Origin of the sequence: Methylobacillus sp. (assembly GCF_036844465.1) — a bacterium.
Taxonomy (GTDB): Bacteria; Pseudomonadota; Gammaproteobacteria; order Burkholderiales; family Methylophilaceae; genus Methylobacillus.
In genome coordinates this window covers 62,634-120,304 of record NZ_DAIUFW010000005.1, presented here as the reverse complement: position 1 = coordinate 120,304, position 57,671 = coordinate 62,634, and the positions used below count along the sequence as shown (strand labels likewise).

Here is a 57,671-nt window from a genome sequence, read left to right as displayed (position 1 = left end):
GGAAGGCCGCCCGCTTACCCTGGACCAATGCCTGAGGTGAGCGTGGATCGTTATGCAGTGATTGGCCACCCGGTAGAACATAGTAAATCGCCACTGATTCACGCGGCGTTTGCGCAACAGACCGGGCAGCAGATTGAATATGGCAAGATATTGGCCCCGCTGGACGGATTTGCCGCCACCGTCGCCAGCCTGCGGGAGCAAGGCTATGCCGGTGCCAATGTGACTGTGCCATTCAAGTTTGAGGCTTATGCCTTGGCTACGGAATTGACCGAGCGAGCACGCGTGGCAGGAGCAGTCAATACACTGAGTTTCAAGGGTAGTGACATCTTGGGAGATAACACAGACGGCGTTGGCCTGGTGCGCGACATCGAGCATAACCTGGCTGTGCCGTTGGCTGGCAAGCGCGTGCTGCTGTTGGGGGCGGGCGGTGCTGCCGAGGGCGTGCTAGGGCCGTTGCTGGCCACAATGCCATCCCGGCTATGCATTGCCAATCGCAGTGTCAGCAAGGCTGAATCCATGGTGGCGCGTGCCAAGCCTGTTGATGTTCTGCTGGAAGCATGCAGTTTTGAGGCGCTGGCCGGCCAGGTGTTTGATGTGGTGATCAATGCAACTTCCAGCGGACTGAGCAATGAACGCCTGCCATTGACTGCTGGCCTGTTTGCCGACGGCGCACTGGCTTATGACATGGTGTATGGCCGGGAAACGCCCTTTATGCAATACGCCAGGGAAGAAGGCGTGCGGCAGATTGCCGACGGGTTGGGCATGCTGGTGGAGCAGGCGGCAGAAGCTTTTTATCTCTGGCGGCAGGTGCGTCCGCAAACTGCGCCCGTCATGACGATGATGCGTGCATTGTGATCGGGCGGTTGCTGTGGCGTGGGTTGCTGCTGGCCTTGGTGCTGGTGGTGCTGTATCAGCTCTGGATATTCATGCATATTCTCTGGTGGGTAGAGCATAATCCCGCCAACACGGCGTTCATGCGCAGCAGTCTCTCAATACTGCGTGCGGAGAACCCCAAGGCGACACTCAAGCATGAATGGGTGGAATACAGCCGAATTTCCCGCCACCTCAAGCGAGCGGTGATTGCTTCCGAAGATGCCAAGTTCACCGACCATGAAGGGTTTGATTGGGACGGTATCCAGAAGGCTTATGAAAAGAACCGGCAAAAAGGCCGGATTGTCGCGGGCGGTTCTACCATCAGCCAGCAATTGGCCAAAAACCTGTTTCTTTCCAACAAGCGCACGCCCTGGCGCAAGCTGGAAGAGGTGGTGATTACCTGGATGCTGGAGCGCATGATGAGCAAGCGGCGCATTTTCGAGATTTACCTCAATGTCATCGAGTGGGGCAACGGCGTGTTCGGGGCCGAGGCCGCCGCGCGGCATTATTACAAGACCAGCGCTGCCAACCTGAGCGCGGCACAAGCCGCCCGACTGGCCGCGATGATTCCCAACCCGCGCTATTACGACCAGCACCGCGAGGCGAAAGGCTTGGTGCGCAAGACAGGCATCATCGAAGCGCGCATGCGGCAGGCTGCTCTGCCTTGAAAGACACTGTGCGTGCAAAGGTTATGACAGGCTCTGGCCAGGACCGCAGTGACATTCATGGCCTTGTGCTAAAATCAATCTTTTGCGTTCAGACATCATGCGATTCTGTCTTTTAATCCTGGTTGCCAGCCTGGCCCTTGTCGCGTGCGGTACCAAGGGCGAACTTTATATTCCGGAAAAGCAGTATCCGCAGGATCCTGTGCCGCAACAACAACCTTCTCAATAAAAAATGTTCGTGAACCCCTTTCAATTGAACAATGGCATCCTGCATGCCGAACAAGTCCCGCTGAACCAGATCGCTGCAGAGTTCGGCACACCGGCCTATGTGTATTCACGGGCGGCGCTGGAGTCTGCCTATACGCGTTTTGCTGCGGGGTTTGCTGGTGCAGATCATTTGGTCTGTTTCGCCGTGAAATCCAACCCCAGCCTGGCAGTCCTGAACCTGTTCGCACGCCTTGGCGCTGGTTTTGATATTGTCTCTGGCGGCGAGTTGGCGCGGGTGTTGGCGGCGGGCGGTGACCCTGCCAAAGTAGTGTTTTCCGGTGTTGGCAAAACCGCTGCTGAAATGGAAGCCGCGCTGAACGCGGGCATTTTCTGCTTCAACGTGGAATCCGCCAGCGAGTTGGAACGATTGAACGAAGTGGCCGCGCGCCTGGGCAAGGTTGCCCCGGTGTCGCTGCGCGTCAATCCCAATGTGGATGCCAAGACCCATCCCTATATTTCCACCGGACTCAAGAACAACAAGTTCGGTGTGGCATATGAAGAGGCGTTTGATCTCTACCAGCGCGCCGCCAGCCTGCCCAATATTGCCGTGCATGGCGTGGATTGCCATATCGGTTCGCAACTGACCGAGCTGTCGCCTTTCCTGGATGCTTTCGACCGCGTGTTGGTATTGGTGGATCAGCTTGAGGCTGCGGGTATCAAGATTGAGCATATCGACCTTGGAGGCGGCATTGGTATCTGTTATGCCGATGAGGTTCCGCCCGATTTTGCCGAATATGCAGCCGCGATACGGCAAAAGCTGGGCAATCGTCAGGTCAAGCTGGTATTTGAACCGGGCCGTGCCCTGGTTGGCAATGCGGGTGCTTTGCTTACCAAGGTGGAATACCTCAAGCATACCGAAGCCAAGAATTTTGCCATTGTCGATGCCGCCATGAACGACCTCATGCGCCCGGCGTTGTATGATGCTTATCATGAGATTGCTGCCGTGGTGCCAGCAGCAGGGCAGGATGCCCAGGTATATGAAGTGGTTGGGCCGGTATGCGAAAGCGGCGATTTCCTTGGACATGACCGGAAACTGGCGCTGCAGCAAGGTGACTTGCTGGCTATTTTATCTGCCGGAGCCTATGGCATGAGCATGAGCTCCAACTACAATACCCGTCCCCGCGCTGCGGAAATCATGGTGGATGGCGACAAGGCACACCTGATTCGCCAGCGCGAAACGGTTGAGCAATTATTCGCCCTGGAAAAGGTTCTAGACTGAACCTTGCCGGGGTTACGGTTCAAGCAGTTTTGTAAAAATCAAAAAAGGAGATCAACATGCGGCTGATTCTTGCCATTTTCCTGCCATGGTTACAGTTCTTCACCATTGGCCGTCCGATTGCAGGCATTATCTGCCTGATCCTGCAAATCACCATCATTGGCTGGTTGCCTGCGGCTATCTGGTCTGTCTATGCACTGAGCGAATACAAGACCGACCAGAAAATCAGCAAGGCCTTGCAGAAGTAATCAGGGAGTTTCCCGAATAAAAAGCCAGCGGTTGCTGGCTTTTTTATTGTGGTCATGCCGAGCTTGATAAGGCAGGAATGTCAGGGAGAAATTCAGGTTCCGGCTGGCATGGGGTGGTGACGTGGTTTAAGCCGGACGTAGCAATTTCTCTTTCGGCCCGTCGGCTGCGATCTTGCCACCGTCCAGGGCAATGATGCGCTGAACCGCCGTCATCATGGCGGCGCTATGGCTGATCATGATCAGGTTGCCGTTGCCCACTACCTGCGGCAGGCGTTGCGCCAGAAGCTGTTCGCCTTCCGGGTCCAGCCCCAGGCTGGGTTCGTCGAGCAGCAGGATGTTGCTGCTCTGGGCGAAAGCACGCGCGAGGGCGACCTTTTGGCGTTGCCCGCCGGAAAGGTTGCTGCCGCGGTCGGCAATCGCCATGGTGAGGGTGAGGGGGCCTTGCTTGAGTTCTTCCTCCAGGCCGGAGGCCCATAGCGCGCGTTCCATGCGTTCGCTGTTCGGTTTGCTGCCTGCCAATAGCAAGTTGGCTTCCAACGTGCCTGCAAACAGCACGGGCTCCTGCGGCTTGTAAACCAGCCAGCGTGCACGGTCTGCGGGAGAGATGGCATGCAGTTCGTAGCCGTCGATCAACACTTCGCCTTCATCCGCGATGCTCAGGCCGGCGATCAGCTTGAGCAGGGTGCTCTTGCCTGCGCCGGGACGTCCCAAGAGGCCGATTTTCTCGCCTGCGGCGATATTGAGCGTGACGTTGTCCAGCGCGGCAGGCCGGTCGGGATAGCGCTTGCTTAAACGCAGCAATGTGATGTCGCCCTTGGCTTCCGGCTTGCTGACCTTGAACGAGGCATGCGGCGCGGATTGCTCGACATCGTGGCTCACGCCTTGCGCAGCCTTGCCGGACTCCAGCAGGTCGTCCATGCGTTTGGCGGAGCGGGTGAAATCCTCCCATTTGCCCAACACCAGGTACAGCGAAGTCACCAGCATCATGGCGCGCGCGGCGATCAGTGAGCAGGCGATCAAGCCACCGACGGACAGCATGCGTGCCTCGATCAGGTAAGCGCCCAGCGTGAGCACAGCCACGGTGGTAAATGTCATCATGCCTGCGGAAAGCGTATTGCTATGGCTGGCCGACAGTCGGCGCGCGGCTTCCAGTTCGCTCACTTTCTCGGATTGCGAGCGCCAGCCTTGCAACAGGCCGGTGACGCCGGGCGTGGTGCGCACTACTTCCATGCCTTGCAACACTTCGCCGATATAAGCCATGCGCTGGGTGGATGTTTTCTCCGCATCCCGGTTGAGGCGCAGCGTCTGGCGCTGCACGAGATAGCCGATGCCTGCATAGATCAGGGTTAGCACGCCGACCAGAATCATGATCGGCCAGGCAATGAAGCCGATCACCAGCATGTAGAGCAGGTAGAACGGCAAGTCGGCAATTGCCAGCAGATAGGTGGAGGAAACGAAATTCAGCGCGTTGGTGAGGTCGCGGTAGTGCGCCAGAAAGGTTGCTACGCCGCCTGCCGGCATGTCACGGTCTGCCAGCAGCTTATGCCATAACCCTTCATCCGTTTTGCGCGCCATGTCCGCCGCGACGCGTTCTACCGTCCAGTTGCGGGTCATGCGCATGCCGACATCCAGCAAGATGAAGATCAGCATGCCGATCACCAGCGCCCACAGCGTCTCGAACACGCCATTGCTGACGATCTTGTCATACACCAGCATGGAGAACAGCGGCAGCAGGATCTGGCCGCTGTTGATCAGGAGGCTGGAAATGCCGACTTCAAGCCATTGGGCGCGGAGCAGTGACCACAGGCTGGAAAGCGCAGAAGTATTCGAATTGCTTATCATCAGGCAGCTTGCCACTGCACGGTAGCAATTAGCGTGGAGCTTGCATCATTCCATGCACCGTTATAAATCAGATATTCCTTATTGCCACCGCCAAGATCGATTTCTCTCCAATTATCTGTAGGATGGGAAATGCTGATGCTGTCCCCAGTATCTGCACGTATTATCAATTCTGAACCAGTATTGGCATTGATGCCGGTCTTGATACCGTTGATTGTTGCAGCATCAACAGCAAGGTTAGTGTTTTTCCCGTCGCGGATGTCGATGATGTCGATATTCTTTACTAAACCGCTACCGCTGTTAGCAAGCCCATTACCAGTACGTAGGGTAGAGAGCGCATAGGTGGCATTATCGATGAAACCGGTGAGCACTAGTGTGTCATCAGTACCTCCGCCGCCATCAATACTGCTGAAGCGGTTTGTTGTGTACTGTGGAGTGCCATTTGCTATTTCATCCACAGACGCATGAATAGTGTCGTTCCCGTTGCCGGCAAAAACCATGTCCCTCCCCTGTGTGGCGTAAATCACGTCGTTACCATTTCCCCCGTCGAGGTAATCATCACCAGTACCGCCAATCAAGGTGTCGTTACCATTTCCCCCGCGCAGCGTGCTGTTACCATTGCGTGCAACCAATACGTCGTCATATTGCGTACCGGTTAGGTTTTCTATGTTGATGAAAGTATCAGATGCAAGCCCGTTGATAGTGCCTGTGTTGGCAGATATGCCGCCTGCTGCAGCAAGCGCAGCCGCTGCTTTGGCATCCAGGCCTGTAGCTCCCAGACTTGCCTTTACGCCAGCACTGGCATGGATATATGTTGCAGTATCAGAGCCGCCAGCGCCATCCAGGGTATCACCACCGCCGATACCCTCCAGCGTGTCATTGCCACTGCCGCCTGTCAGTCGGTTGGCTTGTGAATTTCCGATCAGGTGACTTGCCCCGGAGCCTTCTACTGTCAGGTTTTGTATGTTGGACAGCACATCTCCAAATGCTTCCGTATTGGCGGTGGAGCCTCCAGTGATGCGCCCAGCAATGCCACCATTCACGATCATCCCGGAACCCAGCACGTCGCCATTGGCATTGGTTGTGCGAGCCAGGCCGTCTGTGAGCGAAACCAGGACTGAGGAGGTATAGACAGCGGTATTGTTACCTGTGCCACCATCAATGATGTCGGCGCCTGTTCCGCCGTAAATGGTATCGTTGCCGCCGCCGCCAAAGATGGAGTCATTGCCTGCGCCGCCGCGCAGGATATTGTTACCATCGTTGCCGATCAGCGTGTCATTGCCTGATCCGCCTGTCAGGTGGTCGATATCCACCAGGCGATTTGCCTGGGCTGTGCCGAGGCTGGTACCGGCAAAGCCGGTGTCGATGTTGGCATAAACACTTGTGGATAGGCTATAGATAACGGTATCGCTGCCCGTGCCGCCTGTCACAGTACTATTGGCATTGCCGATGGTGATGGTGTTTGTGCCATCGCCTGCCGTGATATTGCTCAGGCCTGTGCCGGAAACAATCGTGTCATTACCGCTGCCCGCGGTAATGGTGTTGTTGCCATTGCCAGCTTTGATATTGTTATTGCCATTGCCTGCATCAATGGTGTTGTTGCCGCTACCTAATGCTTCAATGGTGTCATTGCCTGATCCGGCTGTGATGTTGTAGGTGCTGCTTCCGGTATCTGTACCTGCTTTTATCAGGTTGCTTCCATTGCGCGCATTGAGGATGCTATCGAAATTCCCGACGGTAATCGTGTCGTTGCCCGCTGCCGAGCCATTGATATTCTGGATATTGCGTAAAATATCGGCACTGCTGCCGCCGCTGATGAGCGTCTCGACAGTCGGGTCGACAATATTGATTGAAACACCAGTCGTGGCATGCATAAAATCCACGGTGTTGTTTCCATCGCCGCCATCAATCTTGTTCACGCCATTGGTTGCGACAATGGTGTCATTGCCGCTACCGGTCGTAATGTTCTCAATGCTGTCGAGAATATTGGTGATGCCGTTGACCGTGCCAGTCTGTAAATCAACATTCAAATCATCAGCGACGTTATAGATCAGGGTGTCTGTTCCCATACCGCCTCGAATCACTCCGCTCTTCACCCCGCCAGCTTCGCTGGGGAGCGCGGAAACCTGAAAGGTATCGTCATGGTCGGTGCCGATCAGGCTTTCGATACTGATGAGGGTCACATCGCCGCTGTCACTGGTGGCAGTGCCATTGCCATTTGCATCCAGTTTGACATTCACTGCCTGCAAGCCGGCAAAGCTGGCGGTATCGACCCCAGTTCCGCCATCGAGAGTATCGGCTCCGCCACCGCCTGCCAGGGTGTCATTGCCATCACCGCCAATCAGGCGGTTTGCGTGGATATTGCCGGTGAGTTGGTCATCGCCTGCGCCGCCAGTCAGATTCTGAATACCGCCAGTGTAGGTGTCAGTGGCTACGCCTCCGCTGACAACACCACTGCCAGTCGCATCATTATTCAGGCTGGCTATTACATTCTGCCCGGCAGTCATGTTTTCATAACTGGCAGTGTTGTTGCCTGCTCCACCATCAAGAGTATTGTTGCCACTACCGCCGATCAGCGTGTCATTGCCTGCACCGGCGCTGATAATGTCATCTCCATCACCGCCATCAATGATATATCCAGTACCGTTGGACGGCAGGATGAGCACCGCTTCCCCATTCTTGGTCGCTGTGAAATCTTCTGTAGTGGTGGCATTGCGATAGCTGAAGTAGAAATCCTTGCCAATGTCGAAAGTATAGGGCCCAGAAGTACCATGCATATAGGCGTTGATTGTGAAGTCAGTATTGGCGCCCCCCACGTTGTAGAAAATGTCGAGGTCAATAGAGCCATCGGCATTTAACATGGCAGGGTTGATGAACCATGTGGTGACTCCCCCCGAAGTAACGGAGGTAACCCCAGGGCCAGTGATAGTGAAGCCATCAGGCAGCGTGCCGGAAGATTGCAATCGGATGGTGCTGATATTATCCAGGCCATTGGTGCCAAGATGAAATGTCTTGCTCCAGGTTTCGTCATTTGCTGAGAAGCCTGCTGTATTCCAGTTGATATTGTCGTTACCGTTAGTGCCAGAGATTTTTTCTATATAAGCCTGACTCGCTGCGTTTCTTGCAGCTGTATTGAAGGCAGAATCTTCTGCCTGGCTGGGATCACGAGCACCTCTTGGTGCAGTGGTTTCTGCGGTGCCACCAGTAGTTTTGAAACTGTCAGAAGTATATAAGCTCCCATTAATGACAGGCAGGCCGATATTCAGGTTGTCAACAGTCTCCACCCGATTCCCCAGCCGATATACCGAAGGCTGATCCACCCTCGGCGGAATAATCGCATCCATCGCCTCGCCGCTGTTGTTGCCGCGGCCGTTGAGGCTGCCGCGCTGCACCTGGGAAGCTGTCGGCAAGGTCGGCGCTTGTGGCAACGGGGCAGCAGGGGCTGTTGGCGCGGAGGTGTGGTTGTTCAGCGCCATGAACAACGAGGTGTAGTCGATCTCGTCCGGTTGCAGCTCTGTGAGGCGGGTGTCGATGTTTTCACTGATGATGCGCAGGTTGCCGGCATCGGCGGCGTCCACAGTGCCGACCTGCTGGAAAAGCTCGCTCAGGCTGGTGGTGTATTTGTCGCCATCGAATTCGACCTTGGGCGCATTGACTTCCAGTGCGTCGAGGGCGCCATTGGGGATGATGATGTAGGTGCCATCGGCGAAGCCCAGCACCAGGTCCACGTCGGCTACATCGACCGATTTGAGCGCGCCATGGCTTTCCGTGAGGCGGATGATGCCGTTTGCATCCGCTTCAACCCGCGTGACGTTGGTCACGTGGTTTTGCTTGCTGCTGGGGCCGTTACGCTGTTCAGTGACTGCAGGTTGGGTGATTGCCATGGTGGTGTTCCTTTCAATGTGCTGCCCGGCCATGCCGGGCATTCAACAACTTACATGCCTGGTATGTCATTAACGGCGTTGCTTGCCTGCCTCTTCCAGTAAGGAGGACAACAGGGCGCGCTGCTCGGCAGGCGAGAATCTGTCCATCATATCGGTGATGTTGGTACGCAGTTCCATCGAGTCGTCCGTCATGCGCGCCAGCATATCGCTCATGCGAGAGAGATCGGTTCCCTGCCGCGCTGTGGTCTGAATCAGCTCGGAGAAGTGGTCGTTGAGCTGGGCCAGCATATCGGCATTGCCACGCTCCATCATGGCGAGGATGGTGCCGAGCTGACGGCCCACGCGTTGCAGCTCGCCGCGGAATTGGGAGACGGATTCATTATGGTCTGCCATGGCGCGCATCATTTCGCTGCGTTGCTTGTTGAAGTTATCCAGCTCGGCTTGCAAGGCGCGGTCCTGCAAGCGCGAGGATTCGCTGAGGCGTTCCTCGATGCGGCGCAGCACGCGGATTTCCTCCGTGGCGATTTCGCGGCGGAATTTGAGTTCGGCAGGATCCATGTTGGCGAGGTAGCCAGTGCTGGATGCTTCGCCTTCGATGACGGTGATTGCGCCACCAGCAGTGGCATTGCCGTTCCCGTTTCCTGCCTGGGTATGGCTGGCAAGGCGCGAGATGGCTTGCTCGATATGCTGGGCTACTTCGGAGCCGAGAATGGAGAGCACTTCCTGGTTGCAGCGGCGCACGGCCACCATCATGAAACCGAGCACGATGGAGCCCAGCAGGCCGAACAGCGAGGCGGAGAAGGCAATGCCCATGGAGTGCATGGGCGCGCGCATGCGGGAGACCATGTCGCGGAATACTTCAACCGGGCTATCCACCCCGACGTTGATGGTGGCGAAGCTGGAAATCAGGATAGCGATATCGTCCAGGGTCGCCAGCAGCCCGATGAAGGTGCCCAGCAGGCCCAGGCCGACCAGCAGGCTGGTGAGGAACTGCGGCAGGGCATTGCGGTTGGTCAGGCGGCGGCCAGCGCTGTTGAGTTCGGCATCGATCGCGACCTGTTCCTGGTGGGCAATGCCGCGGCCAGTGGAGGAAGCCATCATGCGCAGCACGTAGGCAATGTCGCCTTCATAGGCATGCGCCCTGTCCTGCAACTGGGCTGGGCTTTCGCCGGACTGCGCGGCATTGGTGTAGTTTTCCAGCGTTCTGGCTTCGCGCAACATGCGGCGGACGTTGAGCAGGATCAGGATGCCGCCCAGGATGGTGATGAAGAAGATGACGTAGTTGATCTGCGGATGCGGATTGTCGGTCAGCGTCTTGAGAATCGCCTTGTGATAGATAGCAGCGCCCAGCAAAAGCAGCACGAATGGCAAAGCCGTGTAAAAGTAATAGATTCTTAGTCGCTTCAACATGTGGAACTAGCCTTTAACAAGTAATTGTTATCTCGGATCGCGGAATACACGATCCCCAAAACGCATCATCGGCGACAGCAGGTAGGAAAGCACGGTGCGCTTGCCCACCACGATATCCGCAGTCACCGACATCCCCGGCGAAATCGGGCCGGCGCTTTTCGCCAGCTTGATCTCGCTGATGCTGCCTACATCTACCCTCACCCGGTAGTAATATCCTTCACGCTCGTCGAACAGCGTGTCTGCGCTCACTTCGGTGACCTTGCCGGGCAAGGCGCCGTAAGTGGCATAGTCAAATGCGCCGATGCGCACCCGCGCCGGCAAGCCGTTGCGCAAGTTGGCGCGGTCGTCCGGCCTGGAGCGTGTTTCCACCACGATGTGCTCGTCTTCCGGGGTGATCTCCAGCAATGGCTCGCCTGGCCGGATCACGCCGCCTACGGTAGAGAGCATCATGCGGTTGACGAAGCCGGCCATGGGCGCACGCACTATATTGCGGTCAAGCTTGTCGGCATTGGTTTCGAACTCCAGCGTGGAGCGCTGCAATTCGGCACGCACATCAGTCAATTGCGCCGTGGCATCCGCGCGGAAGCGCGCCCATAGTTCGCTGACCTTGGATTCGATTTCTGCTTGGGCTGCTTTCAGCCGTGGCAGGGCGGCTTCCGCCTCGCGCAGTTGCGATTCCAGGCGTTGCAAACGGCTTTCCGCATCCAGCAGTTCCATTTTGGAAGCCGCGCCATTGTGGTTCAGACCCTCGATCAGCTTGTGCTGCTGACGTGCCAGTTCGATTTCCGAAACCAGGTTCCTGCGCCGGGTTTCTATCTCCGATATTTCGCCGCGGCGTTGGGCGCTCTGGTCACGTAATACGCGCGATTCCTCACTGATGCTCGACAGCCTGGCCCGCAGGGCGGCGGATTCTACCTGCTTGACTTCGGCGTCGTGCAGATCGGCAGGGAAGTTGATGCTGGGCTTGCCGCTGGCCTCAGCCAACAAGCGGGCCTCGCGGCCACGCAAGGCATCGCGTTTGGTACGTTCCTGTCCGAGATCGGAGCGTGCCTTGATGTCGGATAGCTCGATCAAGGGCTGGCCCGCTTTGACGATTTCTCCTTCCTGTACCAGGATGGTTCTCACAATGCCGCCTTCCAGATGCTGCACGATTTGCGCCTTGCCTGCCGGGACGACGCGCCCGATCGTGCGCACGATCAGGTCAACCTGTGCCAGGGCGGCCCATGTTACAAGCGCAACGATGGCCAGCAGGCTGATCAACACGAAAGCCCGTGAAGGTGTCATGCCACTCCATTGTTTGCGCAGCCAGCTCATTCAGTCATGTCTCTTTATTATTGTGTAGAGGCGTTGCCCGCAGGCACTACCGAAACCAGGGAACTATCAGACCTGGCGTTGCCGTCCACGATGGAGACACGGATGCGGTCTGCCGGCAGCTTCATCTCGATCAGCAGGTTGCGCACTGCCATGGCGCGGTAGAAAGCCAGGCGGCGAGCCTCGGTAAACCCTGGCGGCACGCTGACTTCCAGCGTGGCGCTGCCGCTATCCACGATGGCCTGCAATGGTCCGCGCAGTTCATCGGCCTCGCTGGTGGAAATGGTGACGGCATCATCGACAAAGTCGACCACCAGGCCGCCTTGAGCGCCAGCGATGGTCATATCAGGCTCTTCTGCGCGAATGGTGGCGGCCACCACGCGGCGCGGGCTGTTGCGGCCAGCGGATTTCTCATGTTGCAGGGCGGCCAGCTCATCCTTGAGACGGCGGGCTTCGTCATCCTTGCCCTTGAGCGCGGCCAGTTGTTTTTGCAGCGCATCGACTTGCAGGCGCAGGCGGGCCGCGTCATCGTCGGACTGATGCGAGGTCGGCGCGACGGCCTCCATGTCGGAAGGCGTGATTTGCGAGACCTTCAATTGCTCTTCACTCGGCGGGGCGACTGGCGTCTCGGCACTGACATGACGGCGCCCCAGTTCCATGGCGAAGATGAAAACGGCGATGGTGAGGATAGTCACCACGAACAGCAGGTTCAGCACCAGGTTGCTGACTGCATCCACATAGCCTGGCCAAAAAATCCCTGCGTCGTCCTGATCGTTATCGAGCTGCATATGGTGTTATTCCTTTGGCAATGGCGTGACCGTGCCTGTTTCCAGCGGGGCCAGCGGCGAAGTGACGGCATCGCCTGTATTGCCGGGCGCATCGGTCACGGGACCGAAACCGGGAATGTGGCTGCTGGCCGCAGCCATGGTCATGGGCTGGGATTGACCAAGCAGGCGGTTGATCTGCGACAGGGCGTCGATTTCCTGCGCGTGCAGGGTGACGAGGCGGGTGCGCGCCTGGTACTGGCGGTCATACACATCTAGCAAATCCAGCAGGGATTGGTTGCCTGCGAACATCTTCTCCGACATGGCATTGGCGGCGGAGGTAATGGCGTTCAGTTCGCGGTAACCGGCGAGCAATTGCTCGCGGGAGGATTCCAGAATGGCGTATTGCGAGATCATGGCCTGGCTGATACGGCGTTGCAGGTCGTCCAGCCGGTAACGGACTTCCTCGATGCGGGAGAGTTTTTCCTTGGTCAGGTAGTAATCGCTGCCGCCATTGAACAGGTTCCAGTTCATGACCACCATGAAGCGCTTATCGTCCTGCTCCCCGACTGGGCCACCTGCATTATCGGTAGTCCAGCGCGACAGTTCGAGATCCAGGCGCGGCGCATAACGTGAACGCGCGACATTCTGGTCGATCTGCGAGGCGCGCAGTTCTTCGCGCAGGGACGCAATATCCGGGCTGTTGCTCATTGCCACCTTGATGGCGTCGGCAGCAGTGGCCGGGATGGTGCCCATGTCTTCCCGCTCAGGCAGGCGGATGTTTTGCGGCGCGACATTGGTCAGGCGCAGGAACTCGATGCTGGCCGCGGAGTGCGCTGCCTCCTGCTGGGTGCGGGCTGAGCGGGCGGACAGGCTGCGGGCACGCACGCGCTCACGATCGGCATCGCTGGAAGCGCCTGCAGTCGCTCGCTTGTCCACGTAGGTAAACAGTTCATTGAGCTGGTTTTCATAGCCCAGCGATAAATCGGCAATCAAGCGGCTGGTTGTCAGGCCGAGGTAGGCGTTGACAGTAGATAGCCAGGCGTCTCCCTGGCTGCCGCGGCGGCTTTCCTCGCGGGAGGAGATAAGAGCTTGGCGGCGTTGCCAGTCGTAAATGCTTGGCATATCCAGTAATGGCTGGCGCAAAGTGATCACGCGGTCAGTGCGGGTGTGGTGAGATTCTTCCATGCGCGAACCGGTGCGGGCATCAATGGCGGAAGATGGCGAGGATATTTCGCGTCCCTTGCCATAACGCACGGACAGGTTGGGCAACAATAAGCCGCGTGCCTGCTTGGATTGTGCCTCTGCCTGGTTGAGGCGCTCATCGGCAACATGCACATCACGACTGAAGTCCACCGCAGCATTAGTGGCGGCGCGAATATCCATAGACTCTATGATTCCAGCCGGCACCTGTGATACATGGGATTGGGCGGCATAGTCGCTGCTCAGGTATTCATTATGGATTTCATTGGCTACCGCAACCGGGATGGTACTGATGCCAAACAGCCGGGACAGATGTAGGCCCTCGACGGCAGCGATAGATTGAGATTGGATGGGCAGATCCAGGTTCAGTGATTGCAGACCTATTGGTGCAACCCTGGTTTGTGCTTGTATTGCCTGCGGCGCTGTGGAAACAGCAGGCAATGTGGCGGTTGCTGGCGGCTTTGCCAATTGTTCCAGCGCGGTGGGTGCAATCACCAATTGTGGCTGTTTCAGGCTTTGCTCGGTTGCTCTGACCGCTTCACTCGCTGCATTGGCGGCGGCAGTGGCTGCACTGGCAGCCGCAGTCGCGGCGACAGCGGCTGCGTTGGCGGCTTCAACGGCCGCATGTGCGGCACTGGAAGCTGCCTGCAGTGAATTGGCAGGTGTTTTTGGTTCCCCTTGCGGTTCGGTAGCCCAGGCTGCGGTGACCACCAACATAGGCCATGTATATTTGAACATGAGGTGTTTACGCTTATTTAACACGTTCAACCCTTAAGATGATTTTTATAAATAGCTAGGTGCCGTTATTGGCTGTCCTGCCGCCTCCATCTAACCTGAAAACCTTGTTGCTATTGTCAATAATTGACATTTGGCGTGACTGCCAAGTAAAGCAATCCTAAGGAGCAATATATTGCCCAGCATATATCACGCCACCATGTTGCAATTATGTTTTTGATTTAAAGGTGTAAATACATTATGTTTTTGTTTTTAAATAAATTTAATTGTATTTTTCGGGCGATGGTTAATATGAAATATTTCTTTTTAACCATCTTATGGGTGTGCGCACTGCACCCAACTTTGTCGAAAAGCTGGCACATGTGCCAGCTTTTCGACAAAGTTATATTAATCAAAGATAACGGTTTTGTTCGCGTAAAGCAGGATACGGTTTTCGATATGCCAGCGCACAGCGCGAGACAGCACTACCCGCTCCAAATCCCTGCCTTTCTGAATCAGGTCTTCGACCTGGTCACGGTGGGAAATGCGGGTGATGTCTTGCTCGATGATCGGGCCTTCGTCCAGCACTTCGGTGACGTAATGGCTGGTAGCGCCGATCAGTTTTACCCCGCGATCAAAGGCGCGGTGATAAGGGCGCGCGCCGATAAAGGCAGGCAGGAATGAATGGTGGATATTGATGACGCGATGTGGGTAGCGCTTGACGAAACTGGGAGAAAGAATCTGCATATAGCGTGCCAGCACGATCAGGTCGACCTGATATTCGTCAAACAGGGCAAATTGCTGCGCTTCGGCTTCGACCTTGTTGTCCTTGGTGACGGCAATGTGAAAGAAGGGAATGCCGTGGAACTTTGCCAGGTTTTCCGTATCGCGATGGTTGCTGATGATGAGCGGGATATCGCAATCGAGTTCGCCGCTTTTATGGCGGTGCAGCAGGTCAACCAGGCAATGGTCATATTGCGACACCATGATGGCCATGCGTGCGCGGCGCTGCGATCCCTTGAGCTCCCAATTCATGTCGAACTGCCCAGCTATGGGGGAGAAGTGTTCGGCAAAATTGTCCAAAGTGAGGCTGGAGCCTGTCAAATCCCATTCTACCCGCATGAGAAACAGGTTGTTTTCAGCATCCTGATGCTGGTCAGCATGCAGGATATTGGCATCGTGGCGATAAAGAAAATCGGCGATCGACGCGACGATACCCTTGCGGTCAGGGCAGGTTACAAGCAGGGTGGCAGTATTTCTCATTATGGTTTGCAAGGGCTTGAAACACAAAAGCTGTCATTATACTGAGATTTAATGCTTGTGCAGGCCCAACGTCAGGTGCTGCCCGCGGTGAAAGTTATGATGAATACAAACGGTGTCTGTGGTATCTTTTGTCAGGTATCGTCATGATGTATAACGCTTGCGCGGCATACCTGTTTAATAAAAGATCAATGGCCGGATGGCAGTCAAGAACGTGAAAAAACAACTACCTTATTTCCTGCTGGTATTCCTGATTCCTATCCTCCTCGTACTGTGGTGGTGGGGGCTGTTTTCAACCGCCGAGGTTGAGATTGCCGAGCGCGGCAATTACCGTTACGCCTATCTGGAAGCTGAGGGGCCATACTCCAAGCTTTCCAGCAAGCAGGAAGAAGTCCTGCATGAGCTGGTGGAGCAGAAGATCAAGCCCGGCCCTGAAATCACGCTGATTTTCAGCGACCCTCGCACCACGCCTTATAAGGAACTTCATGCCCGCGCAGGTTTCATCATCGATGCGGATGCCCAGCCTGTTGCGCCGATCCAGGTCGATACCGTGCCGTTGCGCAAGGTGTTTGTAGCGAAAATCAAGGCGCATCCCTTGTTGGCCTATGGCAAGACCTATTCCAAGGTGCTGGATTTTGTGAAAGCCAAGGACACGACGTTGAATCTGCCGACAGTGGAAATTGTGGATGACAGCGTACTGACTGTTGAAATGCCACTGGAGCCTGTCACTCAACCGGAAAACACAGCAGGAGTGTCGCCGTGAATTTCATTATCCTCATCGGCGCCTTGGCGCTGACCTATTACCGCCCGCACCGCAAACAGGATTGGTTGCAGGAGATATTTGCTCCTTTTGCCCAGTTGCTGGAGCGCAACTTCAACGGTGGCAACCGCTTGCAGGGGACGACGGCATGGGTATTGATGGTGTTGCTGCCCAGTGTGCTGGTTGGGGGAATTTATTATCTCCTGCTGGAGATCAATGCCGTGTTGGGCATTCTGTTCGGCGTGGGCGTGTTGTATGTCACATTGCGGCTGAGCCAGTTCGGTCCCCGTGCCGAGGAAATCATTGCGGCGCTGCGTACTGGGAATATCGACGAAGCCCGTCAGTTGCTCGCGCAATGGGAAAAGGTAGATAGCGATCATTTCACGCTGACGCAGGTAGCGCAGGTCAGTGTGGAAACTGTATTGTCACGCGCGCATTATGGTCTGTTCGCCCCGATTTTCTGGATTGTCATTTTTGGCCCTGCAGGGGCTGTGTTCTACAGGTTATCCCATATCGCGACGATGGAGTGGCAGCCACAGGAAGTCACACCTTTCAACCAGTTGGCGAGAAAGGTTTTTTACTGGATCAATTGGCCACCCGCATTTGTGACCGCTGGCAGTTTCGCCATTGTCGGGGATTTCGAGGATGCTATTTATTGCTGGCGCTCACAGGCGGAAGGTTGGGCAGACAAGGCGATGGGCATGATACTCGCGAGTGGCGCAGGCGCGTTAGGAGCCAAGATCGGCGAGCCGTTACCCATGAACGGCATCCTGGTATTTCGCCCGGAACTCGGCCTGGGCGATGCTGCGGATGCAGATTATCTGCGCAGTGCGGTGGGGCTGGTCTGGCGGGTATTGGTATTGATGATAGGACTATTGCTGTTGTTGACCTTCGCGCATTGGCTAGGCCAATAGCAAGAGGACAGTGGACTGAAGTGCGGCAACACAGGATGACAGAGAGAAGAATGGAAATTGTATTAGCCAACCCGCGCGGGTTTTGCGCAGGGGTAGACCGCGCGATCATTATCGTGGAACAGGCGCTGGAGAAATTTGGCGCTCCCATCTATGTGCGCCATGAGGTGGTGCATAACAAGTTTGTGGTGGATGACCTCAAGAAAAAAGGCGCGATCTTCGTGGAAGAGCTGGATGAGGTGCCTGCCGGCAATACCGTAATCTTCAGCGCTCACGGGGTTTCCAAGGATGTGCGTGCCGAAGCAGAGGAGCGTGGCTTACGGGTCTTTGATGCTACCTGCCCGCTGGTGACCAAGGTGCATATCGAAGTGGAAAAGATGCGCGCAGCTGGCAAGGAAATTATTATGATCGGCCACAAAGGGCACCCGGAAGTGGAAGGCACCATGGGGCAGTCAGAAGGCGGTATGTATCTGGTTGAGACGCCGGAAGATGTGGAAAAGCTGGAAGTTGCAGACCCTGCGCAATTGGCATATGTCACGCAAACGACTTTGTCGATAGATGATGCGTCTTCCATCGTGGATGCGCTCAAGACCAGATTTCCCCAGATCATGTCTCCCCGTAGCGATTCCATTTGCTATGCCACGCAAAACCGCCAGGATGCTGTCAAGGTAATGGCGCGAGATTGCGACTTGGTGATTGTGGTAGGGTCGCCCAACAGCTCCAACTCCAACCGCTTACGCGAAGTGGCGCAGAATCAGGGCGTGGAGTCCTATATGGTAGATAATGCGAGTTTCCTTGACCCTGCCTGGATCGTTGGCAAGAAGCGTATCGGTGTTTCTGCCGGGGCTTCCGCGCCGGAGGTGCTGGTGCAAGAGGTGATCCGCAAGCTTGGGGAACTGGGCGCTGCCGATGTGCAAGAGTTGAGCGGAGTTGTGGAAAACGTGGTGTTCAAGATACCGCGCAATCTTGCAGAGGCTTGAATGAAAAAGGCGGTTTAACCCGCCTTTTTTATTTTGCATTCAAGGCCCAAACATCAGGCTCTCTTGCGCAAGTTATCCAGGCTGAATGCCGTTGGCGCATGCACAGCGATCGTGAGATAACCGCCAGCAATGGCGAGGTATTGCATAAAGCCGATCAGGTCGCCTACTTGCAGTTTGAGCACAACGGCGACGAAGATAGCGTAAATTGTCAGGGCGTAAGCGGCAAATCTGGTTTTGTAGCCGAGCAGCAGCATCAGACCGAATATCAGTTGAATCAGGATGGTCAACGGGGCGAAGAAAGGCACTAGGCCGAATTGGGCCAGATAAATCTGGTAGCTCTGATACCCCTCAGGGTGCTGCGTGATCATATAGAGCTGTATCAGAATTGCTATCAGGAAAATCTGCGCCATCAGAATGCGCCCGAGGAAGCCTAAAAATTTTGTCATCGTTCTACCTTCTCATCCAAATCTACTGGGTTGATATTGTTTTACATCGCTCAAGGCGAAGGTAAATGATGCCTGCAAGCCTCTCTTATCGCAATATCTTGTTGCGCAAGCGCATGTGTTGGGTCAGCATCGGATGATGTGCAACGGGTATATTTCAAGGGGATGCAAATGGAGTTTTATATCAGGGAAGCGGAATGGATAACTGAACAGGCGCAGATATCTGCTATCAGGCAACAGGTTTTTGTGGTGGAGCAGCATGTGCCGCCTGAACTGGAGTGGGACGGTTTGGATGAGACAGCCACGCATCTGCTAGCCGTTGCAGAGGACGGGAAGCCTGTCGGTTGCGCGCGGATATTGATAGGCGCCAGCATCGGGCGTATGGCGGTGCTGGCTTCATGGCGCGGACAGGGCGTGGGCTGGACGCTGTTGCAGACGGCTATCGAATATTGCCGACGGGAGGGCTGGTTGCATATCGAGGTTTCCGCGCAAACCCATGCTATCCCTTTCTATGAAAAAGCCGGGTTCCAGGTTTCAGGCGAGGAGTATATGGATGCCGGTATTCTCCATCGTGCCATGAGTCTGCATATCAGCAGCTAGTTTTTCCTGCTTTTCGGGTGCTGTTTCTCACACATTGCGCAGTGAGTGAGGCCGATTTTTCTACTCAAATATTTTATTGAAAGACATAGTCTGTTCTCTGGTTTTCAAGACTAGCAGCAAGACTACGAATCTCTTCATCCCATTGTCTTTTGCGATCTGCACTATTCCCTTCGATTAATCATTAATCAACAATTTTTAGCATCACCATCTTTAGGGGAATTTCAAATGATCGCACGTACTCTGGTACTGCTCGCCGGGCTTTCCATCTCTACTCTGGCGCTTGCCCAACCATCTCTCAATCTTTCCGAATACACCCTGGGTTATCGGTTTAACCTGCCCGGCCAGATAGGCATGGCAGGTGAAGCCTCGGCCATTACCTACAACTGGGATACCGGCACTTTGTTCGTCGTCGGCGATGAAGCCGAAGCCATTGTCGAAGTAACCAAGACCGGCGAAGTTGTCGGCTCGATGAAACTGAATTTCGGCTCAAGTTTTGATGCTGAATCCTTGACCTACATCGGCAACGGCCAATTTGCACTGGGTGAAGAGCGTACACAGAGCGTGTACAAGCTTGATTACCAAGCTGGCACAACGTTGAGCCTCTCCTCAGTAACGCCCGCCTACTCTTTCGGCAGCTACAGCAACAACGAAGGTTTGGAGGGCTTGAGTTGGGATCCGCGCAATAACACCTTTATCGCGGTGAAGGAAAAGAATCCTCAAGCCGTCTACCAGGCTGAGATTGATTTCAATGACGGCACAGGCAGCCACAATATCTTGTTCGATGCTGGACTGCTTGGCGTGCTGGATCTTTCCGATGTGCAGGTGCTGGGCACCGTGCCTTCATTCCTTGGCACCGGCCTGGATGACAACTTGCTGATCATCAGCCAGGAATCGCGCCTGCTGCTGGAAGTGACCCGTACCGGCGAAGTGCTGAGCTCCATTGATCTCCGTCGCCTGAGCGGTACCGCTGAAGGCGTGACCATCGATGAGCTGGGCAATATCTATATCGTGGATGAACAGCCTCGCGTGTTTGTATTCCTGCGGCCAACGCCAGCCGTGCCTGAGCCTGAAACCTATGCCTTGCTGCTGGCCGGTCTTGGCCTGCTTGGTTTTGCTACCCGCCGCCGCGTTGCATAAAGATTTTTCTGTAGTGACTGTGTTGTTTTTTATTTTTTAAATCAGAGAGGTTAATCATGAATGTCATCAATAAGTTGATTGCTGCTGGTGTTTTCGCTGCCAGTGCTTTCTCCGTAGCTCCTGCTTTTGCAGCTAACGCCTACAACGTCTATATCACCGAGTGGAACTACCAGAGCCGCGTTGCGGATGAAAAGGGCGAGTACATCGAGCTCACCAACCTTGGCCAATTCGATGTCGACTTCACTTACTGGAGCTACGACGACGACAGCCGTCAAAGCTTTACTTTTGAACTGTCCGATTTCGGTATCGTCAAGGCTGGCGAGTCCGTGATCCTGACCGAAATCACTGCTGAAGAATTCCGCGCTCGCTGGGGCCTGGATGATTCCGTCAAGATCATCGGCAACTTGAACCCTAACCTGGGCCGCGCTGATGAAATCAACATCTACGATGCCGACGAAAACCTGGTGGACCGCCTGACCTATGGCGACAATACCATCGGTGGTATCCGTGCCCGTTACAACAGCGGCATTCCTGGCAGCGTAGACGTGCTGGGTGAAAACAATGTACACGGTTGGGTATTGTCACAAGTGGGTGACTCCGAAGGTTCCTGGCGCTCCACAGTGGGCGACATCGGTAGCCCAGGCTTTACTAACCTGACTATTGCGGCTGTACCGGAGCCTTCTACTTATGCATTGATGCTGGCTGGTGTTGGCTTGGTTGGTTTTGCAGTACGCCGCCGCAAAATGGCTTAAATAGACCAATAACTGGTTGATATAAAAATGGCCCTCCATTGATAGAGGGCCATTTTTTATTGAAGCCAGTGTAGCGAAGCCCAGTGTTGTGTCAGCGTTTCAGCATCGGCTTGAGGTATTTGCCGGTATAACTGGTCTTGGTATCAGCCACTTCTTCCGGTGTGCCGCGGGCAATCATGGTGCCGCCACCGTCCCCGCCTTCCGGCCCCATATCGACAATCCAGTCGGCAGTTTTGATCACATCCAGGTTGTGCTCAATGATGACAATGGTATTACCCTGGTCACGCAAGCGGTGCAAGACATCGAGCAAGAGTTGAATGTCGGCAAAATGCAGGCCGGTGGTAGGTTCGTCGAGAATATACAAAGTCCTGCCAGTGTCGCGCTTGGATAGCTCCAGGGCCAGCTTGACGCGCTGGGCCTCGCCGCCGGACAGCGTGGTTGCGGATTGGCCCAGGGTTATATAGCCCAGGCCCACATCCAGCAGTGTCTGCAATTTACGCGCCACCACGGGCACTGCATCGAAGAATGCCCGTGCCTGCTCCACTGTCATTTCCAGTATTTCGTGGATATTCTTGCCCTTGTATTGGATTTCCAGTGTTTCACGGTTGTAACGGTGGCCCTTGCACACGTCGCAAGGTACGTAGACGTCCGGCAGGAAGTGCATCTCCACGCGGATGACGCCATCGCCCTGGCAGGCTTCGCAACGGCCACCCTTGACGTTGAATGAATAGCGCCCTGGGCCGTAGCCGCGTGCGCGGCTTTCCGGCACGCCCGCGAACAGGTCGCGGATGGGGGTAAATACGCCGGTGTAGGTGGCAGGGTTGGAACGTGGGGTGCGGCCGATTGGGCTTTGGTCTACGTCCACCACCTTGTCGAAGAATTCCAGCCCGCTGACGCTCTCGAAGGCGGCGGGTTCTGTGGAGCTGCCATAGAGATGCTTGGCGACAATGCGGTACAGAGTGTCGTTGATCAGAGTGGATTTGCCGGAACCAGATACGCCAGTGACGCAGGTCAAGAGGCCGACAGGAATGGCCAGGTCTACGTTCTTCAGGTTGTTGCCGCTGGCTTTGGTGAGTTTGAGCCAACGTGTGGGATCCGGTGCATGGCGCTGGCTGGGCACGGCAATTTCTTTTATTCCGCTCAGGTATTGCCCGGTAAGCGATTGCTGATTGTTCTGGATTTCAACAGGCGTGCCTGCTCCCACGATATTGCCGCCATGCTCGCCTGCGCCGGGGCCGATATCCACTACATAGTCCGCAGCCATGATGGCGTCCTGGTCATGTTCGACCACGATCACGCTGTTGCCGATATCGCGCAGACGCAGCAGTGTTTGCAGCAGACGGTCGTTATCGCGCTGGTGCAGGCCGATGGAAGGTTCGTCGAGCACATACATGACGCCGGTGAGGCCGGAGCCGATCTGCGAGGCCAAGCGAATGCGCTGTGCTTCTCCGCCCGAAAGGGTCTCAGCGGAACGTGATAGTGATAGGTATTCCAGCCCGACATTGGTGAGGAATTTCAGCCGACTGCTGATTTCCTGCACGATCTTGTCGGCGATGACCAGCTTTTGCCCGCTCAATTCGATATGCTCGAAGAAATGCAGGGCTTGACGCAGCGGCGCCTCGCAGATTTCATGGATGTTCCGCCCCGCTACCTTGACGTGCCTGGCTTCGCGGCGCAAACGCGTGCCTTCGCAAGCTGGGCAGGGTTGGGAGTTGAGGTATTTTGCAAGCTCTTCACGCACCGTGGATGAATCTGTTTCATGGTAACGGCGCTGCAGATTGTTGATGATGCCTTCAAAAGTATGGGCTTTTTCGTACAGTTTGCCGCGCTCGTTGAGGTATTGGAAAGTGATGACTTCCTTACCGCTGCCATGGAGCAGCACTTGCTGCGCATCAGCGGATAGGGATTCAAAAGCTGTATCCAGGTCAAAACCATAATGTTGCGCCAGGCTTTGCAGCAACTGGAAATAGAACTGATTGCGCTTGTCCCAGCCCTTGATCGCGCCGCTGGCAAGCGACAAATGCGGAAAAGCGACGACGCGCTTGGGGTCGAAAAAGCTGATTTGCCCCAAGCCGTCGCACTTGGGGCAGGCGCCCATCGGGTTGTTGAACGAGAACAGGCGAGGCTCCAGCTCTGCTAGTGAGTAATCGCATACCGGGCAGGAGAACTTGGCTGAGAATAAATGCTCCTTGCCGCTGTCCATTTCCAGTGCCACCGCTTTGCCGTCCGCCAGCCGCAAGGCAGTTTCAAAGGATTCGGCAATACGCTGCTTGACGTCGACGCGTACCTTGAGCCGGTCCACGACAACATCGACGTTATGCTTCACTGTTTTAGCCAGCTTGGGCACGCTGTCGAGTTCGTGAATTTCGCCATCCACACGCACGCGCACGAAACCCTGCGCCTTGAGTTCTTCAAACAGGTCGAGCTGTTCGCCCTTGCGGTTGCTCACTACCGGTGCAAGGATCATGAGCTTGGTGTCTTCCGGTAGCAGCAGGACGCTATCCACCATCTGCGAAACGGTTTGGGCTTCCAGCTTGATGCCATGGTCGGGACATTCGGGGTCGCCAGCTCGCGCATACAGCAGGCGCAGATAATCATGGATTTCCGTCACCGTGCCCACGGTGGAGCGCGGGTTGTGCGAGGTGGATTTCTGCTCGATGGAAATGGCGGGGGAAAGCCCCTCGATCAGGTCGACATCCGGCTTGTCCATGCGCGCGAGAAACTGCCGCGCATAGGCTGAAAGGGACTCTACATAACGGCGCTGGCCTTCTGCGTATAAAGTGTCGAATGCAAGTGAGGACTTACCTGAACCCGAGAGCCCGGTAATGACGATCAACTTGTTGCGGGGCAGGTCCAGTGAAACATTCTTCAAGTTGTGCGTTCGCGCACCACGTATGCGTATGTAGTCCATTCGGTTGTGACTTGGGGGTAGGGAACCTGATAATATACGCAACTTCGCATGTTTAATTCAATGATTTTTAATGACTCAATCTGAACGCATGTCCTCTGTCGAACTGCGCTCTACCCTGAGCCTGGCCTCTATTTATGGCTTGCGCATGCTGGGCATGTTCCTCATCCTGCCAATTTTCGCGATTTATGCGGAAACGCTGCCTTCGGGACATGACCATTTATATATCGGGTTGGCGTTGGGGGCCTATGGCTTGACGCAGGCGTTGTTCCAACTGCCGTTCGGCATCGCGTCTGATCGCTTCGGGCGCAAGAACATGATTTACATTGGCTTGCTGATCTTCGCGCTTGGCAGCTTTGTCGCTGGTATGGCGGATGACATTCATACCATCATCATTGGTCGGGCAATACAGGGTGCGGGTGCAGTGTCTGCAGTAGTCATGGCGCTGGTGGCAGACCTGACCCGTGAAGAGCACAGAACCAAAGCCATGGCCATGATAGGCGTCAGCATCGGCATTACCTTTGCGTTATCGCTGGTGCTCGGGCCTACGCTCAACCAATGGATAGGCGTGTCCGGCATTTTTATCTTGACCGGCGTGCTGGCACTGCTGGCGATCCTGGATATCAAATACCTGGTGCCTGACCCGCATATCAGCAGGTTCCATTCCGATACGCAGGCAACACCAGCCAGGCTGGGTGTGGTGTTGAAAGATACGCAGTTGCTGCGACTCAATTTCGGTATTTTCGCCTTGCATGCTTCCCATATGGCCATGTTCGTGGTTGTGCCGTTTGCACTCAAGCAGACCAGCGGGCTAAGCGAGAACGACCACTGGATGATTTACCTGCCGATCATGGTGATTTCCATGTTGATGATGGTGCCTGCGATCATCATTGGCGAGAAAAAAGCCAAGCTCAAGCAGATATTCATCTTGAGCGTGGTGGTTATGCTGCTGGCCGAGCTTGGGTTCGGGCTCATGATCAACAGTTTCTGGGGCATCGTGGCTGCGCTGACGATCTTTTTTATCGCATTCAATGTGCTGGAGGCCATCATGCCTTCAGCGATTTCCAAGCAGGCGCCGGTGGAATCCAAGGGAACTGCGATAGGCGTGTTCAATACCGCGCAGTCGCTGGGAATATTCGTTGGCGGCGTATCTGGCGGCTGGCTGTCCAGCCAGTATGGCTATACAGCGGTATTTGGCTTCTGTGGCATACTCATGCTCTTATGGCTGGTCAGCGTGATGACCATGCAAGCGCCGGCGGCGGTGCGCAGCAAGATGTATCATCTGCCGGATGGATATGCAGGCGATGCGACGCGTTTATCACAAACACTGGCAGCGTTGCCTGGTGTGAAAGAATCGGTTGTCTTGCCTGCTGAGGGCATGGTGATATTGAAAGTGGATATGCAGGCCAACTGGGATGATTCCGCAGTGCTGCAATTGATAAGGGGTTAAAGATGGCATCAGTCAATAAAGTAATCTTGGTAGGCAATCTGGGCCGCGACCCGGAAGTGCGCTATATGCCCAACGGCGAGGCGGTGGCCAATTTCAGCATTGCCACCACCGACAACTGGAAGGACAAGAGCGGCCAGCGTCAGGAGCGCACTGAATGGCATAACATCGTCATGTATCGCCGCCTGGCGGAAATTGCAGGTGAATACCTGAAAAAAGGCCGTCCGGTCTATATCGAGGGCCGTCTGCAAACGCGCAAATGGCAAACCAAGGAAGGCCAGGACCGTTACACCACCGAGATTATTGCTGACCAGATGCAAATGCTGGGCGGCCGAGATGGTGGCGGAAGCGGCGGAGCGAGCTATGACGGCGGTGGCGATGACTTCAACCAGGACTACAGCCAGTCTGCCCCTAGGCAGCAGGCAGCACCAGCGCAGCGCTCAGCGCCCACGCAAGCGCCTAAGCCATCTGGCGGCAGCAACTTCGATGATTTCGAGGATGACATTCCGTTCTGATATAAGGCAGTTTTGCATTATCCGAGGCCCCGTTTCTACGGGGCTTTTTATTTGGAGGAAAGTGAAGCAATTTTTTCTGAAAATGTTATTGAGAATTATTATTAACAATATGTATAATGATTCTCAATCGTGATTTTGGAAATTGCATCATGCATTCACTACAGCAATCCCTGAAAGCAGCCTTGCTCGTCGCTCTTGCTTTGGTCTCAAGCTCAGCCTATGCGCTCGATATCATTTTTGATTACCGCTTTGATCGCAACGGCTGGTTCAGCACGGATAGCGATGCGGGGTTGATGCGGCGTGACGTGCTGCAGCAGGCGGCTTCTGTATTCAGCGGCTTGACCGATAGCTTGTCGGCAATCCAGCCAGGTGCAGGCGATAGCTGGAGCGTGAGGTTCCAGCATCCGAGTTGGAACAGCTGGATCGAGAATGTCACTGTCACTGATTTATATGTGCCGGAAAACAGCCTGGTGATTTTCGTCGGCGCGTCTTCCTTCAACGGCTCTGTGCTTGGCGCTGCCGGTTCTGGCACCGTGCGTGCCCAGGGCAGCCAGGATTTTGTAGATAGCGTGGCGGTACGCGGCCAGGAAGGCGCGCTGGCTGACGTGCCTGTTGATATCGGCCCATGGGGTGGTTCCATCTGGTTCAACAGCCAGTTTTCATGGTATGCCGGATTGGATGAGAGCGGCCTGGCTCCCAACCAGCCGGATCTGCTGACCACGGCGACGCATGAAATTGCGCACTTGCTGGGTTTTGGCGCTTCTGCTGCCTGGGATGCCCTGTTGCGACCTGCAGACAACGGCTGGGTATTCACCGGAGAAAATGCCGTTGCGGCGTATGGAGGTCTTGTGCCTGTCGACGGGGTAGGCGCGCATTGGGCTTATGGTGTGCAGGGCACGATAGATGGCGAGCTGGTGCCTAACCTCATGGATCCTGGCACTCAATTTGGTAACCGCGAGTATTTCAGCGATCTTGATTATGCGGCGCTGGCTGACATCGGCTGGCAGGTGAGCGCGGTGCCCGAGCCTTCGACATTCTGGATGCTGTTGCTGGGGCTGGCTGGGGTATTCGGCCGCTGGCAGCGCAAGCAGCCGCGTACTCTCGCCAAGAAGTAAACCCGTCTATATATTGAATAGCGAATAATGGTTGGACTGGTATTTGTATTCCGTCACCCAGCGCGTGAATTTTTCTGCCGGTAGCGGCTGGGAAAAGCGGTAACCCTGCACGAAGGTGCAGCCACTGATTTCTGCCCAGCGTAGTTCTATATCGGTTTCTACGCCCTCCGCTACTAGCTCCAGGGACATGCTGCGCGCCAATGCAGCGATTGTTTTGACGATTTCCACATTGATCGGCTCGTGTTCTATGCCCTTGATAAAGGACTGATCTACCTTGAGGCGGTCAATCGGGAATTTGCGCAAATAGCTGAGATTGGAGTAGCCGGTGCCAAAATCATCAATCGCCAGCTTGATCCCGAGACTGTGCAGTTTGCGCAAGGTTCGTACCACGGCATCGGCATCCTGCATGAACATGCTTTCGGTCAGCTCAAGTTCCAGATAAGCCGGGTTGATTCCAGTTTCAGTGATGATGTTCTCGACCATCTCGCAGAAATCGCTCTGGTAGAACTGCATCGCCGAGATATTGACGGAAATGCGCATGGGCTGGAACCCGGCTTGCAACCAGGCCTGGTGCTGACGACAGGCTTCACTGATGACCCATTTGCCAATAGCCACGATCAAGCCTGTTTCCTCGGCAATCTCGATGAAGTGGATTGGCGTTAGCAGCCCGCGTTGTGGATGGTGCCAACGGATCAGAGCTTCCTTGCCGACCACTCTGCCGCTGTCGAGCGCAATTTGCGGCTGGTAATACAGCTCGAATTCGTTGCGCTCGATAGCCAGGCGCAGATCGGTTTCCAATGACATGCGGTCGAGCGAGTACAGCTGCATGCCGTGGGCATAATGGCGATAGGTATTGCGCCCACTGCGTTTGGCTTCATACATGGCGGCGTCAGCCTTGACCAGCAGATTATTGGCGTCTTCATCATCCAAAGGATAGATAGCCGTGCCGATGCTGGCCGAAATGAATATATCTCTCCCCATGATCGGCTGCGGCAATTTCAATGTATCGAGGATGCGCCAGCACAAGTTGTCCAAATCTTTCTGGCTACTGATGTTATCCACGATGATGGTGAATTCGTCCCCCGAGAGGCGAGCCACGGTGTCCATCTCACGCGAGCAACGGGTCAGGATGCCTGCCAGCACGATCAGCAATTGGTCGCCAAAAGCGTGCCCCATGGAATCGTTGAAGTGCTTGAATTTGTCGAGGTCGATGAACAGCAGGCCGACTTGCGCATTGGTACGGCTGGCTTCTGCCAGCGCCATTGACAGCCGATCCATGAACAACACCCGATTGGGCAATTTGGTCAGCTGGTCGAAATGGGCAAGGTAGAACAAATTGGCCTGCTTGCGCTGCGTGATTTCATCGAGCAGGTCGTGACCGTTGGCGATGCCGGCGTACCTGCCCTGCTCCGTGACAATGAAGCCGCTCACCATATGCTGCATGCCCGCATCGATGATGATGCGCGAGATGTCGTCAATCGAGGTGTGACTGCTTACTACAAGCGGTTTGCGGTTCATGAATTCGGCAACCGGCTTCTTGCCGTAGATTTCATGGGTATAGGGCTTGATGAAGGTTTCCATGAAGGCGTGCCGTTCCACTATTCCCACCGGCTGGTGCTGCTCGTTGACCACGGGCAGGGCAAAAATATGCTGGTTTTCCTGGAAGATGGCCAGTACCTGCAGGCAGGGCATGTCGTCCAGTACGGGCGCCACCGTCCGCAACAGGCGCTTGACGGTGGGATTGTCGTCACTGTGGCTGAATCTGAAATGGGTTGCAGTGTTCATGAGGCAGGGTGCCGGGCCTTCGTATGGGGAAATTCGTATGGGCAAATCAAAGCGACCAAGTGATCACGATGTGCCGCCCAGATTATGCACGTTAAGGTTGCAGAATTATGACAGCTGACTGCAACGGAAGGCTTGATTGGCGCCAGCAACTACCTGGGTTGGGTTTAATGAAAACGTCATAAATCGTGGCTATGCTGGGCATCAAATCTTACGTATGAACGCCAGGTGGAACCTGGCAATGCCGCTATGAAGAACCCCTATTCAATGAATCAGCGCCAGGCCGGATTTACCTTGCTGGAGTTGCTGGTGGTACTCGTTATCCTGGGTTTGCTGGTCGGTTACGTGGCGCCCAAGTATTTTGCCCAGCTCGGCAAATCCGAGGTCAAGACGGCACGCGCGCAGATCGGCGCGCTGGAAAAAGCGCTGGATCAATACCGGCTTGATGTCGGCCACTATCCTACCACTGAGCAGGGCCTGCTTGCCTTGAACACCGCGCCTGCGGGCGAAAGCAAATGGGCCGGGCCCTATCTGCAGAAGAGTGTGCCGAACGATCCCTGGGGCCGGCCTTATCAATTCAAGTCGCCCGGGGAGCATGGGGATTTCGACCTCTATTCTTTGGGCAAGGACGGCCAGCCCGGCGGTAGCGATGACAACGTCGATATCGTGAACTGGTGATATGCGCTATCAGGTACGGGCGATAAGCGCGGGCCGTCTGGTTTCGCTGGAGTTTGAAGCCCAGCATGCGGAAGAGGCAGCCGCCAAGGCGCGCAGCCAAGGTTATGAAGTCCTGGCGACCAAGTCAGGTAAGCAAGGCCTGATCAATAGTAAGCGCACACGTTTTCCCTTGTTGCTGTTCAGCCAGGAATTGTTGTCATTGCTCAAGGCCGGCCTAGGGCTGGTAGAGTCGCTGGAGGGGATTGCGGAGAAAGAGCAGCGACCCGAAATCGCCCAGGTGTTCAAGGGTGTACTGGATGCGCTATACCGCGGGCAGACCTTTTCGGCCGCGCTCGCAGCCTATCCATCCGCATTTCCTGGCTTGTATACCTCCATGGTCAAGGCCAGCGAGCGTACCGGGGACTTGCCTGAGGCCTTGTTGCGTTACATCGGCTACGAGCAGCAGGTGGAAGTGTTGCGCAAGAAACTCATCGCTTCCTCCATTTATCCCTTCCTCCTCATCACCGTGGGCGGCCTGGTGGTCCTGTTCCTGCTGGGCTACGTCGTGCCGCGTTTTTCCCAGATCTATGCCGATGCGGGCGAGAACCAGGCCTGGATGCTCAGGCTGGTGCTGGGCTGGGCCGATATCATGGAGGCCCATGGGCAGAGCCTGCTGCTTGGGGGTGTGGTTTTTCTCGGGCTGGTTGTGGCGGCGCTCATGCGTCCCGGTGTGCGCGGAAGCATCATGACCATGCTATGGCGCTTGCCGACGATAGGCGAGCAAATGCGCGTATTCCAACTGGCGCGGTTCTACCGCACGCTAGGCATGCTGCTGGAAGGCGGCATTACCATCAAGCAGGCGCTGGAGATGGCGCGCGGCCTGCTGACGGCCTCCATGCATCAGAGCCTGGACAAGGCAGCCGCATTGATCCGCGAGGGGCGGTCGATTTCAGAGGCGATGGAAGCTGCCGGGCTGGTGACGCCGGTCTCGCTGCGCATGCTGCGCGTCGGCGAGAAAAGCGGCGAGATGGGCAAGATGATGGAGCATATCGCGACTTTGCACGACGAGGAAATCGCACGCTGGCTGGAGTGGTTCACCCGCTTGTTCGAGCCGCTGCTCATGATCTTCATCGGCCTCATCATCGGCGCCGTCGTGGTCATGCTCTACATGCCGATCTTCGAACTTGCCGGGAGCCTGCAATGAGCGCGGCGGAAACGATGTTCAGCCAGGCGCGCATGGCCGAGGCTCGCAGCCTGGCGGCGAGCAGCAACCGCAGCATGATGGATATGCTGCAGGGGTTGTCCGCCCTGGACGACCAGGAATATGCGGCAGCTCTGGCCGGGGCCGTGCAGCTGCGGCTTTTCAGCATGGAAGACCTGCATGCGATGCAGCCCGCCTTCGATGTGATGAGCTTCACCATGGCCAGCCGACTGCAGTGCCTGCCCTTGCGTGAAAACGACATCCTCTGGCTGGTGCTTGCCGACCCGTTCGACCAGACGGTGCTGGATTGGGCCGCGGAATGGATCCCGGAAAGCTTCCATACCGGGATCGCGCATTTCCGCGATATCCAGGCTTACCTGAGCCGACACGAGGAAGACCTGCGTGCCATGGATGGCAACCTGATTGCCACGGGCGAGGCTGCCGAGGCGAACAAGACGGATGTGGAGCACCTGAGCCTGCAGAGCATCAACGCCGACAGCAGCCCGGTGATCCGCATGGTGAATTCCACGCTGTACGACGCCTTGAAGGCCGGCGTGAGCGATATCCACATGGAAAGCGTGGCCGCCGGGCTGGTGATCAAGTACCGCATCGACGGCGTGCTTGTCCATGTTGGCAGCATGCAGGGTGCGGACATGGCCGAACAGGCGGTGTCGCGCGTGAAGATTCTTGCCGAGCTCGATATCGCCGAGCGCCGCGTGCCGCAGGATGGCCGCTTCAAGGTGATGATGCAGGGGCGCGACGTGGATTTCCGCGTATCCATCATGCCGAGCATCTATGGCGAGGATGCCGTGCTGCGGGTGCTGGACCGGAAATCCCTCTCCGACCAGGCCAAGGGGCTGTCGCTCAAGCAACTGGGCTTTGACGACTACATCATCGAGGATTTCCGCCGGCTGGTGCGTGAACCCTACGGCATGGTGCTGGTGACCGGGCCGACCGGTTCCGGCAAGACCACTTCGCTGTATGCGGCCATCAGCGAGGTCAACCACGGCCACGACAAGATCATCACCATCGAGGACCCGGTGGAATACCAGTTGCCGGGCGTACTGCAGATCCCGGTCAACGAGAAGAAGGGGCTCACCTTCGCGCGCGGCCTACGCTCCATCCTTCGGCACGACCCGGACAAGATCATGGTGGGCGAGATCCGCGACCCGGAAACAGCCCAGATCGCCGTACAGTCGGCGCTCACCGGACATTTGGTATTCACCACCTTGCATGCGAACAATGTCTTCGACGTCATCAGCCGCTTCCTGCACATGAACGTCGAGGCCTACAGCCTGGTGGCGGCGCTGAACGGCGTAATGGCGCAGCGCCTGGTGCGCTTGGTGTGCCCGCATTGCGCCGAAGCGGTCGAGGCTAGTGATGAGTTGCTGCTGCAATCCAAGATCACGCGCGAGCAGGTGGCCCATTACCAATTGCGTCAGGGAAAGGGCTGCGGGCATTGCCGCGGCAGCGGTTACAAAGGCCGCAAGGCGATTGCGGAACTGCTGGCGCTGGACGACGAGCTGCGCGAGATGATCATCGCGCGCGAGCCTTTGCGCAAGCTCAAGGAAGCCGGCCGTGCGAGGGGCATGAAGAGCCTGCGCGAGGCGGCGCTGGAGGCCGTTGCGCGCGGCGAGACCACACTGGAGGAGATCAACCGTGTCACTTTTGTGGCGTGAGCGCCTGCTGCCAGGCTGGTGGCGGCCTACCGTGGTCGTTCACATCCAGCCTCGGCATATTACCTGGTCGCGCCAGTCTGGCGGAATCAAGCGCAGGATTCTTGACCAAGGCGTGGTCCATGCCGAGCAGCATGGCAAGGATGTGCAGCCGTTGCTTGCCGCATTGCCGCAAGCGTTGCGCGAGGCCGGCGCCGCAGGTGCGCGCGTGGAGCTGATGCTGTCGAACGCCTTTATGCGTTATGCCATCGTGCCTAACCCGGATGGGGCTGCCAACGGCGAAGAGCTGACGCTGCTGTGCCGCCATGCTTTCCAACGGGTCCATGGCGACATTGTCGCGGAATGGAATATCCAGCTCAGCCTTGCCGCGCTGGGCGGCAACGGGCTTGCCAGCGCGATGGACCAGGATTGGCTGGACGCCCTTAAGCAACATGTAAAAACGGAAAAAGGGCAGCTCATCAGCGTGCAGCCGCTATTGGCGCATGCCTTCAACCGTCTTGCCAAGGCTGGGCAGGAGGGCATCTTTGTGCTGCGCGAACCCGAGCGGCTATGCTTGTTGGCCTGGCAAAACCGCAGTTGGTCTGCGGTGCAAATGCAACCCGTGCTTGACGACTGGCAAGCTGTATTGGAAGCAGGCTTGCGTCGGTTGCGTTTGCAACTGGAGCTGCCGGAATCCACGCCGGTGCAATTATGCGAACTGGTGCAAGGCGATATGCAGCCGCGCATGGCAGTCTGGCGGGCGGATTGGTCCCTGGCGGGAGGCGTGGCATGAGGCTGCAGCTCGACCATGCGGCTGCAGCAAGCCAGGGAGCGCGTTACCAAGCCAGCCTGTTTGTTGTTGCGGCCCTGACATTGCTGTGTGGCTGGCAACTGATGGATATGCGCGCCGAGCGTGCGGATATCGAACAGAGGTTGCAGCAGGTGCAGGCGGCCCGCAAGCCGGTGCAGGTGGCCGTCATCCAGCCGCAGGCGTTGTCGGCCGTGCAAAAAGCCGAGATCAAGGAAGCCAACGGCATACTGGACGAGCTGGGCAGGCCATGGCCTGCCTTGCTGAACCGACTGGAACAGGTAGCCCAACCAGAAATCGCCTTGCTGGCGATACGCCCCGATGCAGCCAAGGGCAAGCTGCGCCTCAAGGGGGAAGCCAAGGATGTCGCTTCGTTGTTGGCTTACCTGCAATGGCTGGAAGATGTGCCTGAAATGCATGACGTCGTGCTCGACGAGCATGAAATGATGGAAAAGCCGGAAGGCGGCGGCATGGCGCATTTTATCCGCTTTGGCATTACGGCCAGGTGGGGCGCGGTGTGATGCAGCCCGGCATGGCCTCGTCCCTGGACTTCAAGCGGCTGCAATGGGTTGCGCGCCGGGTGCAGTACAGGCTGGGTTGGCCCGGGATGGCCTTGGTTGCACTGTTGGTGGCGACGGTATACCTGGTGGCAGTGTGGCTGGCGCCTTTGCAAACCGAGATCGCGCAACTGCGGCAGGAGTTGGCAATGCAGGAGGCGGCGTTACGCCTGCATCCCCAGCCGCATCCCCAGCCGCATCCCCAGCCCGTGAGCTCCCCGGAACAGGCATTGGCGCAGGAGCTGGCCGAGTTCGATGCGCGCTTTCCCGGCATCAAGCAATTACCGGAAGAACTGGGCGTGTTGTTCCGCCTTGCGGAAGGCCATGGCCTGCAAGTGGTCAAGGGCGAGTATTCACTATCGGAGAAAAAGCAGGGCAGCGTGCGGCGCTTCGAGGCCAGCGTGCCGGTGCAAGGCAGCTACCAGTCGGTGAAGGCGCTGGTGCTCGACATATTGGACGCCTTGCCGAACGTGGCGTTGGCCGAGCTTGGTTTCGAGCGCGGCGAATCGTTGGAGGCCGAGGTCAAGACGCGCTTGCGCCTGGTGTTCTTTATCAGGAAGCGTGCGGCATGAAGCTGCTATTCAAGCGCCAATGGCTGATGGTACTGGGTTTGCTGGCAACGCTGGCCCTGGTGTTCAGCATGGAAGATGAGGAAGATGCCGGGCTGTTGCCAACTGCCCGGCCCGCGCGCTCCCAGGCTGCGCCATCAGCGCAGTCTCCTGTCAGCCAACATACCGAAAACCGCCAGCATTACCTTGACTGGGGCTTGTTGCAAGGCCGTTCCGTCGCGACGGGAGCGGAGCAGGTGCAGGCGGATCTGTTCAGGCCCCAGCGCTGGTATGTGCCGCCGCCCAAGACGGCAGCTGAGCTGGCCCCGCCGCCGCCAGTGGCGCCGCAGCCAGGGTTTGCCTATATCGGCAAGCTCGAGGACGGGCCGCAGGGCACTGTCATTTTGCTGGCGAGCGCCAACCAACTCTATTCGGTCAGCGTCGGCAGCAATATCGACCGTGCCTGGCGCCTGGACAAGGAGGACGACCAAAGCCTTCAGCTGACCTATTTGCCGCTCAACCTGCCCAAGACGCTGCTCAAGAAGAGCAAGCCGGCGGCGGACGTTAATCCTGCCAGCCATTTGCCGGGCGATCCGGATGATTTACAGGGGAATCTTTAAATGTTGTCTAGTTATGCATGGCGCGTCACTGGCCTTGTCAATGTAGTGCTGGTGTTGTCTTCATGCGCGCTGGCGCCCTGGCCCAAACCTGGATTCCCGGGAGACACGCCCGAGGAGAAAATCACCAACATCCAGGCGGAGCGCGAGAAAAAGCCCGAAGGCGTGAAAGAGCTGCAGCGCGTGCGTGTGGCGACCGAGCAGGGCGTCAACCAACTGCTGACCGAGGCCGAGGCAGCATTGCGCGACAGGCGCATGGCGGATGCGGGGGAATTGTTCCGCCGCGTGTTGGCGATCGAGCCCGACAATCCCAGGGCGCAATCCGGGCAATTGCTCATCGAGAGCACCCGCAAGCATACGGAGCAGGTGCAGCACGCAAGCCAGTTGCTGGAAAAGGGCGAGACAGACGCCGCGCGGGATATCCTGCATCAGGTATTGCTGGAGGCTCCCCAGCATGAGGAGGCCTTGCGGCTGCAGCGGGAAATCCGCCAGCAGCGCGCCCATGTGCGCATGGAGCCGCCCAAGCTGAAGCCTGCCTTCAATAAGCCGGTGAGCCTGGAATTGCGCGATGCCAATATCAAGATGGTGTTCGAGGCCTTGTCGCGTGCCACGGGCATCAATTTCATCCTCGACAAAGACATCAAGCCCGAAACCAAGGCCACGGTATTCATCAAGAAGTCACCGATCGACGAGGCGATCGAGATGGTGCTGGCAACCAACGGCTTGCAGAAAAAGGTGCTGTCCGAGAACACTGCGCTGGTGTTCCCCAACACCGCCGCCAAGCTCAAGGATTATCAGGACCTGGTGATCCGCAACTTCTACCTCACCAATGCCAAGGCCAAGGATGTATCCGCGATGGTGAAGACCATGCTCAAGACCAAGGACATCCATACCGACGAGCGGCTCAACATGATCGTGATCCGCGATACGCCCGAAGTGGTGCGCATCGCCGAAAAGCTGGTGGCGGCGAACGACCTGGCCGACCCGGAAGTGATGTTGGAGATCGAGGTGATGGAGGTGACGCGCGAGCGACTGCAGGAGCTGGGGATAGAATACCCGACCTCATTGACCGCCTCCGCCGGTCTCTCGATCGAGGCGATGAGGAGCAACAATTCGAGCACCTACCTGTTTGACGCCAATCCCAGCCTGAATTTCAAGAAGACAACGGGCGATATCAATATCCTCGCCAACCCGCGCATCCGCGTGCGCAACAATGACAAGGCGCAGGTGCTGGTGGGCGATAAGGTGCCGGTGATCACCACCGTGGCGACGGCCGGGGTGGGCTCTTCCCAGACCGTGCAGTACCTGGATGTCGGCCTCAAGCTGGAAGCCGAGCCGCGCATTACGCTGGACGATTTCGTCAATATCAAGATTGCGCTGGAAGTCTCTTCGCTTGGCACCTCCACGACATTGCAAGGCGGTGGCGTGGTGTATCAGATCGGCACCCGCAATGCGAGCACGCTGTTGCGGCTCAAGAATGGTGAAACACAGATCCTCGCAGGATTGATCAACGATGAAGAGCGCAAAAACACCAGCCGCCTGCCCGGGCTGGGCGACATTCCCTTGCTGGGACGCCTGTTCTCCAACCAGATCGATAACCGCAAAAAGACAGAGATCGTGCTCGCCATTACCCCTCGTGTGGTCAACAATATCAGCCACCCTGAATCCGAAGTGATGGAATACTGGTCAGGTACGGAAAACGGCATCAGCGATCATCCTCAGATCAATGTGCCGGGCACAGGGGCTGCCGCTAATATGAGTCCGCGGGAAATGATGATGCAGCGCTTGCGTCCTGCCGAACCTGTTGCTCCTGCCTCAGAGCCTGAAGTGGCGCCAGCTTCGGTTCCGGTCGAAGAAAGCCAGCCGGCGCAGGATAACTTCATGTCCACGCAACCCAAGCCGGTGGTTCCCCTGGTGACGCCGGAGGTCGTGGTGCCCAGGGCTGCGCCGCAGCAGGCCCAGTAGCATGATGTCGCGCCAGGCCGGGTTTACCTTGATCGAACTGGTAGTGACGCTGACCATTGTCAGCATCCTCGCCAGCGCGTTGATCCCGCTTGGACAATGGAGCGTGAAGCGCCAACAGGAGGCCGAATTGCGCCAGGCATTGCGTGATATCCGCAGCGCGATCGACGCTTACAAGAAAGCGGTGGAAGACGGAAAAATCATCGTCAATGCGGATGCCTCCGGCTATCCACCCAGCCTGGAAGTGCTTGCCAATGGCGTGCCGGATGCCAGCAGCGAAAAGAAGCGCCTCATCCGCTTTCTGCGCCGCCTGCCGCGTGACCCGATGTTCCCGGAAAAAGGCGTCCCCGCGCAGGATACCTGGGGCAAGCGCAGCTACGCCAGTCCGCCCGATGCGCCGCAGGCGGGCGTGGACGTGTTCGACGTGTATTCGCTCAGCAACGGCACCGGCCTCAATGGCATTGCCTATCGGGAGTGGTGATGCAAGGTAGATTTTTGCGCGGGTTTACCCTGGTCGAGCTGCTGGTGGTGATGGCTATCCTCATGTTGTTGCTGACGGTGGCGGCACCCAAGTACTTCAACGGCATTGAGCGCGCCAAGGAGTCGGCATTGAAGCAGACCCTGGTGGTGGTGCGCGATGCGATCGACAAATTCCACGTGGATAACGCGCGCTATCCCGATTCGCTGGAGGAACTGGCAGAGCGCAAATATATCCGTGCAATTCCCATCGACCCGATCACAGAAAGCAGTGAAACCTGGCAACTGGTCGCCCCGGAGGAGGAAATGCCGGGCGAGTTGTACGACCTGCACAGCGGCGCGGAAGGACAGGCGTCGGATGGCTCCCTCTATGCCGAGTGGTAGCATACAGCGCGGCTTCACCTATATCGGCCTGCTCATGATGATCGCGATAAGCGGCATCGGCTTCGCAGCGCTTGGCGAAGCCTGGCATACCGCATCGCAGCGCGAGAAGGAAAAGGAACTGCTGTTTGCCGGCGGGCAGATACAGTCTGCCATCCAACGTTATTACCAACAGACCCCTAGCCCGATCAAGCAATATCCGGCACGGCTCGAGGACCTATTGCTCGACAAGCGCGGCCCCAAGCCGCAACACCATTTGCGCAGGATTTATATCGACCCGATGACCGCCAGCAGGGATTGGGGCTTGATCAAGGATCAGGAACGCATTGTCGGCATCTACAGCCGCTCCAAGGCACGGCCGTTCAAACAGGATGGGTTCGATGAAGCGCAGCAGGCATTCTCCGGGGCGGAGAGTTATCAGGATTGGGAGTTCTCTGCCAAGTCGGGCATTGATGCTGGTAGCGGCAATGCCAATGACCGCAGCCTGGTCAAGCCAGTTGAAATGCCGGTGACTTCTTCGACGCCATCAGCAATTGCCAGCCGTGGGAGCGGGAGACAGGTGAAATAAATCATCAGGTTGTAACGGGATAGGCTTGGCTGTTAGCCAGGTTGATGCACAGGTTTTCAGAAAGCATTCACCCAGGTGATTGAATGTTTTGGGTTGAAGGGCGATATTCTGTTAAGTGCTGCGCCAGCTGCCTGCAGGCAGACTGGCACAGCCTTTACTCTCAATTCACTTAAGCTGCCGCAATATTCTTGCGACGACGTGCCATGGCGCCGACCATGCCTGCGCCGATCATCATCAATGCCCAGCTGGATGGTTCGGGAACAGCAGCGACCGTTGCGGAGAGGTTATCGACAATAATGCTGCCCTGCGAATGACCGACGAAACTGAAGCCGCCGATGCCATTAGCCGAGGTGACAGCATAGTTAAAGTAGCCTTCAGGCACCCAATAGGCCGACACGACGGGAGATGTGCGCACGAGGAACGAATCGATGACATTGCCGCTAATGTCAAAGAAGGTCAGCGTGGGAGCAAGGCCAAGGTCTTCACGCAGGGCTGAAGCAACGTCCATGCTAAAAGCGGTCAGCGATGCGCCGAAAGCTTGGTTGAAAGTGATATGGATCTCGCCATAATTGCCACCATCACGATAACTGTCGCCGTCGGACAGCCACATGCCAGTCACGCTTTCATGACCGCGATAGCTGGGGCTATCACCCCATTCGGAAACATAATAATTGTAAGCGTTGGACTCGGTACCGAACCAGCGGTTTTCCCATTCAGCAAAGGGCTCGTCAAAACCTTCGGTAAGCACTTCAGCCTGTGCGGTTGTCACGGAGGCAACAGCAATGATGGCAATAGAGCAAAATTTAATAATGTTCATGAAACTATTCTCCTGAAAATAAAATAAGCTGAAAGTAGCAATGGCGAAAAGCGCACATATTTGCAACAACTTGCCACAAAGATGTGGTGTGTAAGCGTGGCGGAACGATATGACGTCACTATTAAGGCAGGGGCCATTCCACTGGCTGATGGGGAAAGAGGCTCCAGTGCCTGGTGTGGCATTTAATGGCGATAGGAAAAAGTATTAAGACCAGCGCGGCAAAGCCGCCTGTGGTGTTGTGGGCAAGGTTTAATTGGAGTTGCTGCTGATGCGTTGGTATGCCTGCAATACCCTGGGCACGTAAGCCTGGGTTTCCGCAAAAGGCGGGATGGCATTGCCATGCCGTTTTACTGTGGCGGGACCTGCGTTATAGGCGGCCAGCGCCAGGCGGATGTCACCGTTGAATTCACGTTGCAGTTGACTGAGATAGCGGGCGCCGGCCATGACATTCTGTTCAGGGTCATACATATTGCTGACCCCAAGTTGGCGTGCCGTGGCTGGCATCAATTGCATGAGCCCTGTAGCCCCGCGCGGGGAGACTGCCCGTGGCTGATAGCCGGATTCTGCTTTGATGACTGCATGCAGCAACGCCGGGTCGAGCTGGTTGGCATGTGCTGCGTTGGAGATCACATCGTGAAAAGGCAATGCTGTGCTGGTTTTCTCAGGGCGCAGGATGGTGCCAGCCTCGGATAAGCGCCAGCTGCAATCATGAGATGTTTCAATATTGGAAATATGCAAAGCATCATCGTCATTGTCGCGCAGGCAGATATCGGCGCGTGGCTCGGGCATCAGGGATAACCAGGCCCAGAAGGATAAGATGAAAATCAGCCCAAGCTTGCTCATGCCCCACATCATGCTTCCATGGTATGACATATCAATGACGCGACCAGGTAATGGACTAGTCCTTTGTGACTATGGGCGTTCGATTTTATGTCATGAGGCGCTGTTATAAAGACACTTGGAAAATTCCAGAAGCTTGCCGGGTTTAAGGCTGCTTCCTGAAAACTAGAAGAATGCCACACGGTTTTTATGAAAATGAAACATGAGTGCCTGAGAATGCACAGAGTTGGCACTGCAATAAAAGTTAATCGGGGACATGATAAATTATCAAAGGGATTTCACGCCGGAGCAGGCGAGTGCGTTTTTGGAGGTAGTGGATGCATCTTTGCGCATCAAGACGAAGGCACAATTCTTCTCTTGGTTGCAGGGGCATTTCCAGTTCCTCTTTCCACATGAGGTATTGTTATGTGGAGTAACGGTGGGCGCGGGACAGAAATTCTCGCTGGAAATATTGAGCAGCACGCGCTATGTCACAGAGGCGCATGTCGATATCGCCATGCAGCAAGACATAGGCGTAGTGCTGCAGGCGATCCAGGCATGGCAGGAAACATTGCAGCCGGTCCTAGTGGATCCCTATCTTCAGCCAGGCAGTTTCGGCAACCATACCGTGCCCAGGGTAGATAAGGACAATCTTCATGCCAGTGAGTTGCGCAACATTGCTGCCTATGGCCTTGCATCGGCAGACAGCAGCATCGCTTCTTTCTTCTGTTTTTCCCGCGTATCTGGGGAGTTGAATGTCGGCCATGCCTATATGCTGGAGCTGATGGTGCCTTACCTGAATTCGATACTGATGCGCGTGAGCGATAGTGTGGCCGGAATCGGCGCAATGCTGGGAGGCGGGACGCTGATGACCGCGCGTGAAAAAGAAATCCTGCAATGGGTGCATGCTGGCAAGAGCAACTGGGAAATAGCCACCATTCTTCACATCAGCCCTCTGACTGTTAAAAACCATATACAAAATATCCTGCGCAAACTCGATGTGCAGAACCGCAGCCATGCGGCGGCCAAGGCGATCCGTCTTGGGCTGATCCGCCATTGATGTATTGCCCACGCTGTTGAAGCCGTCTCATTGGGGGTATGGCGATCACCAGCACACCTTAATCCTCTGCATATTGTTGATATTTTTCGTCTGAAACTCCCCGCCGCCATCTAGTCCGAAAGAACTAGATACACACCATCACCAGTTCACATTCTCTTTTTAAGATGCTCCCAGTCGCGAATTTTGAGAAGGCGCAGTTGGGTACGTTCGGTGTTGTGCAGCGTGACGAATGCAGCGGCTCAAAGATGTTTCGTTTGTTTTTTTGTTTGTATCAACTTAATGGGAGTAATGACATGAATGTGAAGATGAAGGCTTTGATTGCTGCCGCTGTTGCAGCGATAAGCGTTTCGGGTGCTGCAAATGCTGCATTGACTACAGGTGCTACTGGTAGCAGTAGCTTGGTACTCGCGGTGTGGGATGTAACCAACAAGATTTCTACAGTGTTTGACCTTGGTATTGATTATGCGGGATTTGCTTTTGGTTCCGCAGGCTCTTCCGCAAGTATGAGCTGGGATATGAGTGCCGGTGATTATGCTGATACATGGAATGCGATTTTTGGTAATCCAGCTCTTGGTACAGATGTTCGCTGGGGTGTGGTTGCAACAGACTACAACGGTAGCATTAATGTGGCTGGTTCTATGGGGTTTATTTCAACAACAAAAGAAGGACAAAAACTGCCTGCGAATTTGGCGATGGGGCAGTTTGGCGCTCCAATGGCTCAGTTTGATAAGTACTTGGTTGATAACAATGCCAAGGGCAATGTTGCTGATGCTGGCAATGGGTATGCGGGCACCTTCTTTACCGCTTATAAGCTTTTTAATTTTGGCCCGATAGTCCTGGATCAGTTGGGTAAGGAGCAAGAGGTTGTGCAGTATTTTAGTGCAGCAGGTAGCAGGCCAGGTAGTTATATGGCATATGTTGAATATGACGCTACTTTCAAACTGGATGCCAATGGCCTCCTGACCTACACCGTTGCTGCCGTGCCTGAACCAGAAACCTATGCCCTGCTGTTGGCAGGCCTGGGTCTGGTAGGTTTTGCAGCCCGCCGCCGCAAGTCTGCTTAATGTGCAATACCGGCTCCGCTTCAAAAGGGCGGAGCTGTCTTCCGTAGTTTTATTCACTAGATATGATTCATGGGAGTTTTAAATGCAAGTTAAACAATTGATCCTGGCCGTCGCGGCTACTTTCGCTGCCGGTTCCGTGCTGGCTGCACCTGTCACACCTGCGCAGATCGGTTCAGCCCGCGCTGCTGGTACATTGCAGGAAACCTGGATTTCCGGCGCTTCCGCACCAACCTTTAACATCTACAGCGGCTTTGCGCTGGGTTGCGATGCCAACTCCATTTCCCTGTTCTCCAACGCAACTTCCGATAGCAGCGTGCGTCCAGGCTCCCTGGGTAACTATGCTGCTTACGCCTGTACTCGTGGTGGCAAGGTTTCCGTGGTTTACCACACCGTAGCCGATGGTTCCTGGAACGCTTACGCACCGCATATCGACGGCACCCAATTGCAGCGCTTGCGTCGCCTGGATCAAGCCAATTGCCAGGTTGCTACCAGCGCTTTCCCTGGTCATGTCAACTACAAGAGCTGCCAGTTGGTGAATCCGGCTGCTACGCCTGATGGTGCAATCACCAAGCCTGCTGGTGGTTTCTCTGACGTTGAGGCTTCCCTGTTCGGTTTTGACGTATCTGCCGCCGGTACCGAAGCTGAAGCCTATGTCGGCCAAACTTTTGGTGTGGCCGTCAGCCTGCCGCTGTATCGTGCCATGCAGGCTGCTCAAGGCCTGACGCAGAATGATGATCCAGCCAATGCGCCTAATATTTCCTCCGCTCAATACACTTCCATCATTGCTCAATTTTCTGGATACCAGACTGATTGGGAGTCAATCTTGGGTAGTGCTGGTGCTGGCAAGGCTATTTACCTGGAGCGTCGGGTGAATACTTCCGGTACGCAAGCCAGTTCTAATGCACATTTCCTGAAGAATCCTTGCTCCAGCGGAGCATCTGCTAACTTGGCGCCTGCAGGTGCTGGCGATAGCATTCCAGGCTCTTTTGTCGTGACCGAGCACAGTGGTTCTGGCAACGTCAAGTCTGCCTTGACAACTCATGGCACCAACGGCCGGTACGCTATCGGCGTGTTGTCCATGGAAAACAACTGGCGTGTTGATAGCTCCAGCAACAATGGCTACCGTTATCTGAAACTGGATAACGTGCATCCTGAAGCTGGTACTTTCGACGGTAACGGCAACGGTACTGCCGACGGTATTGAGTTCGCCCGTGAAACCGCGATCAACGGCAATTATGCATTCCAGATTGAAATGCGTTCCTTCGTTGCCAACACTGCCGATGCCTTCGGTGCTGAGCTGATTCCTGCCATCACCGCTGCCCTGGGCAACCCTGCCAATTGCGCTGACGTGCCGCGCGGCCTGACCCTGAATCCGTTTGGTGGTTCTTCCTGCAGCGCATACCAGAATGCTGGTGAGTTGCAAGTGACTGCCAAGGGTACTCGCTTCGGCAACAACTGCGCACCGCAGCAAATGTTCTTCTAAGAAGTTAATGTAGGGTGTAAACCCAGTATGTCATCACACTTTCCCGCCTCGGCGGGAAAGTGCTTTTTATTATGGATTTCGTCATGGGTATGTCACATGCGATTCATACGATAGGCGCGCTCAGCTTGCGCGGATGTATGTCACTCAGGCCGAGAGCGGCTAATAAAGCAAATGGCGTCAAGGCACGGCTTGTTTTATTAGCCATTTTCCATATGTGCTCAAGAAAGAGTTAGCGTGCGGTTATTTTTGTTATGTATGACAGGGCTGCTGAGCCTGTTTTTGATGTGCAGGGCTGCTATGGCGGCAGAGGCAGGCCCAACGGAGCAGGTTCCGGTGGCAGATGCCGAGGAGCAGGCCCGTTTCGACATCATGGAATTTGCTGTCAGCGGCAATACGGTCTTGCCCGCGGGCAAAGTCGAGGCGGCGGTGTATCCCTTCCTGGGCGAGGACAAGACAATCGATGATGTCGAGGGCGCGCGCGCGGCGCTGGAAAAATCCTTTCACGATGCAGGCTACCTGACGGTGTTTGTCAATACGCCCGAGCAGGAAGTCACGAACAAGGTAGTCAGGCTGGAGGTGCAGGAGGGCCGAGTGGAAAAACTGCGCGTGGTGGGTGCGAAATATTACTCTCTGGGAGCGATCAAGGCGCGGGTGCCGCAGCTGGCCGAGGGCAATGTGCCTTACTTTCCCGATGTACAGCGTCAAATGGCTGGCCTGAATGCGCAGGAAGATCGGCAGGTGGCGCCTGTGATGCGTCCGGGCAAGACGCCGGGGATGGTGGAAATCGATCTCAAGGTCGAGGATAAATTGCCGCTGCATGCCAATCTGGAAGTGAACAATCGCTATATGGCGAATACCACGCACTCGCGGCTGCTTGGCTCGGTGCGCTACGACAATTTGTGGCAGCTCGACCACAGTTTGAGCCTGAGTTTCCAGGTGACGCCGGAAAGCCTGGACGAAACCAAGGTGTTCTCGGCGAATTACCTGATTCCTACTGCTGGCGGCAACTATTGGGCCATATATGGTGTGATTTCGCGCAGCAATGTCGATGTGGTAAGCGGGGTGGGCGGCATCAATGTGGTGGGTGACGGCGATATCCTGGGGGTACGCTATATCAACCCGCTGCCCGCACCGCTGCTTTCCGGCTATTTCCACAACCTGAGCGTGGGGGTGGATTACAAGGATTTCGATGAGGTGATCGGCCTGAACGGCAGCAATGTGGACAGGATGCCGATCAAGTACCTGCCGTTCTATGCAGGCTATGACAGCACCTTGCAAACAACCAGCACCACCACGCAGCTGAACCTGGGCCTGACATTCGCCATCCGCGGCCTGGTGTCGGACGAGGAAGCTTTCTTCAACAAGAAGAACGCCTTGCATACGGAAAGCAGCTTTGCCCATCTGCGCGGCGATTTGAAGCATACCTACCGCTTGCCCAAGGATTGGCAGGCCATGGGCAGGCTGTCCGGCCAGGCAGCCACCGGACAACTGATTTCCAACGAACAGTTCTTCCTGGGGGGCGCTGATACGGTACGCGGCTATTACGAGGCGACCGCCGTGGGTGATAAGGGCCTGTTCGGCGTGGCCGAGTTGCGCACGCCTTCGCTGACCAGGTGGCTGGGCATGGACAGCGGCGAACTGTATGCCTCGCTGTTCTACAGCGCGGGCTATACCTCGGTGTTTTACCCTGGTCCGCGCGAGCGTGAGCGTTTGCAGCTTGCTTCTGCCGGTGTGGGGCTGCAACTGAAGAAATGGCACGGCATATACGCCAATCTGGATCTGGCGTGGGCCTTGAAGCCGACCAAGGGCAAGGAAGGCACGGACGGCTATATCGACAAGGGCGATTCGCTGCTGCATTTCCGTCTGGGTTATGACTGGTAACAGGAATTTTAGGAGTTCATGATGAATCAAGGTCTGTTTCGCCTGGTGTTCAGCAAGCGGCTGGGCATGTATGTGCCAGCGCCGGAAGTGGCGGCTGGGCATCCTTCCGACGGCGCATCTCCGGCGCGCGCAAAGCGCAGGGCGGTGCTGGCCTTGGTTGCCACGGTGCTGGCAGGGCAGGCGCATGCCGATATCATTCCTTTGCCAGTGTCGGGGTTGCAGGTGGGCGGCGGCGAGTGGAGCAATGCCGCCATCATTTCCGCGACGCCCACCGTGACCACCATTCAGCAAAGCGCGCCGCAGGCGATTGCCAATTGGCTCAAGTTCAACCTGGCGGCAGGCCATACCCTCAATATCGAGCAGCAAGCCAACTGGGCCATGCTGCACAGGATCCACGACAGCGATCCCAGCATCATCGCAGGCACCATCAATGCGGCGGGCAACAATTATTTCCTCAACGGCAACGGCATCATTTTCGCCAAGGGCGCCCAGCTCAATATGGGGTCGATCTGGGCGCTGACGGCAAACAATATGACCGATACCCTGTTTACCCAGGGGTTCATCAATAACCTTGCCGGAGAGACATTCAGCAACAACGGCGGTTTTATCCGCGTGGAAGAGGGCGCGCATCTCAATGCCGCCACCGGCGGCAAGGTGGTGCTGTTTGCCGAGGATGTGGAGAACAAAGGGCTGATCACCACGCCCGAAGGCCAGACTATCCTGGCTGCGGGCAAGAAGGTTTACCTGAAATCACAGGACGGCCTGGCCGGAATGCTGGTGGAAGTGGACAGCGGCGGCACGGCAACCAACCTGGGGGAGATTGTCGCCAGGCAGGGCAATGTCAGTCTGGTCGGGCTGGCAGTCAACCAGCAAGGCAGGATCACGGCCAGCACGTCGGTGCGCGCCAATGGTTCCATCCAGCTGCTGGCCAGGGATAGTGTGAAAGCGGAAAATATTCCTGAGTCTCAGGGCGGCGGCACAAGTTTCAAGGCCCAGCGTTTCGGTACGGTCACGATTGGCGCGAATAGCGTGACCGAGGTGCTGGTGGAAGACAGCACTGAGGAAATCGGCAATAACGTGGCATTGAGTCCTTCCACCATCGATGTGCAGGGGCGCACCGTGGATGTAAAGGGGACATTGGTTGCCAAGGGTGGCGTGATCAATATCGATGCGCGTGACGGCTTGGCAGGCGGCGCTTCGACACCGGTGCGCGTGTTCCTCGACGATACCGCGCGCCTCGACGTTTCCGGCATGAATGCCCAGGCGGCGATGGAGAAGAACCAGCTGAAGATCAAGTTCTACTCGGAAGAAGCCAAGGATACGCCCATACTCAAGGCCAGCCCCCTGCTTGGCCAGGATTTGTATCTCGACGCGCGCAAGGGCACGGATCTGTTCGATATACAGCCCTACCTTGATGGTATGACCCAGACGATTGCCCAGCGCATGAGTGCGGGTGGCACGGTCAATATTACTTCTACCGGCGATGTCATCACCAAGAGCGGCTCCGTGATCGATGTGTCGGGCGGCGTGATCGATTATGCCGCGGGCGTCATCCGCGAGAGCGCACTGGTCTATAACGGCCGCATCGTGCCTATCTCCCAGGCAGACCGCAACACGCCTTATGACACGCTTGCCAATGTGATCAAGCTCACTGACCCGAAATCGGGCGTGTCGGAAACCCATGTGCTGGATCAGGGCGGCAGTTTCCAGCAGGCTTACCGGCAGGGCAAGGATGCAGGCACGGTGAATGTCACAAGCACGGGCGGCAGCCCGCTGCTGGAGGGCAGCCTGACTGCCGAAACACGGCATGACCTCACGCAGCGCGACCACTTGCCCGAAGGCGGAAAGTTCAATCTGATCACGGGCGCACAGGATTTGCAGGTGGTTGACAGCACCGGCGACCTGACGGCGGAATTCATCCTGGGCCAGGAAAACAAGCAGACCAGAACATTGATCGGCACGGATATGCTGGCCCATGGCGTCAACCATGTCAGCCTGGAAACCTTGGGTCGCCTGACGGTGGACGCGGCCATCAAGACTGCAGCCCATGGCGCGGTGGCGCTCAAGGGAGGTGATGTCGATATCAACCAGGATATCGTGACGCCTGGCGGTGATATTGTGGTGCAAACGATACAGGCTGGAGGGATTTCGGTGGCCGACGACGTGCTGCTGAGTACCGCAGGCACCTGGGCCAATGATGTTATCGGCATGTCCGGCGCGCTTGCCATGCCGGTGGTATTGAATGGCGGCAATATCAGCCTGAACGGCAACAAGCTGGCGTTTGGCCAGCGCACGGTGCTGGATAGCAGCGCGGGCGCGTGGCAAAACAGCAAGGGAGTCATTGCGAAAGGCAATGGCGGCGATATCAGCCTGAAAGGCGATGCTTCTCTGGGTATGCCGTCAGAGATGCGGGCATATGGTTTCAGCAAGGGCGGCAAGCTGGCGTTGAGCACGGCCAGCAATATCCATATCGGCGGACAGGACCCCGGCAATGGCGATTTCTGGCTGTCCAGCGCTTTCTTTGCGCAGGGCGGTTTCTCGCATTACGCTGTTACGGCTGCTGGTAATGAATCGATCATGACCATCGGCGACTCGACCGGGGCTGCCAGCGAGATCCATCCGAGGATGCAGACCTTGCAATTGAAGTCGGGCTTTGCCGCCCAGGTTTCCTCGCATGCCCTGGGTGCCAATGTCGCTGTCCCAGCCTTGCTGGCCGAAGGGCAGCGCGCGCCTGCGACAGTGGCGTTTTCTGCCTATGGCGGTGATCTCTCGACAGGCAGGCTGACCGTGCTGGAAAACACCACGGTCAGGACGGATGCACCAGACCTGGCGGGCAATCGTGGCAAGATCGATCTGGAAGCCAGCGGGCAATTGACCATGCTGGGCAGTCTGCTGACGCCTGCCGGTGATGTCACCCTGACCTTGAAAGGCAGCGTGGATAACGTACCTTACGATAACCAGCAAAGTATCTGGCTCGGTGAGCGATCCATCATCAATACCGCCGGGTATTACCTGCGCGCGCCTGAACATTCAGGCAGCCTGTTGCAGGCAAGGGTGTTTGATGCGGGCAATGTAGCCATCAATGCCGTCAAGGGGTTTGTCGTCGCCAAATCGGGGAGCGTGATCGATGTATCGGGCGCTTCGGGTCAGGTACAGGCGAGCCAGGCCAATGGCGCTGTCCGCGCCGCTACGGTGTATGGGGCGGCTGGGTCGATTGCGATTGCCGGGCGTGAAGGCTTGCTGCTGGATGGAGATTTTATCGGCACTGCCCAGGGCAGCGGTGAGCGCGGAAGCTTGGAGATCAGTCTGACAGGTACGATACCGGGAAGCTCACAGATACCTGCCTATCCTGTCAAGGAACGCGTATTGACAGTGACAACGGACAAGCAACGATTGGCCGATGGCCTGAATGCGCGCGACAGCCTTGCCGCTTTTGAAGGCAAGGCGCAAATCTCGACCGAGCAGATCAATGCCGGACAGTTTGACCATGTCAGCCTGCGCAGCATCACGGAAAGCCGGGCTGCCGATGCTGTCCAGCATGACAGGATCGAGCTTGAGGATGGGGTCAACCTGGTCGCGCGGCAGACGCTGGCGCTGACTTCACCGCGCATCCAGATATTGAACGATGGCCAGGCGAGGATCAATGCCGCGCACGTGACACTTGCCGCGCCTGAAATCAGCAATGCGGTGACTGCCGGGCTGGGTTTGCTGCGAGTGGACGCCGACTGGATCGACCTGAACGGCTCGCTCAATATCTCGGGCGTGGGGCGCACGGAGCTGAACAGCCGCCTGGATATCCGCATGCGCGGCATGACTTTTGACAACAAGGGGTCGTTGCGTGTGCCGGGAGAGCTGGAGATGACGGCCCGCCAGATATACCCTGTCACCAATAGCGAGTTTACCGTGCAGGCCGTGGGGCCGAATGGCAATATCGCAGTGAAGTCGAGCGGAGCGGCGCACAAGGCGGTGTTCAGCGCTGGCGGCCGACTGAAGCTGCAAGCGCAGAATATCCAGCAAGATGGCGTGGTGCTGGCGCCTTTGGGTGAAGTAGTGCTGGAAGCTGAAGATACTCTGACCATGGGAGAGCACAGCCTGACTTCGACTTCGGCGGAAGGACTACTGATTCCGTATGGCTATACCGTTGATGGTGGGAGCGTCTGGCATTGGCCCAATGGGGTTGATCTTGGCAAGCAGCCAATGGAGAAAAGTGTCGTCCTGAAAGCCAGGGATGTGCTCCAGAAACCCGGCGCCGTGGTAGATATTTCCGGCGGGGGCGATACGTTTGCCTATGAATTCATTCCCGGCCTGGGCGGGTCGACAGATATTCTGGCAGACAAGGCCGGCGTATTTGCCATTCATCCGGGCCTGCAAGGGGAATACGCGCCTTATGATTACCATTACTACAATAACGAAGGCCTGAATGGTGAATTGCCCGGTGTCGGCCAGTTCATTTATGTCTCTGGCATGGAGGGTATCCCTGCTGGTTTCTATCCCTTGCTGCCTGCGCGATATGCCTTGTTGCAAGGTGCTTACATGATTGAAGTCGGCAATACGGCCACCGGGCCGCAGCAGCCTGTCGCACTCCTTGATGGCACCAGCCTGGTTTCCGGCTATTTCACCGATTTTGATCACAGCACCCGTTCCGCCTATTGGACTACATTCAAGCTCACCAGCGGCGAAGTATTCAGGAATCCTGCCGCTTCCGGCATCAAGGTACCAGCGGAATACATGCTGACCAGCGGCAACGCGTATTTCACCCAGCAGGCGGTGAGCAATGGCCTGGCGATCCCAAGGCTGGCAACGGATGCGGGGCAGTTGATTCTGAATGCCAGCGAGCGTCTGAGCCTGGAGGCTACGCTGAAAACAGACCGGGGCAGCGCGAGCGCCCGCGGCGCCATGGTGGATATTGTCTCGGACAAGATCACGGTGGTAGCGGATATCGGCGCGGATGACGGCAGCCTGCAACTAACGGCGCAATCCCTCAATCATCTCAATGCAGAAAGTATTCTGCTCGGCGGCAGCCGCAGCCAGGGCGATGAGGGGACGGAAATCACCACGGTCGCGAAAGAAGTCAGTTTCTCCAATACCGGCAGCCAGCTGGAAGTAGAAGAGCTGATCGCGACGGCCTCGGACAAGGTCACGGTGAATGCAGGGGCGGAAATCACGACCAAGGTAGTTGGCGCGACAAGCGACAGCAACTTGCGCGTGAAGGGAGATGGTGCGCTGCTTGCGGTATCAGGCAGGCATGATTTCGTGTACGACCGCATCAACACTTCCGCCAATCCGGCTTCTGGGGTGCTGGATATGGCGGCTGGCAGCAAGGTCAGCGCACATCAATCCCTGGTGCTGGATGCTACCCGGGAATCGCAACTGGATGGTGCGGAAGTGACGATCATCGAGAAAAAGGTGAACGGCAACGCGGTGGCGAATGGTAGCGTTACCCTGGGTGCCAACCGCATTCTGCTGGGAGAGGCTGATCCGGCTGCGGATGGCATGCGTGTGGACGATGAGTTGCTAGCCAGTTTCGGTAGCCTGCAACGGGTGACGTTGAACAGCCAGCGGAATGTCGATTTATATGGCGATGTAGCGATTGGCAATGCAAACCTTGATATTACGATCAATGCGGCGGGTCTTGCCGCGCATGCGGTGGGGGGCGAGGCTGAGGCTACCCTGACTGCGGCCAACCTCACCATGAAAAACTCTGGCGGGGCGACTTATGCACCAGGCGCGGATGTCGGTGCCAGCCGGTTGACCATCAATGCGGCGACCATCCATGCCGAAGGGAAGGGCAGTGCTGCTGGCGTGCCTGCCGGCGCGGGCAATTTCACGATTGGCGGTTATGAAAATGTAGCGCTGAACAGTACCGGAGATCTGGGCTTGTCCGGCAACGGCGTATTGAGTATCAACGCGCAACAGACCAGCTTGACCAACCAGCGCATCACTGCCGCTACTGGCACTGATTACACGGTACAGACAGGTGGTCGGCTGGTGACGCAAGCGAGCGGTGGTCCAGATACACCGGCCAGTACCGGCCTGGGAGCCAGGCTGGCGATGACGGCGGACAGCATGGCGCTGGGTGGCAATATCGAACTGCTTTCCGGCCAGTTCACCGCCAGGGCGGTTCAGGGTGATCTTGACGTGGTGGACGGCGCGCGTATCAACGCAGGTTCTGCCGCTGTTGCCTTTGATAAATATACTGCCTATGCGCCGGGCGGCATTGTGGCGCTGCAGGCCGACCAGGGCGATATCAATGTATCGGGCGGTGCTGCGATCGACGTCGGTGGCGGTGCGGGCGGCAATGCCGGTACTGTCAGCATGACGGCGGTGAACGGCGTGGTATCGGTCGCGGATGGCGCTTTGCATGGCACAGCCGCACCAGGAAAAACAGCAGGCAGTTTTGTGCTCGACAGCAAGCAGGTGGCGGATTTCTCCGCGTTGAATGCGGCGTTGAATAGCGGCGGCTTCGATGCCTTGCGCAACCTGCGCATACGCCAGGGCGATGTGACGATTGCGGCAGGCGACAACGTGCATGCCGGCAAGGTGCTGGTGAGTGCTGATAGCGGCAGCATACATGTGTTCGGCAAGGTGGATGCGAGCGGTGACAATGGCGGCGATGTGCGCCTTTATGCCAAAAATGACCTGACGCTGAAAGCAGGTAGCCAGATTCTGGCCAAGGGCAACGCGGCTGACGGCAAGGGCGGCAGTGTGCTGCTATCAGCCGAGGACGGCACGGTAAGCGCGGAAGTGTTCGACGGTGCTGACCGCAAGGCCGATGCGGCGGTGATCGATGTTGGCGGCAATGAGCGCGGACAAGTCAATATGCGTGCCGCGCGTGTGGGCGCGGCGGGCCTCAAGGTGGATACGGATGCAACCGCTGCTGTGGCTGGGGCCGGGAAGGTATTGCTGGAATCGGTCAGCGTGATGGATGTTGCCACCACGCTCAATGCCACTACCCTGAACAATATCGCGACCGCGACCAATGCCTTCTACACGGCGGCTGGCAATGCGGCGGCAGCCTACCGGGCCAGCAGCGATGGCGTCAGTGCGACGGTGACGCCGCATACCGAGCTGCGTGTCAATGGCAATGCCAGCCTGGGTAACGACTGGAATTTGAGCACGCTTTCGCAAGGTCGCGAAGGCGCGCTGACTATCCGCAGCAGTGGCAACATGCAGTTGGGCGGCACGATCAGCGATGGGTTCGATGGCGTGGTGACGACATCAAAATTGAAAACAGGCGATTCGTGGAGCATCAACCTGGTGGCGGGTGCTGATATGTCCGCGGCCAACACGCTGCAAACTGTCGCAGGCGTGGGCAATATGACCCTGGCGAACAGCAAGATGGTGCGTACCGGCACCGGCGATATCAATATTGCTGCTGGCAAAGATTTTACGTTCGGCAATGCAAGTTCGGTGATCTATACTGCGGGCCGCGCGGCGGATGACCTGGCAGGGTTTACCAATCCTGCTGCTGCAGCCGGGTTTGGAACTGTGGATACCCAATACCTAACCGGGGGCGGGGATATCAGCATCGCCGCGCAGGGCAACATCACCGGCGCGTTGCTGACTGCGGGAGGCAACCAGCAGATCATGAACAACTGGCTGTTCCGCCGAGGGGAAACCAGTGACCCGGCGCTCAACCTGCCTGTCACCTGGTGGCTGCGCACTGATTTGTTCAAGCAGGGAGTGGCGGCATTTGGCGGCGGCAATGTCGATGTCAGTTCTGGCGGCAATATTACCAATCTCTCGGTTGCCGTGCCGACGACAGGTCGTTATCTAGATGCAGAACATTACCGTGTGGATGGCGGCGGCGACATCAATGTGATGGCGGCGGGCGATATCGTCAATGGCATCTATTATGCAGGGCGTGGCCATGTCAATCTTGATGCTGGCGGTGCTGTCGGCAAGAGCAGCAATACGTTCGGCACGGTGATCGCCTTGCAGGATGCGACCGCCTCGGTTTCGGCCCTGCGCGATGTCTATATTGAATCCGTATTCAATCCCACCTTGTTCGCGCAGTCTGCGACCAATACACCAGCGGTCGCAATGAACTCCGATGCGAATAACAGGAATAATGCCGGCCGCAGCGCGTTCTTCAATACCTATTCGGAGCAGGCGGCGGTTGATGTGGTATCGCTGACGGGCAATGTGCTGTTCGGGGATAACTCTGCAGGCTCCAAAGCCATGACCGGTAAATTACCTGCTGGCGCATCGGGCGATACGTTGCTGACAACCAGCATAAACAGCAGTGTCAATGCCGGTACCCTGGGGTATTTGCCGGGAAGTGTCAGCGTGACCGCCTTTGGCGGCGATATTGAGGCGAAAGAGCTGGTCCTGATGCCTTCGGCTGCAGGTAACCTGAGCCTGCTGGCTGCAGGTAATATCAAGGCCAATACCATCTCGATGTCGGATGCCGATGTGTCGAGGCTGCCCAGCGTGCTGAGTCCGCTGCGTGACCCTTATGCTGCCACTAACGACATAGGCAGTATGATTGATTTCATCATGTCCAATCATGCTGCCAAGCCTTTACATATGAATGACCGCCAGGAGGTCGTGATCGTGGCGCGGGATGGCACTATTGGCGCTGAAAAGACGGCGTTCAATATCAGTCTGCCCAAGGCGGCTTCCATCATTGCCGGGCAGGATATTCTCAATCTCAATACCAACGAGATGAAGATCAAGGGCCGCACGGTGCAGAACCAGATACAGCACCTGCATGCCGATGACCTGACCGTGATCAAGGCTGGCCGGGATATCCGCTATAATTCCGATAGCAGCCTCAGTAGCCTGCGATTGGCTGGCCCAGGCAATTTCATGGTAGAAGCGGGGCGCCACCTGAACCTGGGGAATAGCCAGGGCATCAACAGCGTGGCCAATACAATCAATGCCTACCTGCCGGAAACCGGGGCTTCGCTGACGGTACTGGCTGGTACCGGCCAGGGCGCGCATGTGTCCACCTATATCAATACTTATATCGACCCGCAGGGTAGCGGGCCGGCTGTATTGTCCGGCGATGCGGCAGGGATGGCGGCATATCGCGCATCGACCGCCAAGGCAGTGGCTGAGTATATACGCGAACTGCGCGACGACCCTAAACTGACGGAGCAGGAAGCCATGGCGCAGTACCTGGCCCTGGATCGCGACAAGCAGGCGGTGTTTGCCTTCCGTCATTACTCTGCCGAGTTGCTGGCGTCGGTCGAGCGTACAGCCGCACTGAAAGAAGCTGGCGAGAGCGGGCTGGGGCTGCACAAGCGCGGCGATGATGCTGTCGCAGTGATGTTCCCGCGACAGCAGCCATTGGTGTTGAAGGATGGAGTCGCGGTGGTGCAGGATGGTTTCACGTTACTGCCAGGGCAGGATGGCGTCACTGTCACTGAAAACGCCAGTGGAGCAACCAGCCATTACAGCGTCTGGGATTGGGGAGGTTATTGCGGGCGCTTTGCTTGTGAAACATTGAATTACCAGGGCGACCTTGTGCTGTTCGATAGCAAGATCCGCACTGCCAGGAATGGTGGCATCGACATCGTGGTGCCAGGCGGCATGATCAATGTCGGGGTGCCGGGGCGTGCCGTCAAGCCGGGCAATGGCATCATCACGGAAAGCGGCGGGGATATCCGCATCTTTGTCGATGGCGATTTGCAGGTCAATCAGGCGCGTGTGATCTCGCAATACGGTACCAATCTTTTCGTCTGGTCCCACACTGGCAATATTGATGCGGGCAAGGGGTCGAGAAGCGTGAAAACTGTGCCCGAAGTCGAAATCTTCACGGATGTCTATGGCAATACCATACGGCGTTACAAGGGTGGGGCTACGGGCAGCGGCCTGCAGGCGAATACCTATGATCCCGATGGCCCCACTGGGCCTTTGGAAGCGCCGGAAGAAGGCTATACAGCGCTGAATGCTCGCGATGGCAATATTGATGCCGGTGAAGCAGGCGTGAAAAGTGGACGGTTGCTGGTGGTTGCCAACCAGGTGCTGAACGCCAACAATATTTCCGCCACTACCTCGGTCGGTGTACCGGTTGCCGTTACCGGCACGGTGGCAGGGACTGTCAGCGGAGCATCGAGTGTGGCTTCCGCAGCGACGGCTTCGCTGGGCGATCTGGTGAATATGGCTGCAGTGCAGGATTTCAGCGCCAAGAATCTGCTGCCATCGTTTGTCTCGGTTGAGGTGCTGGGATTGGGTGATATCGTCAGGTAGTTTGGGAAGTATCTAAAGAAAAGGGCTAGTTGTGACTAGTCCTTTTTTCATTTTTATGACTCGACAATTTCACGTATGAGTCACTGGTGCGTCACATGTGACATTTATATTACGCGCTTTGTGTGTGGAGCGCGGTTCGATGTTGAGAAAGTGTGGTTTTCTGCTACTGGGCTTGCTGATGCTGCCTGTATTGGCGCACGCGGCCTGGAATGACGCCTGGAGCAGCCGCGCCAAGGTGGATCTGAATCCGGCGGGCATCACGTCTGCGGAAACCCAGGTGCCTGTGATGCTGCGTCTGCATTCCGGCAATTTCGATTTTTCCTCCGCTAATCTCGATGGTTCAGACCTGCGCTTGATTGCGGCAGATGACAAGACCGAGCTCAAGTTTCATATCGAGAAGTTCGATGCGATTAACGAATTGGCCGTGGTCTGGGTATTGCTGCCCAAAATAGATCCAGCAGACAAGCAGGCTCATATCTGGCTGTATTCGGGTAACGAGTCCGCCACATCCACTGCGAACAGCCAAAGCAGCTTCGATGAAGCCACCACAGCGGTATTCCATTTTGCCGAAAAGAACTTCCTGCAGGATGCCAGGCATGGCTTAGTGGCAACAGGCAACGCCACGGTGCAGAAAGCCGCCCTGATCGGCGAGGCGGCGGTGCTGGACGGAAATCCGCTGGTAGTGGCGACGAATCCCACCCTGGCGCTCGGCAGCGCAGGCGGCCTGAGCGTGAGCGCATGGCTCAAGCCAGTCGCTCTTGATGGCACTGTATACCAGCAAGGGAATGTGCGTTTCTCGCTCGCGGGTGGCAAACTGCAATTCGACAATGGCGCAGCCGCAATCTCGGGCGGCGAGCTCAAGCCGGGCGTTTGGCAGCATGTCGCGCTGACGGTGGGCAATGGCAAGGCCAGCCTGTACCTGGATGGTGCTGAAGTTGCGAGCGGCGACACCAGTTTGTCGGATGTCGCAGATAACGTGCAGATCGGCGCGGGACTCCAGGGCGAACTGGATGAGTTGACGCTGGCGAATACCGCCCGCAGTGCGGCATGGATCAAGCTTGCAGCCAGCGGCCAGAGCATGGATGGGCAATTGGTCAAGGTGCATGCCGCCGATGAAGGCGATGAGGAAGCAGAAGGCGGCAGCTCGCATTTCATGGTGCTGTTCCACAGCCTGACGGTAGACGCCTGGGTGGTGATTATCATCCTGGCAGTCATGTTCGCGATCAGTATGGTGGTGATGGCTGCCAAGGCAGGCCAGGTTGGCCGGACGGACAAGGCCAACCGCGGTTTTCTGCAACGCTTCAACGCTGCCGGGCATGCTGAGCTGCTGCAACTTGACCAGGGCGCCGACACGAAGAATTCCACCCTGGCGCGGCTGTATGCGGCAGGGTTGCGCGAAATTCGCAAGCGCTATGCCGCTGATGGTTCATTGGCGCTGAGCGGCGCTTCCATGGATGCGATCAAGGCGGCGATCGATGCTGACCTGATTCGTGAAAACAAAAGCCTGAATGCCAATATCGTGCTGCTGACCATTGCCATTTCCGGCGGCCCCTTCCTCGGTCTGCTGGGCACGGTGATCGGCGTGATGATTACCTTTGCCGAAATCGCGGCAGCCGGTGATGTGAACGTCAACGCGATCGCGCCAGGTATTGCCGCCGCGCTGATGGCGACTGTGGCGGGCCTGGCGGTCGCGATTCCCGCGCTGTTCGGCTACAACTATCTCTCCAGCCGCATCAAGAATATCAATACCGACATGCAGATTTTCGTTGATGAGTATGTCACCCGCGTGGCCGAGCTTTACGGGAAATAAGCGGGGCAGAGATGGCGGATATCAAGGAAGACAATCAGCCGTATGACGAGATCAACATCACGCCGATGCTCGACCTCGCCTATGTGTTACTGGTGATTTTCATCC

44 protein-coding genes (1 of these 44 only partly in view) are annotated in these 57,671 nt (G+C 56.7%); 32 read left to right on the top strand and 12 right to left on the bottom strand.

Annotation, left to right across the window (positions count from 1 at the left end; all coding sequences use genetic code 11):
- The 6 genes from V7Z75_RS08455 to V7Z75_RS08430 form a co-directional block, all read left to right on the top strand.
- Positions 1-35: the end of a rhodanese-like domain-containing protein gene (locus tag V7Z75_RS08455; RefSeq protein WP_334108179.1), read on the top strand. Its footprint begins 421 nt before the window's first position; 35 of the gene's 456 nt are visible here — the last part of the coding sequence; its start codon lies beyond the left edge, outside the window; it ends in the stop codon at positions 33-35.
- The gene (aroE, locus tag V7Z75_RS08450; RefSeq protein ID WP_334108178.1) at positions 28-855 is read left to right on the top strand and encodes a shikimate dehydrogenase; all 828 of its coding nucleotides are present in this window, start codon (positions 28-30) and stop codon (positions 853-855) included. The genes V7Z75_RS08455 and aroE overlap by 8 nt, the downstream gene beginning before the upstream one ends.
- Positions 852-1,541 (top strand): monofunctional biosynthetic peptidoglycan transglycosylase, encoded by a 690-nt coding sequence (mtgA, locus tag V7Z75_RS08445; RefSeq protein WP_334108177.1) that lies wholly within the window; start codon positions 852-854, stop codon positions 1,539-1,541. Before aroE ends, mtgA begins: the two co-directional genes overlap by 4 nt.
- A 97-nt stretch (positions 1,542-1,638) precedes the next feature.
- Entirely contained in the window at positions 1,639-1,767 is a 129-nt protein-coding gene (gene lptM / locus V7Z75_RS08440; protein ID WP_334108176.1) for an LPS translocon maturation chaperone LptM, read from the top strand.
- 9 nt (positions 1,768-1,776) lie between these two features.
- Positions 1,777-3,024, top strand: a complete 1,248-nt coding sequence (lysA, locus tag V7Z75_RS08435) for a diaminopimelate decarboxylase (RefSeq protein WP_334108175.1) — start codon at positions 1,777-1,779, stop codon at positions 3,022-3,024.
- A 56-nt stretch (positions 3,025-3,080) separates the two neighbouring features.
- Positions 3,081-3,269: a YqaE/Pmp3 family membrane protein gene (locus V7Z75_RS08430; protein WP_334108174.1), complete on the top strand. Its 189-nt coding sequence runs from the start codon at positions 3,081-3,083 to the stop codon at positions 3,267-3,269.
- A 126-nt stretch (positions 3,270-3,395) separates the two neighbouring features.
- On the opposite strand, the gene V7Z75_RS08425 is transcribed toward V7Z75_RS08430, so the two are convergent.
- The 7 genes from V7Z75_RS08425 to purU form a co-directional block, all read right to left on the bottom strand.
- Positions 3,396-5,111 carry a peptidase domain-containing ABC transporter gene (locus V7Z75_RS08425; RefSeq protein ID WP_334108173.1) on the bottom strand — a complete coding sequence of 572 codons (1,716 nt, stop codon included), beginning with the start codon at positions 5,109-5,111 and terminating at the stop codon, positions 3,396-3,398.
- Positions 5,111-8,992: a beta strand repeat-containing protein gene (locus V7Z75_RS08420; RefSeq protein ID WP_334108172.1), complete on the bottom strand. Its 3,882-nt coding sequence runs from the start codon at positions 8,990-8,992 to the stop codon at positions 5,111-5,113. The genes V7Z75_RS08425 and V7Z75_RS08420 overlap by 1 nt, the downstream gene beginning before the upstream one ends.
- Positions 8,993-9,061: 69 nt before the next feature.
- Positions 9,062-10,402: a hypothetical protein gene (locus V7Z75_RS08415; RefSeq protein ID WP_334108171.1), complete on the bottom strand. Its 1,341-nt coding sequence runs from the start codon at positions 10,400-10,402 to the stop codon at positions 9,062-9,064.
- Between the two features lie 27 nt (positions 10,403-10,429).
- Positions 10,430-11,686, bottom strand: coding sequence for an HlyD family type I secretion periplasmic adaptor subunit (locus V7Z75_RS08410; protein ID WP_334108170.1), 1,257 nt, complete (start codon positions 11,684-11,686; stop codon positions 10,430-10,432).
- Between the two features lie 47 nt (positions 11,687-11,733).
- Entirely contained in the window at positions 11,734-12,501 is a 768-nt protein-coding gene (locus V7Z75_RS08405) for a hypothetical protein (RefSeq protein WP_334108169.1), read from the bottom strand.
- A 6-nt stretch (positions 12,502-12,507) separates the two neighbouring features.
- Positions 12,508-14,418, bottom strand: a complete 1,911-nt coding sequence (locus tag V7Z75_RS08400; RefSeq protein WP_334108168.1) for a TolC family protein — start codon at positions 14,416-14,418, stop codon at positions 12,508-12,510.
- Positions 14,419-14,802: 384 nt separating this feature from the next.
- On the bottom strand, positions 14,803-15,657 hold the full coding sequence (gene purU, locus V7Z75_RS08395) for a formyltetrahydrofolate deformylase (RefSeq protein ID WP_334108167.1): 855 nt from the start codon (positions 15,655-15,657) through the stop codon (positions 14,803-14,805).
- Between the two features lie 211 nt (positions 15,658-15,868).
- Here purU and V7Z75_RS08390 point away from each other — a divergent pair, with 211 nt between their 5' ends.
- From V7Z75_RS08390 to ispH, 3 genes are read left to right on the top strand one after another with little or no spacing between them, the layout of a single operon-like run.
- Complete coding sequence (locus tag V7Z75_RS08390; protein ID WP_334108166.1) at positions 15,869-16,417, top strand: GyrI-like domain-containing protein; 549 nt, start codon at positions 15,869-15,871, stop codon at positions 16,415-16,417.
- Positions 16,414-17,328: a CobD/CbiB family protein gene (locus V7Z75_RS08385; RefSeq protein WP_334108165.1), complete on the top strand. Its 915-nt coding sequence runs from the start codon at positions 16,414-16,416 to the stop codon at positions 17,326-17,328. The genes V7Z75_RS08390 and V7Z75_RS08385 overlap by 4 nt, the downstream gene beginning before the upstream one ends.
- 50 nt (positions 17,329-17,378) lie before the next feature.
- Positions 17,379-18,305, top strand: coding sequence for a 4-hydroxy-3-methylbut-2-enyl diphosphate reductase (gene ispH, locus V7Z75_RS08380; RefSeq protein WP_334108164.1), 927 nt, complete (start codon positions 17,379-17,381; stop codon positions 18,303-18,305).
- Between the two features lie 53 nt (positions 18,306-18,358).
- On the opposite strand, the gene V7Z75_RS08375 is transcribed toward ispH, so the two are convergent.
- Positions 18,359-18,751 carry a DoxX family protein gene (locus V7Z75_RS08375; protein WP_334108163.1) on the bottom strand — a complete coding sequence of 131 codons (393 nt, stop codon included), beginning with the start codon at positions 18,749-18,751 and terminating at the stop codon, positions 18,359-18,361.
- Between the two features lie 168 nt (positions 18,752-18,919).
- Here V7Z75_RS08375 and V7Z75_RS08370 point away from each other — a divergent pair, with 168 nt between their 5' ends.
- From V7Z75_RS08370 to V7Z75_RS08360, 3 genes are all read left to right on the top strand, one after another.
- A complete protein-coding gene (locus V7Z75_RS08370) occupies positions 18,920-19,348 on the top strand; it encodes a GNAT family N-acetyltransferase (RefSeq protein WP_334108162.1) in 429 nt (142 codons plus the stop codon).
- A gap of 225 nt (positions 19,349-19,573) precedes the next feature.
- On the top strand, positions 19,574-20,485 hold the full coding sequence (locus V7Z75_RS08365) for an SdiA-regulated domain-containing protein (protein WP_334108161.1): 912 nt from the start codon (positions 19,574-19,576) through the stop codon (positions 20,483-20,485).
- 56 nt (positions 20,486-20,541) lie between these two features.
- A complete protein-coding gene (locus tag V7Z75_RS08360; RefSeq protein WP_334108160.1) occupies positions 20,542-21,237 on the top strand; it encodes a lamin tail domain-containing protein in 696 nt (231 codons plus the stop codon).
- Positions 21,238-21,328: 91 nt separating this feature from the next.
- On the opposite strand, the gene uvrA is transcribed toward V7Z75_RS08360, so the two are convergent.
- A complete protein-coding gene (gene uvrA, locus V7Z75_RS08355) occupies positions 21,329-24,148 on the bottom strand; it encodes an excinuclease ABC subunit UvrA (RefSeq protein WP_334108159.1) in 2,820 nt (939 codons plus the stop codon).
- A gap of 70 nt (positions 24,149-24,218) precedes the next feature.
- On the opposite strand from uvrA, the gene V7Z75_RS08350 reads away from it, so the two are divergent.
- From V7Z75_RS08350 to V7Z75_RS08340, 3 genes are all read left to right on the top strand, one after another.
- On the top strand, positions 24,219-25,595 hold the full coding sequence (locus V7Z75_RS08350; RefSeq protein WP_334108158.1) for an MFS transporter: 1,377 nt from the start codon (positions 24,219-24,221) through the stop codon (positions 25,593-25,595).
- A 2-nt stretch (positions 25,596-25,597) separates the two neighbouring features.
- Complete coding sequence (ssb, locus tag V7Z75_RS08345) at positions 25,598-26,107, top strand: single-stranded DNA-binding protein (protein WP_334108157.1); 510 nt, start codon at positions 25,598-25,600, stop codon at positions 26,105-26,107.
- Between the two features lie 149 nt (positions 26,108-26,256).
- Positions 26,257-27,222 (top strand): PEP-CTERM sorting domain-containing protein, encoded by a 966-nt coding sequence (locus V7Z75_RS08340; RefSeq protein WP_334108156.1) that lies wholly within the window; start codon positions 26,257-26,259, stop codon positions 27,220-27,222.
- 6 nt (positions 27,223-27,228) lie between these two features.
- Here V7Z75_RS08340 and V7Z75_RS08335 read toward each other — a convergent pair whose 3' ends face one another.
- Positions 27,229-29,007, bottom strand: coding sequence for a putative bifunctional diguanylate cyclase/phosphodiesterase (locus tag V7Z75_RS08335; protein ID WP_334108155.1), 1,779 nt, complete (start codon positions 29,005-29,007; stop codon positions 27,229-27,231).
- Between the two features lie 246 nt (positions 29,008-29,253).
- Between V7Z75_RS08335 and gspG the strand changes: the two genes are divergently transcribed.
- From gspG to V7Z75_RS08280, 11 genes are read left to right on the top strand one after another with little or no spacing between them, the layout of a single operon-like run.
- Positions 29,254-29,682 carry a type II secretion system major pseudopilin GspG gene (gene gspG, locus V7Z75_RS08330; protein ID WP_309565668.1) on the top strand — a complete coding sequence of 143 codons (429 nt, stop codon included), beginning with the start codon at positions 29,254-29,256 and terminating at the stop codon, positions 29,680-29,682.
- A 1-nt stretch (position 29,683) separates the two neighbouring features.
- Positions 29,684-30,865 carry a type II secretion system F family protein gene (locus V7Z75_RS08325; protein ID WP_334108154.1) on the top strand — a complete coding sequence of 394 codons (1,182 nt, stop codon included), beginning with the start codon at positions 29,684-29,686 and terminating at the stop codon, positions 30,863-30,865.
- Positions 30,862-32,541: a GspE/PulE family protein gene (locus tag V7Z75_RS08320; RefSeq protein WP_334108153.1), complete on the top strand. Its 1,680-nt coding sequence runs from the start codon at positions 30,862-30,864 to the stop codon at positions 32,539-32,541. The genes V7Z75_RS08325 and V7Z75_RS08320 overlap by 4 nt, the downstream gene beginning before the upstream one ends.
- Entirely contained in the window at positions 32,522-33,310 is a 789-nt protein-coding gene (locus V7Z75_RS08315; protein ID WP_334108152.1) for a hypothetical protein, read from the top strand. The genes V7Z75_RS08320 and V7Z75_RS08315 overlap by 20 nt, the downstream gene beginning before the upstream one ends.
- The gene (locus V7Z75_RS08310) at positions 33,307-33,846 is read left to right on the top strand and encodes a hypothetical protein (RefSeq protein WP_334108151.1); all 540 of its coding nucleotides are present in this window, start codon (positions 33,307-33,309) and stop codon (positions 33,844-33,846) included. The genes V7Z75_RS08315 and V7Z75_RS08310 overlap by 4 nt, the downstream gene beginning before the upstream one ends.
- Positions 33,847-33,857: 11 nt before the next feature.
- Entirely contained in the window at positions 33,858-34,454 is a 597-nt protein-coding gene (locus tag V7Z75_RS08305) for a hypothetical protein (protein ID WP_334108150.1), read from the top strand.
- Entirely contained in the window at positions 34,451-35,050 is a 600-nt protein-coding gene (locus tag V7Z75_RS08300; protein ID WP_334108149.1) for a hypothetical protein, read from the top strand. Before V7Z75_RS08305 ends, V7Z75_RS08300 begins: the two co-directional genes overlap by 4 nt.
- The gene (locus V7Z75_RS08295; RefSeq protein WP_334108148.1) at positions 35,051-37,012 is read left to right on the top strand and encodes a secretin N-terminal domain-containing protein; all 1,962 of its coding nucleotides are present in this window, start codon (positions 35,051-35,053) and stop codon (positions 37,010-37,012) included.
- 4 nt (positions 37,013-37,016) lie between these two features.
- Positions 37,017-37,490 carry a type II secretion system protein gene (locus V7Z75_RS08290; protein WP_334108285.1) on the top strand — a complete coding sequence of 158 codons (474 nt, stop codon included), beginning with the start codon at positions 37,017-37,019 and terminating at the stop codon, positions 37,488-37,490.
- Positions 37,490-37,870, top strand: a complete 381-nt coding sequence (locus V7Z75_RS08285) for a type II secretion system protein (protein WP_334108147.1) — start codon at positions 37,490-37,492, stop codon at positions 37,868-37,870. Before V7Z75_RS08290 ends, V7Z75_RS08285 begins: the two co-directional genes overlap by 1 nt.
- Entirely contained in the window at positions 37,857-38,435 is a 579-nt protein-coding gene (locus V7Z75_RS08280; RefSeq protein WP_334108146.1) for a type II secretion system protein, read from the top strand. The genes V7Z75_RS08285 and V7Z75_RS08280 overlap by 14 nt, the downstream gene beginning before the upstream one ends.
- Before the next feature lie 169 nt (positions 38,436-38,604).
- Here V7Z75_RS08280 and V7Z75_RS08275 read toward each other — a convergent pair whose 3' ends face one another.
- The gene (locus tag V7Z75_RS08275; RefSeq protein ID WP_334108145.1) at positions 38,605-39,252 is read right to left on the bottom strand and encodes a PEPxxWA-CTERM sorting domain-containing protein; all 648 of its coding nucleotides are present in this window, start codon (positions 39,250-39,252) and stop codon (positions 38,605-38,607) included.
- Between the two features lie 249 nt (positions 39,253-39,501).
- Positions 39,502-40,095, bottom strand: coding sequence for a lytic transglycosylase domain-containing protein (locus tag V7Z75_RS08270; RefSeq protein ID WP_334108144.1), 594 nt, complete (start codon positions 40,093-40,095; stop codon positions 39,502-39,504).
- 253 nt (positions 40,096-40,348) lie between these two features.
- Here V7Z75_RS08270 and epsA point away from each other — a divergent pair, with 253 nt between their 5' ends.
- The 6 genes from epsA to V7Z75_RS08240 all read left to right on the top strand — a co-directional run bounded on the left by epsA (position 40,349) and on the right by V7Z75_RS08240 (position 57,566).
- Complete coding sequence (epsA, locus tag V7Z75_RS08265) at positions 40,349-41,131, top strand: XrtB/PEP-CTERM-associated transcriptional regulator EpsA (protein ID WP_334108143.1); 783 nt, start codon at positions 40,349-40,351, stop codon at positions 41,129-41,131.
- A 293-nt stretch (positions 41,132-41,424) separates the two neighbouring features.
- Positions 41,425-42,195 (top strand): PEP-CTERM sorting domain-containing protein, encoded by a 771-nt coding sequence (locus tag V7Z75_RS08260; RefSeq protein ID WP_334108142.1) that lies wholly within the window; start codon positions 41,425-41,427, stop codon positions 42,193-42,195.
- Positions 42,196-42,277: 82 nt separating this feature from the next.
- Positions 42,278-43,678, top strand: coding sequence for a hypothetical protein (locus V7Z75_RS08255; protein ID WP_334108141.1), 1,401 nt, complete (start codon positions 42,278-42,280; stop codon positions 43,676-43,678).
- 297 nt (positions 43,679-43,975) lie between these two features.
- Positions 43,976-45,559 carry a ShlB/FhaC/HecB family hemolysin secretion/activation protein gene (locus V7Z75_RS08250; RefSeq protein WP_334108140.1) on the top strand — a complete coding sequence of 528 codons (1,584 nt, stop codon included), beginning with the start codon at positions 43,976-43,978 and terminating at the stop codon, positions 45,557-45,559.
- A gap of 18 nt (positions 45,560-45,577) precedes the next feature.
- Positions 45,578-55,756 carry a filamentous haemagglutinin family protein gene (locus tag V7Z75_RS08245; protein WP_334108139.1) on the top strand — a complete coding sequence of 3,393 codons (10,179 nt, stop codon included), beginning with the start codon at positions 45,578-45,580 and terminating at the stop codon, positions 55,754-55,756.
- Positions 55,757-55,895: 139 nt separating this feature from the next.
- Positions 55,896-57,566, top strand: coding sequence for a DUF2341 domain-containing protein (locus V7Z75_RS08240; RefSeq protein ID WP_334108138.1), 1,671 nt, complete (start codon positions 55,896-55,898; stop codon positions 57,564-57,566).
- Positions 57,567-57,671 lie beyond the last annotated feature (105 nt).

What these genes read in the sequence shown, in the direction of transcription:
- aroE (WP_334108178.1), top strand. Translation starts at nt 28, where the DNA reads ATGCCTGAGGTGAGCGTGGATCGTTATGCAGTGATTGGCCACCCGGTA.
- lptM (WP_334108176.1), top strand. Translation starts at nt 1,639, where the DNA reads ATGCGATTCTGTCTTTTAATCCTGGTTGCCAGCCTGGCCCTTGTCGCG.
- V7Z75_RS08430 (WP_334108174.1), top strand. Translation starts at nt 3,081, where the DNA reads ATGCGGCTGATTCTTGCCATTTTCCTGCCATGGTTACAGTTCTTCACC.
- V7Z75_RS08425 (WP_334108173.1), bottom strand. Translation starts at nt 5,111, where the DNA reads ATGATAAGCAATTCGAATACTTCTGCGCTTTCCAGCCTGTGGTCACTG.
- V7Z75_RS08420 (WP_334108172.1), bottom strand. Translation starts at nt 8,992, where the DNA reads ATGGCAATCACCCAACCTGCAGTCACTGAACAGCGTAACGGCCCCAGC.
- V7Z75_RS08415 (WP_334108171.1), bottom strand. Translation starts at nt 10,402, where the DNA reads ATGTTGAAGCGACTAAGAATCTATTACTTTTACACGGCTTTGCCATTC.
- V7Z75_RS08410 (WP_334108170.1), bottom strand. Translation starts at nt 11,686, where the DNA reads ATGACACCTTCACGGGCTTTCGTGTTGATCAGCCTGCTGGCCATCGTT.
- V7Z75_RS08405 (WP_334108169.1), bottom strand. Translation starts at nt 12,501, where the DNA reads ATGCAGCTCGATAACGATCAGGACGACGCAGGGATTTTTTGGCCAGGC.
- V7Z75_RS08400 (WP_334108168.1), bottom strand. Translation starts at nt 14,418, where the DNA reads ATGTTCAAATATACATGGCCTATGTTGGTGGTCACCGCAGCCTGGGCT.
- purU (WP_334108167.1), bottom strand. Translation starts at nt 15,657, where the DNA reads ATGAGAAATACTGCCACCCTGCTTGTAACCTGCCCTGACCGCAAGGGT.
- ispH (WP_334108164.1), top strand. Translation starts at nt 17,379, where the DNA reads ATGGAAATTGTATTAGCCAACCCGCGCGGGTTTTGCGCAGGGGTAGAC.
- V7Z75_RS08375 (WP_334108163.1), bottom strand. Translation starts at nt 18,751, where the DNA reads ATGACAAAATTTTTAGGCTTCCTCGGGCGCATTCTGATGGCGCAGATT.
- V7Z75_RS08370 (WP_334108162.1), top strand. Translation starts at nt 18,920, where the DNA reads ATGGAGTTTTATATCAGGGAAGCGGAATGGATAACTGAACAGGCGCAG.
- V7Z75_RS08365 (WP_334108161.1), top strand. Translation starts at nt 19,574, where the DNA reads ATGATCGCACGTACTCTGGTACTGCTCGCCGGGCTTTCCATCTCTACT.
- V7Z75_RS08360 (WP_334108160.1), top strand. Translation starts at nt 20,542, where the DNA reads ATGAATGTCATCAATAAGTTGATTGCTGCTGGTGTTTTCGCTGCCAGT.
- uvrA (WP_334108159.1), bottom strand. Translation starts at nt 24,148, where the DNA reads ATGGACTACATACGCATACGTGGTGCGCGAACGCACAACTTGAAGAAT.
- V7Z75_RS08350 (WP_334108158.1), top strand. Translation starts at nt 24,219, where the DNA reads ATGACTCAATCTGAACGCATGTCCTCTGTCGAACTGCGCTCTACCCTG.
- ssb (WP_334108157.1), top strand. Translation starts at nt 25,598, where the DNA reads ATGGCATCAGTCAATAAAGTAATCTTGGTAGGCAATCTGGGCCGCGAC.
- V7Z75_RS08340 (WP_334108156.1), top strand. Translation starts at nt 26,257, where the DNA reads ATGCATTCACTACAGCAATCCCTGAAAGCAGCCTTGCTCGTCGCTCTT.
- V7Z75_RS08335 (WP_334108155.1), bottom strand. Translation starts at nt 29,007, where the DNA reads ATGAACACTGCAACCCATTTCAGATTCAGCCACAGTGACGACAATCCC.
- gspG (WP_309565668.1), top strand. Translation starts at nt 29,254, where the DNA reads ATGAAGAACCCCTATTCAATGAATCAGCGCCAGGCCGGATTTACCTTG.
- V7Z75_RS08325 (WP_334108154.1), top strand. Translation starts at nt 29,684, where the DNA reads ATGCGCTATCAGGTACGGGCGATAAGCGCGGGCCGTCTGGTTTCGCTG.
- V7Z75_RS08320 (WP_334108153.1), top strand. Translation starts at nt 30,862, where the DNA reads ATGAGCGCGGCGGAAACGATGTTCAGCCAGGCGCGCATGGCCGAGGCT.
- V7Z75_RS08310 (WP_334108151.1), top strand. Translation starts at nt 33,307, where the DNA reads ATGAGGCTGCAGCTCGACCATGCGGCTGCAGCAAGCCAGGGAGCGCGT.
- V7Z75_RS08305 (WP_334108150.1), top strand. Translation starts at nt 33,858, where the DNA reads ATGGCCTCGTCCCTGGACTTCAAGCGGCTGCAATGGGTTGCGCGCCGG.
- V7Z75_RS08300 (WP_334108149.1), top strand. Translation starts at nt 34,451, where the DNA reads ATGAAGCTGCTATTCAAGCGCCAATGGCTGATGGTACTGGGTTTGCTG.
- V7Z75_RS08295 (WP_334108148.1), top strand. Translation starts at nt 35,051, where the DNA reads ATGTTGTCTAGTTATGCATGGCGCGTCACTGGCCTTGTCAATGTAGTG.
- V7Z75_RS08290 (WP_334108285.1), top strand. Translation starts at nt 37,017, where the DNA reads ATGTCGCGCCAGGCCGGGTTTACCTTGATCGAACTGGTAGTGACGCTG.
- V7Z75_RS08285 (WP_334108147.1), top strand. Translation starts at nt 37,490, where the DNA reads ATGCAAGGTAGATTTTTGCGCGGGTTTACCCTGGTCGAGCTGCTGGTG.
- V7Z75_RS08280 (WP_334108146.1), top strand. Translation starts at nt 37,857, where the DNA reads ATGCCGAGTGGTAGCATACAGCGCGGCTTCACCTATATCGGCCTGCTC.
- V7Z75_RS08275 (WP_334108145.1), bottom strand. Translation starts at nt 39,252, where the DNA reads ATGAACATTATTAAATTTTGCTCTATTGCCATCATTGCTGTTGCCTCC.
- V7Z75_RS08270 (WP_334108144.1), bottom strand. Translation starts at nt 40,095, where the DNA reads ATGAGCAAGCTTGGGCTGATTTTCATCTTATCCTTCTGGGCCTGGTTA.
- epsA (WP_334108143.1), top strand. Translation starts at nt 40,349, where the DNA reads ATGATAAATTATCAAAGGGATTTCACGCCGGAGCAGGCGAGTGCGTTT.
- V7Z75_RS08260 (WP_334108142.1), top strand. Translation starts at nt 41,425, where the DNA reads ATGAATGTGAAGATGAAGGCTTTGATTGCTGCCGCTGTTGCAGCGATA.
- V7Z75_RS08255 (WP_334108141.1), top strand. Translation starts at nt 42,278, where the DNA reads ATGCAAGTTAAACAATTGATCCTGGCCGTCGCGGCTACTTTCGCTGCC.
- V7Z75_RS08250 (WP_334108140.1), top strand. Translation starts at nt 43,976, where the DNA reads ATGGCGGCAGAGGCAGGCCCAACGGAGCAGGTTCCGGTGGCAGATGCC.
- V7Z75_RS08245 (WP_334108139.1), top strand. Translation starts at nt 45,578, where the DNA reads ATGATGAATCAAGGTCTGTTTCGCCTGGTGTTCAGCAAGCGGCTGGGC.
- V7Z75_RS08240 (WP_334108138.1), top strand. Translation starts at nt 55,896, where the DNA reads ATGTTGAGAAAGTGTGGTTTTCTGCTACTGGGCTTGCTGATGCTGCCT.